Genomic DNA, 56,490 nt, shown 5'->3' with positions numbered 1-56,490 from the left:
TAGACCTGATCACCAACCGCGTACCGCCAGGGGTCGACGAAGCTGCCTACGTCAAGGCTGCTTTCCTCTCTGCTGTTGCCAAGGGCGAAACCCAGTCGCCTCTGATCGACCGCAAGCACGCCACCGAACTGCTCGGCACAATGCAGGGCGGCTATAACATCGAAACGCTGGTCGCACTGCTGGATGACGCCGAACTGGGCGCCGTCGCGGCCGAACAGCTCAAGCACACCCTGCTGATGTTCGATGCCTTCCACGACGTGGCCGAAAAAGCCAAGGCCGGCAACGCTCACGCCAAGGCCGTGCTGGACTCCTGGGCTGCCGGCGAGTGGTTCACCGCCCGCCCGGCCATCGCCGAGAAGTACACCCTGACCGTGTTCAAGGTGCCAGGCGAAACCAACACCGACGACCTGTCGCCTGCTCCGGACGCCTGGTCGCGCCCTGACATCCCGCTGCACGCCCTGGCCATGCTGAAAATGGCCCGCGACGGCATCGAGCCTCAGCAGCCTGGTTCGGTCGGCCCGCTGGCACAGATCGAAGCCGTCAAGGCCAAGGGCTTCCCGGTTGCCTATGTAGGTGACGTGGTAGGTACCGGTTCCTCGCGTAAATCCGCTACCAACTCGGTACTGTGGTTCTTCGGCGACGACATTCCGTACGTGCCGAACAAGCGCGCCGGTGGCTTCTGCTTCGGCACCAAGATCGCCCCGATCTTCTACAACACCATGGAAGACGCCGGCGCCCTGCCGATCGAGTTCGACTGCACCAACCTGGGCATGGGCGACGTCATCGACGTCTACCCGTACAAAGGTGAAGTACGCCGCCACGAAAGCGACGAGCTGGTCACCAACTTCGAGCTGAAAACCGAAGTGCTGCTGGACGAGGTCCGCGCTGGCGGCCGTATCCCGCTGATCGTTGGCCGTGGCCTGACCGAAAAAGCCCGCGCCGAGCTGGGCCTGGGTGCCTCCGACCTGTTCAAGAAACCAGAGCAGCCTGCCGACTCCGGCAAGGGCTTCACCCTGGCGCAGAAAATGGTCGGCCGTGCCTGTGGCCTGCCAGAAGGCCAGGGCGTGCGCCCAGGTGCCTACTGCGAGCCGAAGATGACCACCGTCGGTTCCCAGGACACCACTGGCCCGATGACCCGCGACGAGCTGAAAGACCTGGCGTGCCTGGGCTTCTCTGCCGACCTGGTCATGCAGTCGTTCTGCCACACCGCGGCTTATCCAAAGCCGATCGACGTCACCACCCACCACACCCTGCCAGACTTCATCCGCACCCGTGGCGGCGTGTCGCTGCGCCCAGGCGACGGCATCATCCACAGCTGGCTGAACCGCATGCTGATGCCTGACACCGTCGGTACCGGTGGCGACTCGCACACCCGCTTCCCGATCGGCATCTCGTTCCCGGCCGGTTCCGGCCTGGTGGCCTTCGCCGCCGCCACCGGCGTCATGCCGCTGGACATGCCAGAATCGATCCTGGTGCGCTTCAAGGGCAAACTGCAACCCGGCATCACCCTGCGTGACCTGGTGCATGCCATCCCTTACTACGCCATCCAGAAAGGCCTGCTGACCGTTGAGAAAAAAGGCAAGAAAAACGCCTTCTCCGGCCGCATCCTGGAAATCGAAGGCCTGGACGAACTGACCGTCGAGCAAGCTTTCGAGCTGTCCGATGCCTCGGCCGAGCGTTCCGCTGCCGGTTGCACCATCAAGCTGCCAGAGAAGGCCATTGCCGAGTACCTGACGTCCAACATCACCCTGCTGCGCTGGATGATCGGCGAAGGCTACGGCGATGCCCGCACCCTGGAGCGCCGCGCCCAGGCCATGGAAGCCTGGCTGGCCAACCCTGAGCTGCTGTCGGCTGACGCCGATGCCGAGTACGCTGAAATCATCGAAATCGACCTGGCCGACGTCAAAGAGCCTGTGCTCTGCGCGCCGAACGACCCGGACGATGCCCGCCTGCTGTCTTCGGTACAGGGCGAGAAGATCGACGAAGTGTTCATCGGTTCGTGCATGACCAACATCGGCCACTTCCGCGCTGCCGGCAAGCTGCTGGAGAAGGTCAAGGGTGGCATCCCTACCCGTCTGTGGCTGGCTCCGCCAACCAAGATGGATGCTCACCAGCTGACCGAAGAAGGCTACTACGGCATCTACGGCAAGGCCGGTGCGCGCATGGAAATGCCAGGCTGCTCGCTGTGCATGGGTAACCAGGCACGTGTGCAGACCGGTTCGACCGTGGTCTCCACCTCGACCCGTAACTTCCCGAACCGTCTGGGCGACGCGACCAACGTGTACCTGGCATCGGCCGAACTGGCTGCTGTCGCTTCGATCATCGGCAAGCTGCCGACCGTCGAAGAGTACATGCAGTACGCGAAAGACATCGACAGCATGGCTGCCGACGTCTACCGCTACCTGAGCTTCGACCAGATCGCCGAGTTCCGCGAAGCGGCAGCCAACGCCAAGATCCCGGTGGTTCAGGCTTAAGCTGAGTTACAGGCAGTAAAGAAAGCCCTGGCAGCGATGCCGGGGCTTTTTGTTTTAGCCTGTACCGGCCACCTCAGATCACAAACAAATCCACAAACCTGTGCACCGCCATACCCTCCAGCTGCTGCTGGTCCTTGCATACCTCCACAATCTGCGCACACCGCTGACGAGCAAAACGCGTCCCCAGGTTTGCCCTGAACTTGGCCTCCAGCAACGGTATGCCCTCCCCTCGCCGCCGCCGATGCCCGATCGGGTATTCCACCACCACTTGGTCAGTGCTGCTGCCATCCTTGAAGAACACTTGCAGCGCGTTGGCGATCGAGCGCTTGTCTGGCTCCAGGTACTCGCGGCTGAAGCGCAGGTCCTCCACCACTTCCATCTTCTCGCGCAGGCGATCGATGCTTGGGTGGTGGGCATGGAAAGCATCTTCATAGTGCTCCGCCACCAAATGGCCGAAGATCAGCGGTACCGCCACCATGTACTGCAGGCAGTGGTCACGGTCGGCAGCATTGGCCAGCGGGCCGCTCTTGGAAATGATGCGGATCGCTGACTCCTGGGTGGTGATCACGATGCGGTCGATTTCATGCAGACGGTTGCGCACCAATGGGTGCAGGGTCACTGCCGCCTCACAGGCGGTCTGGGCATGAAACTCGGCAGGGAAACTGACCTTGAACAACACGTTTTCCATCACATAGCTGCCCAAGGCCTGAGGCAGACGCAGCTCGTACTGCCCGGCAGGCTTGAGCGCCAAGTCTTTGTTGGTATGACTGAACGATACGTCGTAGAACCCCCACTGCGGCGCCGTGAGCACGCCCGGCACGCCCATCTCGCCGCGCAGGGCGATATCAGCCAGGCGCACGCCCCGGCTGGAAGCATCGCCCGCCGCCCAGGACTTGCGAGAACCGGCATTGGGCGCATGGCGGTAAGTGCGCAGGGCCTGGCCGTCGACGAAGGCGTGGGACAAGGCCGAGAGCATCTGCTCGCGATTGGCCCCCATCAGCCTGGCACACACGGCGGTTGAGGCCACCTTCACCAGAATCACGTGATCGAGCCCGACACGGTTGAAAGAATTTTCCAGTGCCAGCACACCCTGGATCTCATGGGCCATGACCATTGCCTCAAGCACATCGCGCATCAGCAGCGGCGCCTCACCCGCTGCGACGTGCTTCTGCGACAGGTGATCAGCCACGGCCAGTATGCCGCCAAGGTTGTCCGAGGGATGAGCCCATTCAGCGGCCAGCCAGGTGTCGTTGTAGTCCAGCCAGCGCACCGTGCAGCCGATGTCCCAGGCGGCCTTGACCGGGTCGAGGCGGTAGGCGGTGCCAGGAACACGGGCGCCATTGGGGACCAGCGTGCCTTCCACCTGAGGGCCGAGGAGTTTCGTGCATTCGGGGAAGCGCAGGGCCAGCAGGCCGCAGCCGAGGGTGTCCATCAGGCAGTTGCGCGCGGTGGCCAGGGCTTCGGCGGAATCGACCCGGTAGCCGAGGGCGTAATCGGCCAGGGTCTGTAGCACCCGGTCGTAATCCGGGCGGTCGTTGAGGTCTACGTTGGCGCTCATATCCAGCTCCCTTCAGAATTGCCGGAGCTGCTGTGCAGCCCTTCGCGGGCTCGCCCGCTCCCACAGGGATATCACAGCATTCAAACCCTGTGATTACCTGTGGGAGCGGGCAAGCCCGCGAAGGGCCGCAAAGCGGCCCCTCTTGAAGCCGAGCGCCAGTGGTGCTTTAGAAGCTATCGCCAGGCACGCGAACCCAGCCCTCCATCAGCACGCGAGCACTGCGGCTCATGATTGCCTTGGTCACTGTCCACTCACCCTCCACCCGGCGCGCCTCGGCCCCGACCCGCAAGGTGCCCGAAGGGTGGCCGAAACGCACAGCGCTGCGCTCGCCCCCGCCAGCGGCGAGGTTGACCAGCGTGCCCGGAATGGCCGCTGCGGTGCCGATCGCCACCGCCGCCGTACCCATCATGGCATGATGCAGCTTGCCCATCGACAAGGCCCGCACCAACAGGTCGACATCCCCTGCCTGTACCACCTTGCCACTGGACGCAGTGTAGGTGCTCGGTGGCGCAACGAACGCCACTTTTGGTGTGTGCTGACGCCCGGCAGCCTGGTCGACATTGTCGATCAAGCCCATGCGCACGGCGCCATAAGCACGAATGGTCTCGAAACGCAGCAGCGCCTGCGGGTCGCCGTTGATGGCGTCCTGCAGTTCGGTACCGGTGTAGCCGATATCCGCCGCGTTTACGAAGATGGTCGGAATGCCAGCGTTGATCAGGGTCGCCTTGAAGGTGCCGACACCCGGCACCTCCAGGTCATCGACCAGGCTGCCAGTGGGGAACATCGCACCGCCGTCGTCACCGTCGTCGGCCGCCGGGTCGAGGAACTCCAGTTCCACCTCGGCCGCCGGGAAGGTCACCCCGTCCAGCTCGAAGTCGCCGGTTTCCTGCACTTCACCTTCAGTGATCGGGACATGGGCGATGATGGTCTTGCCGATATTGGCCTGCCAGATGCGCACCGTGGCGATGCCGTTGCGCGGAATGCGCGCCGGGTCGACCAGGCCACTGCTGATGGCGAACGAACCGACCGCAGCAGACAGGTTGCCGCAGTTGCCGCTCCAGTCGACGAACGCCTTGTCGATGCTGACCTGGCCGAACAGGTAGTCGACATCGTGTTCTGGCTTGATGCTTTGCGACAGGATCACGGTCTTGCTGGTGCTGGACGTGGCGCCGCCCATGCCGTCGATCTGCTTGCCGTAGGGGTCGGGGCTGCCTATTACCCGCAGCAGCAGTGCGTCACGGGCGGGGCCGGGGATCTGCGCCTGCTCGGGCAGGTCTTGCAGGCGGAAGAACACGCCTTTGCTGGTGCCGCCACGAATGTAGGTGGCGGGGATTTTGATCTGGGGTACATGTGCCATTGTCTTGGGCATCCTGATAGTCCGGTGAAATACCCTGGGGCTGCTATGCAGCCCTTTCGCGACACAAGGCCGCTCCCACAGGTACTGCGCCGCCCGTTGTGGGAGCGGCCTTGCGTCGCGATGGGCCGCAAAGCGGCCCCCGTTTCATGCTCAGGCGGTCGCTTCGAGGAAGTCCTGGGCAAAGCGTTGCAGCACCCCGCCCGCCTCGTAGATCGACACTTCCTCGGCGGTGTCCAGGCGGCAGGTCACCGGCACTTCCAGGCGCTCGCCATTGGCGCGGGTAACCACCAACGTGAGGGTCGCCCGTGGCGTACGTGCACCCAGCACGTCATAGGTCTCGCTGCCGTCCAGGCCCAGGGTTTTGCGGTCAGTGCCTGGCTTGAACTCCAGCGGCAACACGCCCATGCCCACCAGGTTGGTGCGGTGAATGCGCTCGAAGCCTTCGGCGACAATGGCCTCGACACCCGCCAGGCGCACGCCCTTGGCCGCCCAGTCGCGGGACGAACCTTGGCCGTAGTCGGCGCCGGCCACGATGATCAGCGGCTGTTTGCGCTGCATGTAGGTTTCGATCGCCTCCCACATGCGGGTCACCTTGCCTTCCGGCTCGATACGCGCCAGCGAGCCCTGCTTCACGCTGCCGTCTTCCTTGCGCACCATTTCGTTGAACAGTTTGGGGTTGGCGAACGTGGCACGCTGGGCGGTCAGGTGGTCGCCGCGGTGGGTGGCGTAAGAGTTGAAGTCCTCTTCCGGCAAGCCCATTTTCGCCAGGTATTCACCGGCGGCGCTGTCGAGCATGATGGCGTTGGACGGCGACAGGTGGTCGGTGGTGATGTTGTCCGGCAGCACCGCCAACGGCCGCATGCCGCGCAGGGTACGTTCACCGGCCAGCGCGCCTTCCCAATACGGCGGGCGGCGGATGTAAGTGCTCATCGGGCGCCAGTCATACAGCGGCGCCACCTTCGGCCCGCGGTCTTCCTCGATGGCGAACATCGGAATGTACACCTTGCGGAACTGCTCTGGCTTGACCGCGGCACGTACCACGGCGTCGATCTCTTCATCGCTCGGCCAGATGTCCTTGAGGCGGATTTCCTTGCCATCGACCACGCCCAGCACATCCTTCTCGATGTCGAAGCGGATCGTGCCGGCAATGGCATAGGCCACCACCAGCGGCGGCGAAGCCAGGAAGGCCTGCTTGGCATACGGGTGGATACGCCCGTCGAAGTTGCGGTTACCCGACAGCACGGCGGTGGCGTACAGGTCGCGGTCGATGATTTCTTGCTGGATCACCGGGTCCAGCGCGCCAGACATCCCGTTGCAGGTGGTGCAAGCGAAGGCGACGATACCAAAACCGAGTTGCTCCAGCTCCTTCTCCAGCCCGGCTTCTTCCAGGTAAAGCTGCACAGCCTTGGAACCTGGCGCCAGCGACGACTTGACCCACGGTTTGCGGGCCAGGCCAAGCCTGTTGGCATTGCGTGCAATCAGGCCAGCAGCTATCACGTTGCGCGGGTTGCTGGTGTTGGTGCAGCTGGTGATGGCGGCAATGATCACCGCACCGTCCGGCATCTGCCCCGGCACCTCTTCCCAGCTGCCGGCAATGCCTTTGGCTGCCAGGTCGCTGGTGGCCACGCGAGCGTGCGGGTTGGACGGGCCGGCCATGTTGCGCACCACGCTCGACAGGTCGAAGCTCAGGGTGCGCTCGTAGACGGCGCCGCCCAGGCTGTCGGCCCACAGGCCGGTCGCCTTGGCGTAGGTTTCCACCAGCTTGACCTGCTGCTCTTCGCGGCCGGTCAGGCGCAGGTAGTCGATGGTCTGCTGGTCGATGGCGAACATCGCGGCGGTGGCGCCGTATTCCGGGGCCATGTTGGAAATGGTGGCGCGGTCACCCAAGGTCAGCGCGCGGGCGCCCTCGCCGTGGAATTCCAGGTAGGCGCCGACGACTTTCTGTTTACGCAGGAATTCGGTCAGGGCCAGCACCAGGTCGGTGGCGGTGATGTTCGGTGCCAGCTTGCCGGTCAGCTCGACGCCGACGATTTCGGGCAGGCGCATCCACGAAGCGCGGCCGAGCATCACGTTTTCGGCTTCCAGGCCACCAACGCCAATGGCGATCACGCCCAGGGCGTCGACATGCGGGGTGTGGCTGTCGGTTCCGACGCAGGTGTCCGGGTAGGCCACGCCGCGGTCGCTATGAATGACAGGCGACATCTTCTCCAGGTTGATCTGGTGCATGATGCCATTACCCGGCTGGATCACGTCGACGTTCTTGAACGCCTTCTTGGTCCAGTTGATGAAGTGGAAGCGGTCTTCGTTGCGGCGGTCTTCAATGGCGCGGTTCTTTTCGAAGGCCTGTGGGTCGAAGCCACCGCACTCCACTGCCAGCGAGTGGTCGACGATCAGCTGCACCGGCACCACCGGGTTGACGGCGGCCGGGTCGCCACCCTTGTCGGCGATGGCATCACGCAGGCCGGCGAGGTCGACCAGCGCGGTCTGGCCGAGGATGTCGTGGCACACCACGCGGGCCGGGAACCACGGGAAGTCGAGGTCACGCTGGCGTTCGATCAGTTGGCCCAGCGAGGCGTCGAGGGTGGCCGGGTCGCAGCGGCGCACCAGGTTCTCGGCGAGCACGCGGGACGTGTAAGGCAGGCCGTCGTAGGCGCCGGGCTTGATCGCCTCGACCGCCGCACGGGCATCGAAGTAGTCCAGGTCGGTGCCTGGAAGGTGCTTGCGGAATGCTGTGTTCATATCGTTATCAGGCTCGGTCACGGTACGGTCGTGGATAGCGTTCTAATTGCTGCCCTGTATTGGCTGCTCCGGCCTCATCGCCGGCAAGCCGGCTCCCACAGGTACAGCACTAGCTACAAGGGCGGTGCAACACCTGTGGGAGCTGGCTTGCCGGCGATGAGGCCGGAACAGGCCACCCCACAGGTTCGGTTTCAGCGCTGCTCGATCGGCACGAACTGGCGCTGCTCGACGCCGACATACTCGGCGCTCGGACGGATGATGCGGTTGTTGGCACGCTGTTCGAAGACATGCGCCGCCCAGCCGGTCAGGCGCGAGCAGACGAAGATCGGGGTGAACAGCTTGGTCGGGATACCCATGAAGTGGTACGCCGAGGCATGGTAGAAGTCAGCGTTGGGGAACAGCCGCTTCTGCTCCCACATGGTCTTGTCGATGGCTTCGGAAACCGGGTACAGCACCTTGTCGCCCACTTCGTCGGCCAGCTGCTTCGACCAGCCCTTGATCACCTCGTTGCGCGGGTCGGACTCTTTGTAGATGGCATGGCCAAAGCCCATGATCTTGTCCTTGCGCTCCAGCATGCGCAGCAGCTCGGCGGTGGCTTCCTGCGGGCTCTGGAAGCGCTCGATCAGCTCCATCGCCGCCTCGTTGGCACCGCCGTGCAGCGGGCCGCGCAGCGAGCCAATGGCAGCGGTGACGCAGGAGTACAGGTCGGACAGGGTCGAGGCGCAAACGCGGGCGGTGAACGTGGAGGCGTTGAACTCGTGCTCGGCGTACAGGATCAGCGACACGTTCATGACCTTGACGTGCAGCTCGCTCGGCTTTTTGCCGTGCAGCAGGTGCAGGAAGTGGCCGCCGAGCGTGTCTTCGTCACTGGTGCAATCGATGCGCACGCCATGGTGGGTGAAGCGGTACCAGTAGCACATCACTGCCGGGAACAGCGCCAGCAGGCGGTCGGTCTTGTCGCGCTGGGCTTCGAAAGTGAGCTCGGGCTCCAGGGTACCCAGTACCGAGCAACCGGTGCGCATCACGTCCATCGGGTGGGCGTCACGCGGGATACGCTCCAGCACTTCCTTCAATGCTTGCGGTAGGTCACGCAGGCCCTTGAGCTTGAGCTTGTAATCGGCCAGCTCGGCCTGGGTTGGCAGCTCGCCGTACAGCAGCAGGTAAGCGACTTCTTCGAACTCGGCACCTGCCGCCAGGTCACGCACGTCGTAACCCCGGTAGGTCAGCCCGGCACCGGCCTGGCCAACGGTCGACAGTGCGGTCTGGCCGGCCACCTGGCCACGCAGGCCTGCGCCACTGAGTACTTTCGCTTCGGCCATGGTGTTTCTCCTTTCTTGAATTTGTTATGGATTTCTTGCTGGCTAATTCGGTTCGCCTGTGCCGGCCTCTTCGCGGGTAAACCCGCGAAGAGGCCGGCACAGGCGCCATCACTTACCCTTTCTTCTGGGCAAACAGCGCGTCGAGGCTCTGCTCGAAGGCGTGGTAACCAATGGCATCGTAGAGCTCCATGCGGGTCTGCATGGTGTCGATCACGTTTTTCTGTGTGCCGTCGCGGCGCAGCGCGGTGTACACGTTCTCGGCGGCCTTGTTCATGGCACGGAACGCCGACAGCGGGTACAGCACCAGCGACACGTCGACCGAGGCCAGCTCTTCGGTGGTGTACAGGGGCGTGGCGCCGAATTCGGTGATGTTGGCCAGAATCGGTGCCTTCACCCGATCAGCGAACGTCTTGTACATCTGCAGTTCAGTGATGGCTTCCGGGAAGATCATGTCGGCGCCAGCCTCGATGCAGGCCTCGGCGCGATCAAGGGCAGCGTTCAGGCCTTCGACGGCCAAGGCGTCAGTACGCGCCATGATCACGAAGCTGTCGTCGCTACGGGCATCGACAGCGGCCTTGATGCGGTCGACCATTTCCTGCTGGCTGACGATTTCCTTGTTCGGTCGGTGGCCGCAGCGTTTGGCGCCAACCTGGTCCTCGATATGGATGGCAGCAGCGCCAAACTTGCTCATCGAACGTACGGTGCGGGCGACGTTGAAGGCCGACGCACCGAAGCCGGTGTCGACATCCACCAGCAACGGCACGTCGCACACGTCGGTAATGCGGCGCACATCGGTGAGCACGTCGTCCAGGCCGGTGATGCCCAGGTCCGGCAAGCCCAGCGAGCCTGCGGCCACGCCGCCGCCGGACAGGTAGATGGCCTTGAAGCCGGCGCGCTTGGCCAGCAGGGCATGGTTGGCGTTGATGGCGCCAACCACCTGCAGGGGATGTTCGGCAGCAACGGCGTCGCGGAAACGCTGACCGGGGGTGCTCTTCACAGTCATTTCTCACCTCGTGGGCTGTTGTTGTGGGCGTCCAGATAGTGACGCTCGATGTTGCGCTTGGACGCGCCGATGTGGCGGCGCATCAGGAGTTCGGCCAGCTCGCCGTCACGGTCGGCGATGGCATCGAGGATGCGGTGGTGTTCGGCAAAGGCCTGGCGTGGCCGATTGGGCGTGGCAGAGAACTGGATGCGGTACATGCGCACCAGTTGGTACAGTTCGCCGCACAGCATCTTGACCAGGGTCTGGTTGCCGCTGCCCTGGATGATCCGGTAATGGAAGTCGTAGTCGCCTTCCTGCTGGTAGTAACCCACACCAGCCTGGAATGCGGCATCGCGCTCATGGGTATCAAGCACACGGCGCAGTTCGTCGATGTCGCCCTGACTCATGCGTTCGGCTGCCAGGCGGCAGGCCATGCCTTCCAGCGACTCGCGGATTTCGTACAGTTCGATCAGTTCAGCGTGGTTCAGCGATACCACCCGCGCGCCCACATGCGGTACGCGCACCAGCAGGCGCTGGCCCTCCAGGCGGTGGATGGCCTCGCGCAACGGCCCACGGCTGATGCCGTAGGTGCGCGCCAGCTCCGGCTCGGAAATCTTGCTGCCGGGGGCAATTTCGCCCTTGACGATGGCCGCCTGAATGCGCCGGAAGACGTTTTCAGACAAGGTTTCCGTTTCGTCTGTCAGCACCGGGCTGGCGGTGGAAAGGTCCTGCATATTGTCGACACCTTGAAAATCTCTTTGCCAGAAATTAGCGAAAACACGCTCGCCAGTCAAAGACAAAATGAACATTGTCGACAATTGTCTAATAACGAACTAACCCCCGCCCGGTGCTGTCAGATCGCGCACCGCTGGCGTCAAGACGTCGGCGTGATAGAATGCCGCGCCTCCGATGGGGTATGGATAGCCTGTCTGTCATACATTCATGCTTGTTGACAGATAAAAGAGGAAGCTTGCGCAGTAGTTGCCAGTCGCCTTGACCAGAACCTTGCCTAGAACCTTGCACTGCACCGCGCCAGGATTATGAGACTTACACCCGTTTTATTGCTGCTATGCCTCACCCTGCTGCCGGCCCTTGGTCAGGCTGCGGGCAAGACCGTCTATGGTCTCAACGAATATGCACGGCTGGGCGACCTGGACCTGGAAGTGGCCGCCAAGCTCGACACCGGCGCCAAGACCGCCTCGCTCAGCGCCCGCGATATCAAGCGGTTCAAGCGCAACGGCGAAAGCTGGGTGCGCTTCTACCTGGCCATCGATGCTGCCCACTCGCACCCGATCGAGCGCCCGCTGGCACGCGTAAGCAAGATCAAGCGCCGGGCCGGCGACTATGATGCCGAATCGGGCAAGGCCTACACGGCACGCCCGGTCATCGAACTTGAAATCTGCATGGGCCAGGCCATGCGCACCATCGAAGTCAACCTCACCGACCGCAGCGCCTTCCAGTTCCCGCTGCTGATCGGCTCCGAGGCGCTCAAGCACTTCGACGCGCTGGTCGACCCAAGCCTTAAATATGCGGCCGGCAAACCTGCCTGTGCCACCGACGCTCACAAAGCAGAGTAATTCCGATGCGCTCTCTTACCCTCCATCTGAAAGTCCTGATCACCGTACTGGTGCTACTGGGTGTGGCGGTCACGGCTTACCAGATCTTCTTCCTCGGCATCCCGGTGACCGAGGATGAAACCGACGACCTGTGGAACATCGACGCCAAGGTCGAGTTCGTGGCCAGCACCAAGGACCCGGTCAAGGTGCAGATGTTCGTGCCGCCGCTGAACCGCGACTATGTCAGCCTCAACGAGAGTTTCATCTCCAACAACTACGGGGTGAGCGTCAACCGTGCCGACGGTAACCGCAAGGTCACCTGGTCGGCCCGCCGCGCCAGCGGCAACCAGACCCTCTACTACCGCCTGGTGCTGACCAAGCGCTACAGCAACGAGAAGACCACGGTCAAAGGTCCGACCTTCCGTGACAGCCTGGCTATCGAAGGCCCCGAGAAGATCGCCGCCGAAGCCCTGATGGCGCCGATTCGCCAGCACTCTGCCGACGTCGAGACCTTCGTCAGCGAGACCATCAAGCGGGTCAACAACCTCAACGACGACAACGTCAAGCTGCTGCTGGCCGGCGACACCTCGCCGATGAAGAAAGCCCAGATCATCGACCTGCTGCTGTCGATCGCCCACGTACCGATGGAAAAGGTGCACACCATCCGCCTGGTGGCCGACACCCCGCAAACCCCGGAACTGTGGCTGCGCAGTTTCAACGGTAACGACTGGCTGTACTTCAACCCGGACACCGGGGAGCAAGGCCTGCCCAGCGACCGCCTGCTGTGGTGGACCGGTGACGACAACCTGATCACCGTCGATGGCGGCAAGAAGGCCAACGTCACCTTCAGCATGAACAACAGCGAGATGAACGCCATCCGCCTGGCCAAGCTGACCGACGAGAACACCGACGCCGACTTCCTCGAGTACTCGCTGTACAGCCTGCCGCTGCAGACCCAGCAAACCTTCATGATCATGGTCATGATCCCTATCGGCGTGCTGGTGATCCTGGTGCTGCGCAACCTGATCGGCTTGCAGACCCTGGGTACCTTCACCCCCGTACTGATCGCCCTGGCCTTCCGCGAGACCCAACTGGGCTTTGGCATCGTGCTGTTCACGGTGATTACCGCGCTTGGCCTGTCGTTACGCTCATACCTGGAACACCTCAAGCTGCAAATGCTGCCACGCCTGTCGGTGGTGCTGACCTTCGTCGTGGTGCTGATCGCCGCCATCAGCCTGTTCAGCCACAAGCTGGGCCTTGAGCGCGGGCTGTCGGTGGCATTGTTCCCGATGGTGATCCTGACCATGACCATCGAGCGCCTGTCGATCACCTGGGAAGAACGTGGCGGTGGCCATGCCATGAAAGTGGCCATCGGCACCCTGTTTGCAGCCTCTTTGGCGCACCTGCTGATGATGGTGCCGGAGCTGGTGTACTTCGTGTTCACGTTCCCGGCCGTACTGCTGATCCTGGTGGGCTTCATGCTGGCGATGGGCCGCTACCGTGGCTACCGCCTGACCGAACTCGTGCGCTTCAAGGCATTCCTGAAGAAGGCTGACGCCTGATGTTTGGCCTGATCAAGACGTGGAAAGCCCTGGAGGCCCGGGGCATCATGGGTATCAACCGGCGCAACGCGGACTACGTGTTGAAGTACAACAAGCGCAGCTTGTACCCGATCGTCGACGACAAGATCATCACCAAGGAGCGCGCCCTGGCGGCCGGTATCCATGTGCCGGAAATGTACGGCATCATCGAAACCGAGAAAGAAATCGACAAGCTCGACCAGATCATTGGCGGGCGCAGCGATTTCGTCATCAAGCCGGCGCAAGGCGCCGGCGGTGACGGCATCCTGGTGATCGCCGACCGCTTCGAGGACCGCTACCGCACGGTGTCGGGCAAGATCATCAGCCATGAGGAAATCGAACACCAGATTTCGAGCATCCTCACCGGCCTGTACTCGCTGGGCGGCCACCGCGACCGCGCGCTGATCGAGTACCGGGTTACCCCCGACCAGATCTTCAAAAGCATCAGCTACGAAGGCGTGCCGGACATCCGCATCATCGTGCTGATGGGGTACCCGGTAATGGCCATGCTGCGCCTGCCGACCCGCCAGTCCGGCGGCAAGGCCAACCTGCACCAGGGCGCCATCGGCGTGGGCGTTGACCTGGCCACCGGCGTGACCCTGCGCGGTACCTGGCTGAACAACATCATCAGCAAGCACCCGGACACCACCAATGCGGTGGATGGCGTGCAGCTGCCGAACTGGGACGGCTTCATGAAGCTGGCCGCCGGCTGCTATGAACTGTGCGGGCTGGGCTACATCGGCGTGGACATGGTGCTGGACCAGGAAAAAGGCCCGCTGATCCTGGAGCTAAACGCCCGCCCGGGCCTTAACATCCAGATTGCCAACGACTGCGGCCTGACCCAGCGCACCCACGCCATTGAGGCGCATATCGAAGCGCTGGCCAAGGATGGCATTACCGAAGATGCCGAACAGCGGGTTCGGGTAGCACAGGGTTTGTTCGGGCACGTGCCTAACCGCTGAATTGCCGGGGCTGCCTTGCAGCCCATTCGCAGCACAAGGCTGCTCCTACAGGTACTGTGCAGGCTTGCTGGGCTGCGTTTCACCTGTAGGAGCAGCCTTGTGCTGCGAATGGGCCAAACACACTGTTGAATGTCGCGCCCAGTGCTAGGCGCTTTTCCTACACAGGTCTACAATCGCCCTCCTCGCTTTTACATCGCCGTCCACACTGATGCCGACCTGTACGCTTTACCCCCTGCCCTACCAGCCTGACCCAGCCGCCTATTTCGCCCGCCTGCGCCAGGCCCCCGGCGCGATCCTGCTCGACAGCGCCCGCCCCGGCGCCGAACGCGGCCGCTTCGACCTGCTCAGCGCCTGGCCGCTGCAACAGCTGCAAGCGCACCCCGATGAACAAGGCAGCACCTTCCTCCAGCGCCTGCGCGACGGCCTGGCCCACCTGGGCCATGCGCAACTGCCCGAAGGCAGCGAGCTACCCTTCGCCGGTGGCCTGATCGGCTACCTGAGCTACGATTTCGGTCGCCGCCTGGAACACCTGCCAAGCCTGGCCGTGGACGACCTCGGCCTGCCCGACGCGCAACTGGGGCTGTATGCCTGGGCACTGGTCAGCGACCATGTGCACGGCACCAGCCAGCTGGTGTTCCACCCAAGCCTGGCCGGCAGTGAACGCGAACGCCTGATCACGCTTTTCGAAGGCGCCTGCGACACCGCAAGCGGCGACTTCCAGCTGCTCGCGCCGATGGCCGGTGACCTGCAGCCCGACCAGTACCGGGCCGCCTTCGACCAGGTACAGCGCTACATCCAGGCCGGCGACTGCTACCAGATCAACCTTACCCAGCGCTTTCGCGCGCCCTGCCATGGCGACCCCTGGCGCGCCTATCAGGCCCTGCGCCAAGCTTGCCCCACGCCGTTTTCCGGCTACCAGCAACTGGGCGATGGCAGTGCCTTGCTCAGCTTCTCCCCGGAGCGCTTCATCCGCGTCAGCCAGGGGCAGGTGGAAACCCGGCCAATCAAGGGCACTCGCCCGCGCGCCAGCGACCCGATTGAAGACAAGCGCAATGCCGAGGAGCTGCTGCACAGCCCTAAGGACCGCTCGGAAAACCTCATGATCGTCGACTTGCTGCGCAACGACCTGGGGCGTACCTGCAAGATCGGTTCTGTGAAGGTACCGGAGCTGTTCAGCCTGGAGAGCTACCCCAACGTCCACCACCTGGTCAGCAGCATCACCGGCCAGCTGGCCAGCGACAAGGATGCCCTGGACCTGATCGGCGACAGCTTCCCCGGCGGCTCGATCACCGGGGCGCCGAAGATTCGCGCCATGCAGATCATCGACGAGCTGGAGCCTGCACGCCGGGCGCTTTACTGCGGCTCGCTGCTGTATGTGGATGTGCGCGGCGAGATGGACAGCTCGATTGCCATTCGCAGCCTGCTGGTCAAGGACGGCCAGGTCAGTTGCTGGGGCGGCGGTGCGGTGGTGGCCGACTCCGAATGGCAGGCCGAATATGAAGAGTCGATCGCCAAAGTGCGGGTGTTGATGCAGACCTTGCAGGGCTTGTGAGTCCGTCTAGCCCGCGTTTTTTTGTTACCATCACCTTACTACGAGCGCACAGCGCCACAGCCAAGATGGAAACCGCCTGATGAGCCAACCCTTCGACGTCGCCGCCCTGGCCGCGACCTACGCCAACAAGTCCCCGCAGGACATTCTCAAGCTCGCCTTCGAGCATTTTGGTGATGACCTGTGGATCTCATTCAGCGGCGCCGAGGACGTGGTGCTGGTCGACATGGCCTGGAAGCTGAACAAGCAGGTCAAGGTGTTCAGCCTCGACACCGGCCGCCTGCACCCGGAGACCTACCGGTTCATCGACCAGGTGCGCGAGCAGTACAACCTGCCGATTGAACTGCTCAGCCCCGACCGTGCCAAACTCGACCCGTTCGTCAAGGAAAAGGGCCTGTTCAGCTTCTACAAGGACGGCCACGGCGAGTGCTGCGGTATTCGCAAGATCGAGCCGCTGCGCCGCAAGCTGGCCACCGTGAGCGCCTGGGCCACCGGCCAGCGCCGCGACCAGAGCCCAGGCACCCGCAGCCAGGTGGCGGCACTGGAAATCGACAGCGCCTTCTCCACGCCCGAGCGCACCCTGTACAAGTTCAACCCGCTGGCGCAGATGAGCAGTGAAGAGGTGTGGGGTTATATCCGCATGCTTGAGCTGCCCTATAACAGCCTGCATGAGCGCGGCTTCATCAGCATCGGCTGCGAGCCATGCACCCGTCCGGTGCTGCCGAACCAGCATGAGCGTGAAGGGCGTTGGTGGTGGGAAGAGTCGACGCAGAAGGAATGCGGGCTGCACGCCGGCAACCTGATCAGCAAGGCTTGAGATAGCCGGGGCCGCTTTGCGGCCCCGCACAATTGCGAATCAGTGCACCGGCAGTTCAACGCCTGCGAACAGTTCTTCAAGCTCTTGCTTGTTATGGCACTGAATGGCCTTGGCCATCACTTCGCGGGTCAGGTGCGGGGCGAACTTCTCGATGAAGTCGCACATGAAGCCGCGCAGGAAGGTGCCACGACGGAAGCCGATCTTGGTAATGCTGGCTTCGAACAGCTCGCTGGCATCCAGGGCCACCAGGTCATTGTCGAGTTTGGCGTCCACGGCCATACCCGCGACGATACCTACGCCCAGCCCCAGGCGCACATAGGTCTTGATCACGTCGGCGTCTGCTGCGGTGAACACCACTTTTGGCGTAAGGCCACGGTGGTTGAAGGCTTCGTCCAGCTTCGAGCGCCCGGTAAACCCGAACACATAGGTAACGATCGGGTATTCGGCAACCGCTTCAAGGGTCAGTTTCGGCAGCTTGGCCAGCGGGTGACCTTGCGGCACCACCACGCAGCGGTTCCACTTGTAGCACGGCATCATGATCAGGTCGCCGAACAGCTCCAGCGCCTCGGTGGCGATGGCGAAGTCGACCGTACCGTCCGCAGCCATCTCGGCAATCTGCATGGGCGAACCCTGGTGCATGTGCAGGGACACTTCCGGGTACTGCTTGATGAAGCTGCTGATCACCGGCGGCAAGGCATAGCGCGCCTGGGTGTGGGTGGTGGCAATGGACAGCGTACCCTTCTTCTCGTTGGAGAACTCCTGGGCAATCTGCTTGATGCTTTCGACCTTGCGCAGGATTTCGCCAGCGGTATTGATGATGCGCTCACCGGCCGGGGTTACACGGGTCAGGTGCTTGCCGCTGCGAGCAAAGACTTCAACACCCAGTTCATCTTCGAGCAGGCGGATCTGCTTGCTGATACCTGGCTGGGAGGTATACAGGCTCTGCGCCGTCGCGGAGACGTTGAGGTCATGGTGCGCCACTTCCCAGATGTAGCGCAGTTGTTGAAGCTTCATAGGTTTCCCTCGGTTCAGCGATGAGTCCGCGGCAGCAGGCAGCGACGATATATAACTATATTAGTGGTTCTGGAAATAAATCTAGAACTATTTTGTTACGTACCCTCGGAAAAAGCAGACGCTTCACTTCATGTTTTCCTACGCCCCAGATGCTGCGCCAAAGGCACCATGTACACCGGCACCGGCGACAGTTGCAGCAGTCGCACTGCCGTGCGGCCCAAGGGCACATCCACGCCGGCGCCGGCGCTGTGGCTGCCGAAAATCAACAGGTCGACGCTAAGCCGCTGCGCCTGGTCAAGGATCACCTGCGCCGGATCGCCCTGGCGTACCCGCACCGCTTTGATCACCGCAAGGTCGGCCTCCTCGCCCAGCTCATCGCGGAAGTTGTCCAGCACGCGCTGCTCGATGTTGGCCATCACCGCGTTCACCCCCTGGCTATGCAACTGGTCGAGCGTCTGCTCATCGAGGTAGCTTTGCAGGAGGGATTCGGCGAACTGGCCCATTGGCTCCACGGCGTGAATGACATACAACTCGGCATTGAACGTGCGCGCCAAGGCCAGCGCGTGCTGCATCACAAAAGGGGCGTAGACACCGAGGTCGGTGGCGTACAGCATGGAGCGGATCATTCGACCTCCTCGACTGCCGCAACGGCAGAGCAAGCTTCAGCTTAGCAGCGCGCCGAACGCACGCTTTGCCGTCCGGCGCGCTGCCGGCGCGGCCTGCAGGGCCGCGCAAAAAAGCAACGCTGAGGTCAAAGCTGCCGTCAGCAGGGCCGATCACTGGCGTCGAGGAAACTTAGTGCCTGGTACAGGGTTTCCATGCGCGGCAAGCTGCAGCCTGCCGCACGCGCACGCGCCAGCGGCTCTGCATAGATAGCCTGCAGCTCCAGCGGGCGCATGAGGGCATAGTCGTGAAACATGCTTGGCCAATAGTCAGGCATGCGCTCGGTCATCTGGAACAAGTGCTCGGCATACCCCTCAGGCAACACATGCCCACAGGCGGCAGCGCCTTGCACCACCTCGGCCATCAGGGCCTGGATCAGTTCACGCCCATGGCTGCTTGCCATCAGCCCGGCGGTGCCTTCGCCCAGCAATACCGACAGACCGTTGTACGGCACGTTCCATACCAGCTTCTGCCAGCGCGCCAGGTCCAGGTTCGGCATGGCCTGCGAATCGATGCCCGCCGCCTGGAACAACCCTGCACCCTCACTGAGCACGGCCGCACCACCATCACTGGCCGGCCCACTGTGATAGCCCAGGTTGACCGCCCCCAGGGCCTGGTGACGAATCACACCCGGCGCGTGGCGGTTGACGCAGATGAAACACAGGCCGCCGAGCAGGTGCATGTCGCGGCGCAAGGCCGGACGCAACTGCTCCTCCACACCCAGACCATTTTGCAGCAGTACAACTTTGGCGCCGGGTGCAGCGGCCTGCACGATCAGTGGCGCCAGCTGGTCATTGCTGGTGGACTTGGCACCGACCAGCAACCAGTCGCAAGGCGGCATGTCGGCGGCATAGGCATAGGCCTGCACCTTCATCTGCAGCGTACCGTGTACCGCGCTGTTCACCGCCAACCCCTGCTCGCGTACGACCTGGTACTCGCTGCGCAGCAGAAAATGCACGTCGAAACCGGCCCGGGCCAGCATCAACCCATAGAAGCCTCCAATAGCTCCGCTGCCAATGATGCCGATGCGTGGTGTGCGCGGCTGCATGCCGATCTCCAGGTCAATGCCAGCTTTCTTTTTACACAGCTTGCACCCTGCCAGCTAGCCCATGCACGCCAAAGCGCCACAACGGCAGGGAAAACAGCATGCTGACGGGACTTCAGCCCATTGTCGCGCCACCCGTAACGCGCTAAGGTTCGGCTCCCCGCTGCGATTATTCTTGCTGCTGGGCCGCACGGGGACAGTTGGCGGCCGGCACCCGTGACCTGACGAGTAACACGATGGCTGATTTACCGATCGATGACTTGAACGTTGCCTCCAACGAGACCCTGATCACCCCCGATCAGCTCAAGAAGGAAATCCCCCTCAGCGCCAAGGCCCTGCAGACCGTGACTGCCGGCCGTGAAGTGGTGCGCAATATTCTCGACGGCAAGGACCATCGCCTGTTCGTCGTGGTCGGCCCTTGCTCCATCCACGACATCAAGGCCGCCCACGAATACGCCGAGCGCCTGAAGGTGCTGGCCGCAGAAGTGTCCGATACGCTGTACCTGGTCATGCGTGTGTACTTCGAAAAGCCACGCACAACCGTCGGCTGGAAAGGCCTGATCAACGACCCGTACCTGGATGACTCGTTCAAGATCCAGGATGGCCTGCACATTGGCCGCCAGCTGCTGCTGGACCTGGCCGAAATGGGCCTGCCGACCGCTACCGAAGCGCTTGACCCGATTTCCCCGCAATACCTGCAGGACCTGATCAGCTGGTCGGCCATCGGCGCTCGCACCACCGAATCGCAGACCCACCGCGAAATGGCCTCGGGCCTGTCTTCGGCGGTCGGCTTCAAGAACGGCACCGACGGCGGCCTGACCGTTGCCATCAACGCCCTGCAGTCGGTGTCCAAGCCACACCGCTTCCTCGGTATCAACCAGGAAGGTGGCGTGTCCATCGTCACCACCAAGGGCAACCCGTACGGCCACGTGGTACTGCGCGGCGGCAACGGCAAGCCGAACTACGACTCGGTCAGCGTCGCCCTGTGCGAGCAGGACCTGGCCAAAGCCAAGATCAAGGCCAACATCATGGTCGATTGCAGCCACGCCAACTCCAACAAGGACCCGGCCCTGCAACCGCTGGTCATGGAGAACGTTGCCAACCAGATCCTCGAAGGCAACCAGTCGATCATTGGCCTGATGGTGGAAAGCCACCTGAACTGGGGCTGCCAGTCGATTCCGAAAGACCTGAACGAATTGCAGTACGGCGTCTCGGTCACCGACTCGTGCATCGACTGGGCCGCGACCGAGAAAACCTTGCGCAGCATGCATGCCAAGCTCAAGGATGTGCTGCCGCAGCGCAAGCGCGGCTGATTGATGTAAAAAAGCGGGGCCGCTTCGCGCCCCATTCGCGGCACAAGGCCGCTCCTATAGGGATATGCGATCTCCTGTAGGAGCGGCCTTGTGCCGCGAATGGGGCGCGAAGCGGCCCCCGTTTTTTATGTAAAGCGTCAGGCCTTGCTCGAATGCCGCTGCTGGCGCTCCATGTAGCGTTCCACATATGAGCAGGACGGAATCACCGTATAGCCCATCTGTTCAGCGTACTCCAGCGCCCGCTCGGTCAAAGCGGCAGCAATCCCGCGGCCCCGCAAGGCGTTGGGCACGAAGGTGCGATAGATGTCCAGCGTCTGCTTGCCCAGATCCATGTACGTCAGATAGGCACGATGACCGTCCACGGTGGTCTCGAACTGATGACCGGCCTGGTCATGGTGGATGGTCAGCGCTTCGCTCATCACTACTCCTCGCAGGTCTTCTCGGCAGACCCATACCTTAACCGATGGTGGTTTATCCGGCGCTAAATCCTCTACGCCACCTGTTGCCCCTTCGACCTCTGGACGATTGTAATCGTTCGGATCCTCTGGCACTCACAAGATAGTAGGCGCCGCAAATGGGATTGCTCAAGGTGGCAGCGGCGAAAAATGGCGAAAATGCTGAGAAAGCGACTCTTCCCTGCTACCTTCAACAGCCGCCGGATGTTGTAGGGCTTAAGACGTCGAAGGACAGTTAAAGTCACCGTTAGTTCAACAGAAAAGTTCCGGTACTACAATCGCTTGCGAACCCTGCACGTTTTTTTCACACGCACGTCGCAAATCTTGTCGGCGTGGCGCCAAGCCACATTTTTTTTGCAGTTCTTGCGCTCAGTCAGTTTACTTACTACAAGTAATGGGTACTATGTACGCCGGCCAGTTTCTCTTTCCTGAGAGATGGCTATTTAATAGAAAGTCCTTGAAGGGGAACACGATGAACAACGTTCTGAAATTCTCTGCTCTGGCTCTGGCCGCAGTTCTGGCTACCGGTTGCAGCAGCGTATCCAAAGAAACCGAAGCTCGTCTGACTGCGACTGAAGACGCAGCAGCTCGCGCTCAAGCTCGTGCTGACGAAGCCTACCGTAAGGCTGACGACGCACTGGCAGCCGCTCAGAAGGCTCAGCAGACCGCTGACGAAGCCAACGAGCGCGCTCTGCGTATGCTGGACAAAGCCAGCCGCAAGTAATAATCCTCGCGGATTGTTAAGAAGCCGACCCACTTGTGGGTCGGCTTTTTTATTGCCTGCCAGCAAGGTAAATGCGGCAGGCAGTAACGAAAAGGCCCGCACTAAGGCGGGCCGTGATGTGTCGCAGTTACCTTACTGCAGTTCTGGCGGAATGCTCGACACCATAGGGGCGCTGCCCTGGTTCTCGACCGGCACGGCAATTTCTACCGGCATGCCATCTTCTGCGGCCACCACGTCACGCACCATGTCCCAGTTCATACGCAGGTTATTGGCCAGGTCTTCACGCTTGAGCAAGGCGTTGATAACGGCGGTGTGTTTATCGACTACCGACGGGTTACCCTGGTCGTCCAGCGGCGTGTGCGCTTCCAGATAGACCTTGCCGCCACTGATACCGAACTTGTAAGGCTCGTTGATGATGCGCACCGGCGTACCCACCGGCACCATCTTCGACAGTTCCAGCACGTTGTTGTTGAGCATGCGGAAGCAGCCGTGGCTGGTACGCATGCCAATGCCGAACTTCTTGTTCGAACCGTGGATCAGGTAGCCCGGCACGCCCAGGGTGAACTTGAACGGCCCCAGCGGGTTGTCCGGGCCAGCCGGCACTACGGTCGGCAGGATGTCACCGTCCGCCGCGTGCTCTTTGCGGATGGAAGCAGGTGGCGTCCAGGTCGGGTTCGGCGTCTTGGCGGTGATCTTGGTATTGGCGATCGGCGACCCCCAACCCTCACGACCAATCCCTAGCGGGAAGGTATGTACCACGTTCTGCCCTTTCGGGAAGTAGTACAGGCGGTACTCGGCCAGGTTGATGACGATGCCTTCGCGCGGGCCAGGCGGCAGCACGTAGCGGGTCGGCAGGATGATCTCGGTGCCAGCGCCCGGCAGCCAAGGGTCGACGCCCGGGTTGGCGGCAATCATTTCCAGGTAGCCGAGGTCGTTGGCAGTGCCGATGTCGGCGAACGTGTCCTCGTACTTTGCCTTGATCACATGCACCTGACCGACGATGTCTTCACCGGGCGGTGGCAGTGGCAGCTCCAGCGCAGCAGCGGGGCCAGCTACCAGCAGGGCGGCCAGGGACAGGCTACGGGTGACGGCAGGAAAGCGCGGCAACATCCGGTAAATCCTTCGAAAGGTGGGTCAAGAGGATCGATTGTACACCCGCGCCGATGCAAGCGGGAGGCATTGGCGCGATGCAAGCGTTTCAGATGATGAAAGGTGCTTGCCGTTCAGCTCGCCTGCAGCTCTGGCCAGACCGGGCGCATGCCGCGCCGCTGGGCATCGAGGATGGCTCGGCAGAGGTCACACAGCCGGCTATCGCGGTAGATCGCGCGCGGCACCCCCGACCAGCGCGGCTGCGCCGGCAGCAGGCCGCCGCACAAGGTGCGGTCGACCGGCACGCCCAGCTCAAGCTGGCGGGCCACCAGGTGGACGCGGATTTCCTGGCAGGCGAACAGGTCGAGCTGCTCATCGGGCTCGATCAGTTGGTAGGCATACAGGGACCAGGCAGGACGCGGCATCGGGGGCACTCGAAACGGGGGGCGCAACATTAGCCGAAAGCCCGCCCCGTTTAAAGCGTCACAGCAAGGGTTTTATCGCCGGCCAGGCATTTTCCAGCAGGCGCTGCTGGGCACCTTGGGCCGGATGGATGCCATCGGCCTGCATCAACTCAGGCACGCCCCCTACCCCTTCGAGGAAAAACGGCACCAACGGCACCTGTTTGTCCGCAGCCAGCTGTTCATACACCTTGGCAAAAGCGGTGGTGTAGCGCACCCCGTAATTGGGCGGCAGGCGCATGCCCAGCAGCACCACCTTGGCACCGGCCTGGCGTGCCCCCTCAATCATCGAGGCAAGATTTTGTTGCAATTGCGCGGGCGGTTGCCCACGCAGGCCATCGTTGCCGCCCAGCTCCAGCACCACCAGGCTCGGTTTATGCGCTGCAAGCAGCGCCGGCAGCCGCGCCTGGCCACCTGCGCTGGTGTCGCCGCTGATCGAGGCATTGACCACTTTGTCGTCGAAACCTTCGTCCTTGAGGCGGGTCTGCAACAGAGTGACCCAGCCCTGGCGGGTATCCAGGCCAAAACCGGCGCTGATACTATCGCCAACAACCAGCAGTGTTCCCGCCGCCGCGCTCTGGGCCAGGCAATACAGGGCCAGACCGGCACTCAACCACCACACTCGCATCGGATTCTCCATGGGCCCCAACATACTCGTTGCGCAGAACCTTAGCAAAGTGGTCCCCAGCGCGGAAGGTGACCTGACGATCCTCCACGCACTCTCCCTCGAACTGGCCAAAGGCGACAGCCTGGCCATCGTCGGCGCCTCGGGCTCAGGCAAGTCGACCCTGCTCGGTCTGCTCGCCGGCCTCGACCTGCCCAGTGCCGGCAAGGTCATCCTCGCCGGCAACGACCTGGGGCCACTGGATGAAGACCAGCGCGCCCGGGTACGCGCCGAACATGTGGGTTTCGTGTTCCAGTCATTCCAGTTGCTCGACAGCCTCAATGCGCTGGAAAACGTCATGCTGCCACTGGAGCTGGACGGCCGCCGCGATGCCCGCGAGCAGGCGCGCTCCCTGCTGGAGCGGGTCGGCCTCGGCAAGCGCCTGAGCCACACCCCACGCCAACTGTCGGGCGGCGAACAGCAGCGGGTAGCCATCGCCCGCGCCTTCGCCGCACAACCTGCGGTGCTGTTTGCCGACGAGCCCACCGGCAACCTCGACAGCCACACGGGTGAGCGCATCAGCGACTTGCTGTTTGACTTGAACAAGGAGCGCGGTACCACCCTGGTGCTGGTTACCCATGACGAACGCCTGGCCCGGCGCTGTCGCCGCCAGATCCGCCTGGACGCGGGGCGCCTGGTGGCGCCGGTGGAGGCTTGATGAAGCACATGCCGTTGTCCCGCCTGTGCGGCCTTGCCCTGCGCCAGTTGCTGCGCGACATTCGCGCCAGCGAAGTGCGCGTGCTGTTCTTTGCCCTGCTGGTGGCAGTGGCCGCCAGCACCGCCATCGGCTATTTCGGCGCCCGCCTGAACGGCGCCATGCAACTGCGCGCCAGCGAATTCCTGGGTGCCGACCTGGTGCTGCAGGGCAGCACCCCCGCCCGCGAGCAGCAGATCGATACCGGCACCGCACTTGGCTTGCGTCACGCGCAGGTGGTCGAGTTCACCAGTGTGGTGGGCGGCGACAACGGCATCCAGCTGTCCAGCGTCAAGGCCGCCGACAGTGCCTACCCGTTGCGCGGGCAAGTACGCAGCGCGCCGGCGCCCTATGCCGAGGAAACACCTGGCGGCGGCCCGGCACCTGGCGAGGCGTGGGTCGAGCCCCGCCTGTTGGCGGCGCTGGGGCTGGCGATTGGCGACAGCATCGACGTAGGCATGAAAACCCTGCGCATGAGCCGTGTGCTGACCTACGAACCGGACCGCGCCAACAACTTCTACAGCCTTACCCCGCGGGTGATGATGAACCTGGCCGACCTGGAGGCCACCGGTGTAATCCAGCCGGGCAGCCGGGTCACCTACCGCGATCTGTGGCGCGGCGATGCCGGGGCGCTGGCCCAATACCGCCAAGGCGTGGAAAAAGGCCTGGCCGCCAACCAGCGCCTGCGCGACACCCGCGATGGCAACCAGCAGATCGGCGGCGCCCTGGGCAAGGCCGAACGCTACCTGAACATGGCCAGCCTGGTGGCGGTGCTGCTGGCCGGGGTCGCCGTGGCCTTGTCGGCCAGCCGTTATGCCGCACGTCGTCTGGATGCCAGCGCGCTACTGCGCTGCCTGGGTCTCTCGCGCCGCCAGGCACTGGGCCTGTATTGCCTGCAACTGGCCATGCTCGGCCTGGTTGCCGCCCTTGCCGGCGCCCTGCTCGGCTGGCTGGCACAACTGGGCCTGTTCCGCCTGCTGCACGGGCTGCTGCCAAGCGTGGTGCCGGCAGGCGGCATCATCCCGGCCCTGGCCGGCATCGGCACCGGGTTGGTTGCACTGGCCGGCTTCGCCCTGCCACCCATTGCCGCCCTGGGCCAGGTCCCGCCACTGCGGGTACTGCGCCGTGATCTGTTGCCGATACCGCCCAGCAGTTGGTTGGTGTACGGCGCCGCTCTGTTTGCGCTTGGCCTGATCATGTGGCGCCTGAGCCTCGACCTGTTGCTCACCTTCGCCCTGCTCGGGGGCGGCCTGGTCGCCGCATTACTGCTCGGCGGCTTGCTATTGCTCGGCTTGCGCAGCCTCCGCCAGCTGCTGGCCGGGGCGCCACTGGCCTGGCGCCTGGGGCTGGGCCAGTTGCTGCGCCACCCCACGGCCGCCGCCGGCCAGGCCTTGGCCTTCGGCCTGATCCTGCTAGCCATGGCGTTGGTCGCCCTGCTACGCGCAGAACTGCTCGACACCTGGCAAGCTCAGTTACCCAAGGATGCGCCCAACCATTTCGCCCTGAACATCCTGCCGGATGATCGTGAGCCGTTCGCTCAACGCCTGCATCAGGTCAACGCCACTTCAGCGCCTTTGTACCCGGTAACGCCGGGGCGCCTGGTGCAAATCAACGAGCAACCGGTACAGCAAATCGTCAGCAAGGACTCGGCAGGTGAGCGCGCCGTGCAGCGCGACCTCAGCCTGACCTGGGCCGCCGAACTGCCCGAAGGCAATGCACTGACCGCAGGCAACTGGTGGCAAGCCTTGCCCGCCAGCGACGAAATCCCCGGTGTATCGGTGGAGGCGGAGCTGGCCAGCAGCCTGAAACTGAAAATGGGCGACCTGCTGACCTTCGAAATCGGCGGCCAGCAACGTCAGGCCCGGGTCAGCAGCCTGCGCAGCGTGCACTGGGACAGCTTCCAGCCAAACTTCTACATGATCTTCCAGCCCGGCACACTGCAGGGGCTGCCGACCACCTACCTGACCAGCTTCTACCTGGCGCCGGGCCACGACCTGGACGTGGTGGCGCTGTCACGGGCATTCCCGGCGGTGACCATCCTGCAGGTGGATGCCTTGCTCGACCAGCTGCGCAGCATCCTCGCCCAGGTGACCCTGGCGGTGGAGTATGTGCTGCTCTTCGTACTGGCCGCCGGGCTGGCGGTGTTGTTTGCCGGCCTGCAGTCAACGCTGGACGAACGCATCCGCCAGGGTGCCTTGTTGCGTGCGCTGGGGGCGGCGCGGCCATTACTGGTCAAGGCACGGCGTATCGAGTTCGGCTTGCTGGGGGCGGCCAGCGGGTTGTTGGCCGCAGTGGGCTGTGAGCTGATTACCCTGGTGCTGTACCGCTATGCCTTCGACTTGCAGTGGAGCCCGCACCCGTGGCTGCTGGCGTTGCCGCTGGCGGGGGCGCTGCTGGTGGGCGGTGCGGGGGTTCTGGGGACCCGGCGAGCGTTGAATGCCAGCCCGTTGGCGGTGTTGCGCGACAGTTGAGGGTTACCCGCACCGGCCCCTTCGCGGGCACGCCCGCGAAGGGGCCGGTGCAGACAACATCAATTCATTGGCCGTAAGTGATGCTCTTCACATACCAGGTCGCTTCACCGGTAGGTGTGTGCACCACCACCTCATCGCCCTCCTCCTTCTTGAGCAAGGCCCGCGCCATGGGCGAGTCGATCGAGATGTAATCGTTGCGCCCGTAGATCTCGTCATAGCCGACAATGCGAAACTTCATGGTCTCGCCATCGTCATTCTCGATCTCGACCCAGGCACCAAAAAACACCTTGCCTTCCTGTTGCGGCGAGTAGGCCACCACCTTCACATCTTCAAGCCGCTTGCGCAGGTAACGCACCCGGCGGTCGATTTCGCGCAGCAGCTTCTTGTTGTACTGGTAGTCGGCATTTTCGCTGCGGTCGCCCAGTGACGCCGCCCAGGCAACCTTCTGGGTGATCTCCGGGCGATAGACACGCCACAGGTGGTCCAGCTCTTTCTTCAGCGCCTCATGGCCTTCCGTGGTGATGATGTTGGTACTCAACAGCGCACTCCTCAGCGGCGGGTAATCAGGCCTTGGCGCGCAATGCGGGTGAGGTGGCCAATGACTTCGGCGGCCTCGTCCGGCGCCGGGGCCTGGATAACGGCCAGGTCGAAGCGGTCATTGCCGTATTGCGCCAGGTGGCAGCCGATATCGACGAACTGGATCAGGAAGGCGCGCGCCTGGCCCTTGCGACGGGACAGGCCTTCGAGGTGACGCAAAAGGGTGGGCTGATGCTGGCCGCCGAGCAGAATGCGCGGTGTGCGGGCCGCCTGGCTGGCAGGCAAAGGGCTCAAACAGACACTGGTACGTGGACAACTCATGGAGCTTCTCTCCGCCTCGCGAATCCCGCTGGGCAGCGGTGGGAGGCGTCACCGAACCAGCGCTTTAGCGGTATTTCGGATGGCCCGGAGGGGGGCTTTCCCGCGCCCCGCAAGTAGCTGTTTAAATCGGCGCAGGCGGTATGCTAGAGCGATGAGCTACAAGTTGCAAGCTAGAAGCCACAAGCAAAAGCAGGCCGAGTACTGGCCCGCTCTTGCTTGCGGCTTGCAGCTCACTGCTTGCAGCTGATTACCGGGCGATCAGGCGGTCCAGCGAAAAGCGGCCAGCGCCTTCGATCATGACGGCAACCGTGCCGGCCAGCAGCGCCAGGGCGAACTCGTAGCCGTTGTTCGACATGAACAGGCCGTTACCGATGTGCACGGAGAGGATCGCCACCACCAGCGTTACGCTCAGCGCCAGGGCCGCCGGGCGAGCCAGCAAGCCAACCACCAGTGCCAGGCCGCCGAAGAATTCGGCGCTACCGGACAACAGGGCCATCAGGTAGCCCGGGGCCAGGCCGATGCTTTCCATCCACTGGCCGGTACCTTCCAGGCCGTAACCGCCGAACAGGCCGAACAGTTTTTGCGCGCCGTGCGCCATGAAGATGATGCCGACCAGGATGCGGATAACGCTGAGACCGGCGCCGGCGCGGGTGGAGAACAGGGCGTTGAGGGTAGTGTTGTTCATGTCGAAGCGTCCTTGAAGCGGAGAAGTTGTGTTGGGATGGGCGCCATCATAATCAATTCGATAGATATGAAAATCGCAAAAAACCCAACACAACAATCGACATAATCGATTTATCAGCGCTTTGCCACACGCTCCAGCGCAGCCCGCTCGCGGTTGAACGCCAAAAAGTACTTGTTGACACTGTTGACGAAGTTGACCGGCCCCATGCCCACCTGCTCCATGGCGATGCGTTCGGTCTGGAAGAACCACTGGTCCCCGTTGAGGCCGCGCCGCCGGGCTTCTGAGCGCATCGCCTGGACGCGTTCGGGGCCGAGGTTGTAGGCCGCCAGCGTAAAGGCCATGCGCTCACGCTCGTTGATCTTGGCGCTGGCGAAGAACTTGCGCCGGATCAGCGCCAGGTAGCGGGCGCTGGCCTGCACATTGCCATCCACCGTGGCGGTGTTGCTCACTCCCACGCGCTGGGCGGCCGAAGGGGTAATCTGCATCAGACCATGGGCGCCTCCCGTGCCGCGTGCAGCCGGGTTGAGCGTCGACTCCTTGAAGGCCAGGGCGGCCAGGTTGAGCCAGTCGATCTGCTGCGCCTGGCCATGCTTCTGCAGCACCGCCCGCACCGAGGCCAGGCGCTGGCGGTCCTTGCTGGCCAACGGGTTGTGCACCCGGTACTGGCGCCGGTAGATACGCTCGAAGGCTGCATCCTGGTTGTCTGGTGCGCGGTAACCTTGCAGGAAGTGATCGACCGTGGCCAACAATTGCGGCGCATCACGCCCCACATACCAGCGCATGGCTTGCGGCGCCCCCAGGCGCACCCGGGTGTCCAGGCGCAGGCGCGGCATGACCCGCGCCCAGCGCCGGGCAATGGGCTGCTCGACCACGGTGAGGTGGTAGATGCCAGCCTGCACCATCTCCAGTACATCTTCCACCGCCAGCGTCGAGTCGACCCACTCCACCTTGATCGGCGGACGCTTGCGCAGTGCCAGTTGCTGGTTAGCCTGCTGGATCAGCGGCCCGGCAGCACTGGCGCTGGTCAAGGCCACGGTACGCCCGGACAACTGCTCGACCTTGCTGAAGCTTCGCTCGCCTTTGCGCCCGACCAGCATCAACGGCACCTGGTCGAGTATCGGCGCACTGCTACTCACGCCGCGCACCGCGCTGGGGTCAAGCAGCTCGCCCGGCGCAGCCAGGTCGCCCTCGCCGCGGGCCAGAGCGCCCATCAACTGCTCCTTGGCTCGCGGTATGAGCTTTAGCTGGATCCGCTGGTCATCGGCGGCACGCGCATTGAGATAATGCTCCAGCGCCCGCAGGCGGTAATACTCGATGCCAACCGGCTCGCCCTTGACCTCGCCAGAGCTGTTGCGGCTCTGGTTGACCAGCACCCGCAGCACTTTGCTGGTACGAATCTGCTGCAGGTCACGCACCTTGGCGGGCGGTATGTTCTGCTGCGGCCCCGGCGCGCGCGCCTGTGCCGGGCCGGTCAGGGTCAGCCCGAGCGTCAGCAGGAAAACAAGCCAGCATCGCAGCATGCAAAACGTGTCCGTGGTGGTTGGGCGGCATCCATGGACTGCACCGCCAAGTGAGAAATGACGATAAAAGACCACGGCAACAGCATGAAGTTCTTGGTTTTTCAGAAAAAACGCGGATTTTGCTATGCTGGCCGCCCCGCGGCACGAGATAGCACCATGCAACTGATCGATATCGGCGTCAACCTGACCAACAGCAGTTTCCACGACCAACAGGCGGCAATCGTCGAGCGCGCCGTTGAGGCCGGGGTGACACAAATGGTGCTGACAGGCACCAGCCTGGCAGTCAGTGAACAGGCGCTGGAGCTGTGCCAGCAGCTGGACGCAAGCGGTCAGCACCTGTTTGCCACTGCGGGCGTGCACCCCCACGATGCCAAGGCCTGGGATGCTGGCAGCGAGCGCCAGTTGCGCCAGCTGTTGAATGAACCACGCGTGCGCGCCGTGGGCGAATGCGGCCTGGATTTCAACCGTGACTTCTCCCCTCGCCCACTCCAGGAACAAGCCCTGGAAGCCCAGTTGGCGCTGGCCGTAGAGCTGCGCCTGCCAGTGTTCCTGCACGAGCGGGACGCCAGCGAGCGCTTGCTGGCGATCCTCAAGCATTACCGCGACCACCTTACCGGCGCTGTGGTGCACTGCTTTACCGGCGAGCGCGAGGCACTGTTCGCCTACCTGGACATGGACCTGCACATCGGCATCACCGGCTGGATCTGCGACGAGCGCCGCGGCACCCACCTGCACCCGCTGGTGGGCAACGTTGCCGAAGGGCGGCTGATGCTGGAGAGCGATGCCCCGTACCTGCTGCCACGCAGCCTGCGACCCAAGCCGAAGAACGGGCGCAACGAGCCGGCGTTTCTGCCGGAAGTGCTGCGCGAAGTGGCGCTGCATCGGGGCGAATCGGCCGAGCACACGGCGGCGCATACCACCGCGACGGCGCGGGCGTTCTTCCAGCTCCCTTGAGCCCTGCGCGCTGGCTGTTGATATGGGTCAACATCTTGCTGAGCGGGTGCAGGCACAATGATGGCACCTTGCCAAAAATGTTTCCGCTCAACTCAGAGAAGACCTGCCCATGGGTGCCTGGCTTAGCAATGTTTCCCTGAAGTACAAATTCTGGGCCGTCAACGCGGTGGCCTTTGTCACTACCCTGCTGCTGGTGCTCTATGCCGTGCACCTGGAGCAACGCGCCCGCGCCGAAGCGGCGCAGGCGCAGGCGGCAGCGCAAGCCCAGCTGCTGGCTGCCTGGCCTGCCGGGCAAGCATTGCCGCGCCCGGACAACGTCATCAGCTGGTCGGCCGGGCAAACGCCGGCTTTCGCCGGTGAAGCACTCGATAGCCTGCGCAACGCCCAGGGCTGGGTGGAGCTACCAAGCGCCTGGATCCTCGGCGAAAACCCGCTGCGCGGGGCGCAGGTAGTGCGCCACGGCGACCAACAGGTGGCCGTGCTCGCCCAGTCGCCAAGCCTGCGCCAGGTATTCTTCGCGCGCTTCAGCAACTACGCGGTATGCGTGCTGATCCTGATGCTGGCCATGCTCGGCGCTTCGCAATTGCTGATCCGCTTCCTGCTCAGCCAGCTCAATACCCTGAAGGATGTGATGCTGCACGTGGAAAGGACCGGCGACCTGGCGGCCCGTGTGCCGCTGGCCTGCGGCGACGAGGTCGGCCAGATGGCCGGGGCCTTCAATGCCATGCAGGCCACCTACCACCGCGTGGTCAGCACCGTCGCCCACACCGCTGCACAGTTGGACTCGGGCGCCGCACGCCTCGCTGCCAGCATGAACAACGTACGCACCGGCATGCTCGGCCAGCAGAGCGAGACTGACCAGGCCGCTACCGCCATCAACCAAATGTCGGCGACGGTGCACCACATTGCCCAGCATGCCGGTGCCACCCGTGACCTGTCACAAACCGCCGACACCTTGGCCGGCAGCGGCAAAGAGGTGGTCAGCCGGGTGCAGGATTCGATTTCCGGGCTGTCCAGCGGTGTGCAGCAAACCGCCGAAATGATTCGCCAACTGGCCGAAGACAGCCAGAAGATCAACAGCGTGGTCGGTGTAATCCACAGCATCGCCGAGCAGACCAACCTGCTGGCGCTCAACGCCGCCATCGAAGCGGCGCGCGCCGGAGATCTGGGCCGAGGCTTTGCCGTGGTGGCCGATGAGGTACGCAACCTGGCCAAGCGTGTGCAAACCTCTACCGACGAAATCACTACCATGGTCTCTGCCCTGCAATCGGGCACCCGCGATGCAGTGGAATTCATGCAGGAAAGCTCGTACAAGGCCGACGATTGCGTCCGCCAGGCCCAGGAGGCCGGCGAGGCGCTGGCGGAGATTACCGGTGCTGTGGCGCAGATGCGCGAAAGCAATACCCAGATTGCCGTGGCGGCCGAGCAGCAAAGCCAGGTGGCCGAGGAAATGAACCGCGCCGTGGTCAGCATCCGCGATGTCACCGAACAGACCGTGCAACAGACAGTGGGCTCGGCAACCACCAGTAGCGAACTGGCGACCCTGGCCGGCGAACTGAACAGGGCCATTGGCCAGCTCAAGCTATAGTCACCATAGCCAGCCTCGATTGGCCCCCGCCCGGGGGCCGCACTAAGCTTTGAGCATGACCGAGAGGAAATGCCCATGAGCAAACGCCTGCCCAACCTGCCCGCCTGGCAATGGCGCGGCTACCACAATAACCACCGCCACCCGGCCAATCTGGTGCTGCACCTGATTGCGGTGCCGCTGTTCATTCTCGGCGCGCTGCTGATTCTGTCGGGGCTGTTCGGCCTGGACCTGGGCCAGATTGCCGTTGGCGTGATCGCCCTGATTGCCGGCCTTGGCTTACAGCGCCATGGTCATCGCCTGGAGGCCGAACAACCTGAGCCGTTCGCCAATCGCCAGGATGCCGTGCAGCGTTTGCTGACGGAGCAGTTCATCACCTTTCCGCGCTTTGTGCTGAGCGGGGCCTGGTGGAAGGCCTGGCGGGAGCGGCACAAACACCGCCATTGATGCCATGGGGCTGCTTTGCAGCCCAATCGCGACGCAAGGCCGCTCCCACAGGAATCACGCGCAATCTGAAAATTGCGAGATCCTTGTGGGAGCGGCCTTGTGTCGCGAAAGGAGCGCGTAGCGCTCCCAAGATTGATCAAGCAAACACGGTGACGGTCTGTCGGCTCAGGGCCAGCAACTCGCCCTCTGCCGTCCACAACGCCGCAGCAGCATGCCCATAACCCTCCCGCGCATGCTCGGTCTCCACGCAGTACCGGCACCAGTCCAGGGTCGACAGCTTCGCCGTGGGCTGGATGAACTCGATGGTCCAGGTCAGGGTGCTGCCCGCTGCGGGCTGCTTGAGAAACGGCATGAGGCTCGGCGGCCAGGCATCGACCAGCGCCAGCAAGTGCGACTCATTGACCTGCTCTTCAGCTACATCCCGCAAGCGCACCCAGCCGCCCATCTTGCGCGATTGATTACCACTGAACGGCAACCCACCCACTGCCCAACGCAAGGCTACATGGCGCATGAATTCAGGCGTAACGCCCTTGATATAGGGCAACTCGGGCGCTGCGTCGTCGAGTGCGGGCATTTCCATCGCCGGCAACGCTGGCACCTCGACCACCGAAGGCCGGCCTGCACCGAAATTGCCCTGCACCAGGGTCACCACCTGGCCATCCTGAACGGCGCGGCCGAGCAAGGTGCTGACCGCCTTGCCTTCACGCAGCACCTCCACCTCGAAACGAATTGGCACATCTGCTGCCGCAGGCGCAACAAAGCTGATGGCCAGCGAGCGCACAGGGCGGCTGTCGGAGAGTTTCAGGCGCATGGCCTCGTAGACCATGGCCGCCATCAGCCCGCCAAAGGCGGCGCGGCCCTGGGCCCAGCTGGGCGGGATGCTGACGGCATCCGGGTTGCCCCGCACGGCCTCTAGCAGTTGGTTGAAGTTCATTGGCTGGCTCCTGCCCGCAGCGAAAAGGTCTGCCCATCGTAGCCAGCAAACCCCGGGCGATCAGCCCGCATATCGGTCAATTGTCGGGCTAGCGACGCGCCAGCGCCTGCAGCAGGGCATCCAGCGTCACATCCGACTTGCGCTCGGCCTCGTGCAGCTCTTGCTCCCACGCGACTTTGCAGGGGGCCAGGTCAGCATGCTCGCGTGCCTGCAGCAACCACTGCAGGCGGTCATGCCAGTTGCCCAGGTCGCCCTGTGCCTTTTTCAGCAGGCGCTGCAGTTTCTTCCCGGCGTGGTCGAGTTGTGGGTAGGCCTCGTCGCCATAGCGCGCACGCTTGATCAGCAAGCGCAGGCGGTGGCGGTCGTGAGCGGGGTCTTGCAAGGCTTCGTGCAACTTGCGCCATTGCTTGACCAGGCGCTTGTCAATGCGTTTGTCCAGTGACTTGACCAGCCCCTCGCGGCCTGCCGCCCGCAGGAACAACGGAAACGCGTCGACAATCGCCAGCACCCGGGCCAGCTGCGGGCTGGCAGCGACACTGGCAAAGGTCCTGCCACGCCCTTCCAGGCGCCGCTGGCCGGCGGCGGTATAGCCGCGCGCGATCAGCTCCGCTGCCAGCACCTCCCGGTCACGCAGCGGCGTGGTCAGGGTACCCAACGCGCTGGCGGCACCCTCCAGCTGCTCCACGCCAGGCAGCCCGCGCAGCGGCCGCAGCAGGCTGCGCAAGCGCCGCAGGCTGATGCGCAAGTCGTGCAAGGCTTCGCGGTCGGTATCGGCAGCCAGGCGTTCGCGGCAGGCCATCAGGCGCACCTGCAAGGCCAGTATCTGGGCTACTACATGGTCTAGCATGGCAGACATACGACGCTCCTTGATCAGCGCCCGGCGCGCGACTCACGAATGTAGAAGCGCGCCTTTTCGGCTTTGCGCGTACAGCTCTCGTAACCTTCGAACTGCTGCTGGGTCTTGGCCCCGGTCAGCAGCGACAAGGCCTTGGAGTAACTCACTGCACCGGCAAAGCCTTCGGCCTTGGCCAGGTCCAGTTCCTTCCAGGCGGCATCCAGCTGGGTCGCGCAGCTGTCACGGTAGGCCGTCTTGCCCGCGCAGCCAGCAAGGGCCAAGGCAATCAGTGGAAGGCAGATCCAGGCTTTCATCGGTAATACCTCAATGGAAAAAACAGTGGCTGTTCGACGCCCCGGCAGCTGAAAAGTGCCCTGCCCGGCCGGCTGTGCCCGGCCAGTTTTATTACAGTAGCTCAGCGCGATCTACATTGAAGCACAGCCTGTGATGGGTGCATTGTAGGACCATGGTTGCACTGGACGGGGAATATTCATGAGCAAACGCGTGGCACTGGTACTGGGCTCGGGCGGAGCCCGGGGGTATGCACACATCGGTGTGATCGAGGAAATCGAGCGGCGCGGCTACGACATTGCCTGCATTGCCGGCTGCTCCATGGGTGCAGTGGTTGGCGGCATCTATGCTGCCGGCAAGCTGAGCGACTATCGCAACTGGATCGAGAGCCTCGACTATCTGGATGTACTGCGCCTGGTCGACGTCAGCTTTCGTCTCGGCGCCATTCGCGGCGACAAGGTGTTCGGGCAAATCCGCAAGATCGTCGGCGAGATCAACATCGAGCAATTGCGCATCCCCTATACAGCGGTTGCGACCGACCTTACCAACCAGCAGGAAATCTGGTTTCAGGAAGGCTGCCTGCACCAGGCCATGCGCGCCTCGGCGGCCATCCCCAGCCTGTTTACCCCTGTGATGCAGGGCAACCGTATGCTGGTGGACGGGGGCATCCTCAACCCGCTGCCGATTGTGCCTGTGGTGTCCAGCCACTGCGACCTGATCATCGCCGTCAACCTCAACGCCACCAACCAGAAGCAGTACCAGTTGCCGGTGATCGAGCGCCCTGCGGCGTTCAAGATGCGCTTTGACTCCTTGCTGAGCTCATTGGGCTCTCGCTTGCCATTCCGGCGCAAGCCGGCGGAAGAGTTGATGCGCATCGAACAGGAAATAGTCGCCGAAGGCCTGGCGCCGCCCAACCCGTGGCTGGCAGATGCCGCCGACCCGGAAGGCCAGCAACCGGCGGCGGCACCGGAACGCCAGGGCGCGCCGAAGTCGGCGACCGGCTCGTTCATCATCGACAACGTGGGGCCTGCTTCGCTGCTGGACTTGATCAACCAGAGCTTCGAGGTCATGCAGACCTCACTGGCGCAATACAAGATCGCCGGGTATCCACCGGATGTGCTGATCAACGTGCCCAAGCGGGTCTGCCGGTTCTTCGAGTTCTACAAAGCTCCCGAGCTGATTGCGTTGGGACGGGAGATCGCGCGGGATACGCTGGATAACTATGAAGGGGTGAAACGCTAAGCGTCGTAGCAACCGCGAAGAGGCCGGCACAAGCGACAGAAACGAAACAGGCCGCACGAGGCGGCCTGTTTCTTCATGCAGCGATCACCTTAGTAACGGGTGATATCCGCATTGGCTTCCAGCTGCTTGCGGTAGGCCGCGAAGTCCTGCTGGCCAGCACGCGACGCGAGGTAGCGGCGGATCTGCTGCTTCTCTTCGTCGGTGGCGGTAGCGCCTTCGTTGACGCCCTTGAGCTGCAGCACCACCAGGCTACCGTCACGCAGCACTACGCTGCCATACACCGGCTTGCCCTTGGCTTGCGGCTTGCCCAGGCGGAACAGCGCCTGCAGTTCGGCCGGGTCAATACCGTCCTCGCCACGGGTAACTGCTTCATAGGCCTTCCAGCCTTGCCCTTCGTGCACGCTGTCTGCTGCGATGGAACCGTCACGCAGGCCGGCGATCAGCTTGTCCGCCTTGGCCTTGAGCTCGGCAGTCGCCTTCTCTTTGGCCAGGTGTTCGCGGATGTTGCTGGCCACCGCTTCCAGCGGCAGTTGCTCCGGCTTGCGGTGCTCCTTGACGCGCAATACCACGGTGGTCTCCGGGTCGAGCTCGATGGCGGTGCTGTTGGCAGCCTCCTCCAGCACTTCTTCGGAGAACGCAGCCTGCACCACCGAACGGTTGGCGGTAATACCTTCACCACCCTCGCGACCGAAGGCTGCAGAGGTCTGCACTTTGAGGTTCAGGTCCTGGGCCGGCTGGGCCAGGTCGGAAGCCTCGTAGGCAGCATCCTGCAGCTGCTTGCTGGCATCGACGTAACGCTGCTCGACCAGCGGGGTTTTCAGGTCGCGGGTCAGCTTGTCCTTCAAGCTGGCGAAGCTCGGCACTTCAGGCGCCTGCACACCCAGCAGCTTGATCAGGTGATAGCCAAACTCGGTGCGCACTGGCGTCGAGACCTGGCCGTCCTGCAGCTTGTACAGCGCATCCTCGAACGCCGGGTCGTACACACCCGGGCCGGCAAAGCCGAGGTCACCACCGCTGTTGGCCGAACCCGGGTCCTGGGAGAACTCCTTGGCCAGCGCGGCAAAGTCTTCACCCTTGGCCAGACGCTGCTCGATCTCTTCGGCACGGGCCTTGGCCTGGGCGTCGGTGACCTTGTCGTTGACCTCGATGAGGATGTGCGCGGCATGGCGCTGCTCGGCGAGGTTGGCGATTTCCTTCTCGTACTGGGCCTTGAGCTCTTCGTCGGTCACTTTGACCTGGTCGAAGAACACCGACTTCTTCAGCTCGATATAGTCGATCACCACCTGGTCAGGCGACATGAACTCCTTGGCGTGCTGCTCGTAATGCGCCTTGACCTCTTCGTCGCTGACCTTGACCGCGGCCGGGTCGGCCTTGAAGGTCAGGGAGGCGAAATCGCGGGTCTGCTTCTCCAGGCGAGCGAAGGCATCGACCTGCTGGTCGGTGACAAAGCTGCTACCCGCCAGGCCGGTGCGCAACTGGCCGATGAGCATTTCCTCGGCGAGCATCTCGCGGAACTGCATGCGGCCGTAGCCCATCTGGCGGATGACCTGGTCGAAACGGTCAGCACTGAACTTGCCATCCACCTGGAACTCCGGCGTTTGCAGGATCACCTGATCCAGCGCAGCCTCGGAGAAGGCAAACTTGGCATCTTCGGCGCCTTGCAGCAGCAATTTGCGGCTGATCAGGCCCTTGAGCGCCTCTTCACGCAGCAATTTGTCTTCCAGCAGCGCTGGGTCGAAATCCTTGCCCAACTGTTGCATCAACTGACGGCGCTGCATGTCGGCCGCCTGGGCCAGCTCGTTCTGGCTGATGGTCTGCCCGTTCACCTTGGCGGCGTCCTGGCTATGGGTGGCGGCCTGGAAAATAGCTTCGAAACCGGTCAACGCCATCAAGACGACGATAAGGCCGATGATGGTCTTGGCAATCCAACCTTGTGAATTGTCCCTGATATTTTGCAGCATGCGTCCCCCAGAAACGGCTGTACCACTGCGTCGACAACCGCGGAGCGTGGGTAGAATCCTGATAAAAGAAAGGCGCATCCGAGGATGCGCCTTTTCTTAGCAAACGTGTCAGGCGGGAACGTTTGCGCCCCGCCTTCAGCGTGCTCGGCCCCGGCAAAGCCAGGTCCGGCTGAAAGACGACTTAGTTGACGGCGTCTTTCAGGCCTTTGCCAGCCTTGAAACCTGGAACCTTGGCGGCTTCGATCTTGATCGCCTTACCGGTTTGCGGGTTGCGGCCAGTACGCTCGGCGCGGTCCTTTACCGAGAAGGTACCGAAGCCAACCAGAACGACGTCGTCGCCTGCTTTCAGGGCACCGGTTACGGAGTCGATCACAGCGTCCAGAGCCTTACCTGCGGTAGCTTTGGAAATGTCAGCCGATGCAGCGATAGCGTCAATCAGTTCCGACTTGTTCACTCTAAGTCCCCTTATTTCTCTATTGAGTTTGTTTCTAAGTATGTAATGAAAAGCTTATGAAACGTGCGCTGGGTGGCTTGATGACAATAGCGTGCCGCTTTATAGCAAGGGCCCGAAAAAACTGTCAAGAAAAGCCCCCCAGCCAAAAACTACTAATGCGTGCTGATTCTTTCCTTAGCATCGCCGTCGCGCTTTTCATCTTTCGCGACAATCTCAGGAGCCACATCTGGCAAGGGCTCCGGGGCGTATTGCAGCGCAATTTGCAGGACTTCGTCAATCCATTTGACCGGTTTGATCTGAAGATCCTGTTTGATATTTTCCGGAATCTCCTTCAGATCGCGAACATTCTCCTCTGGAATGATCACCGTCTTGATGCCGCCACGGTGTGCCGCCAGCAGTTTTTCCTTCAACCCGCCAATGGCCAGCACCTGGCCACGCAGGGTGATTTCGCCGGTCATGGCCACGTCGGCACGTACCGGAATCTGCGTCAGCGCCGACACCAGCGCGGTGCACATGCCCACGCCCGCGCTTGGGCCGTCCTTCGGCGTGGCGCCTTCCGGCATGTGGATGTGTACGTCGCGCTTCTCGTGGAAGTCGGCGGCAATCCCCAGGCTACGGGCGCGGCTGCGTACCACGGTCTGTGCGGCGGTGATCGACTCGACCATCACATCGCCCAGCGAGCCGGTCTTGATCAACTGGCCCTTGCCGGGGATGACCACGGCTTCGATGGTCAGCAGTTCGCCACCCACCTGGGTCCAGGCCAGGCCGGTGACCTGGCCGATCTGGTCCTGCTGCTCGGCCAGGCCATAACGGAACTTGCGCACGCCCAGCAGGTGCTCCAGCTGCTCGCTGGCCACCTTGACCTTGACCTGCTTCTGCCCGGTATGTTCCTTGACCACCTTGCGGCAGACCTTGGCAATTTGCCGCTCCAGGCCCCGCACACCGGCTTCGCGGGTGTAGTAGCGGATGATGTCGCGGATCGCCGAAACGTCGACCTCAAGCTCTTCCTTCTTCAAGCCGTTGGCCTTGACCTGCTTGGGCACCAGGTACTTGACCGCGATGTTGATCTTCTCGTCCTCGGTGTAGCCCGGAAGGCGGATGACTTCCATCCGGTCGAGCAGCGCCGGCGGGATATTCATCGAGTTCGAGGTGCACAGGAACATCACGTCCGAGAGGTCGTAGTCGACTTCCAGGTAGTGGTCGTTGAAGTTGTGGTTCTGCTCCGGGTCGAGCACTTCCAGCAGTGCCGAAGCCGGGTCGCCACGCATGTCGCTGCCCATCTTGTCGATTTCATCGAGCAGGAACAGCGGGTTGCGCACACCCACCTTGGTCATCTTCTGGATCAGGCGGCCAGGCATGGAGCCGATATAGGTACGGCGGTGGCCACGGATCTCGGCCTCGTCACGCACGCCACCCAGAGCCATGCGCACGAACTTGCGGTTTGTGGCAGCAGCGATCGACTCGGCCAGCGAGGTCTTGCCCACGCCAGGTGGGCCGACCAGGCAGAGCACCGGGCCGCGGATTTTCTTGACGCGCTTCTGCACGGCAAGGTACTCGAGGATGCGTTCCTTGACCTCTTCCAGGCCATAGTGGTCGGCATCGAGAATTTCCTCGGCCTTGGTCAGGTCCAGACGCACCTTGCTCTGGGCCTTCCACGGTACCTGCACGAGCCAATCGAGGTACGAACGCACCACCGTGGCCTCGGCCGACATCGGCGACATCTGCTTGAGCTTGTTCAGCTCGGCCTGGGCCTTGGCCAGGGCATCCTTGGGCAGGCCAGCGGCTTCGATGCGCTTTTTCAGCTCTTCGACTTCGTTGTGGCCTTCGTCACCATCACCGAGCTCTTTCTGAATGGCCTTCATCTGCTCATTCAGGTAGTACTCGCGCTGGCTGCGCTCCATCTGCTTCTTGACCCGACCACGGATGCGTTTTTCAACCTGCAGCAGGTCGATTTCAGCATCCAGCAGCGCCAGCACGTGCTCGACACGGGTGGTCAGGTCGACAATTTCGAGAATTTCCTGCTTCTGTTCGATCTTCAGGGCCATGTGGGCGGCCATGGTATCGACCAGACGCCCTGGCTCTTCGATGCTGTTCAGCGAAGACAGCACTTCAGCAGGGACTTTCTTGCCCAACTGCACGTACTGCTCGAATTGCGACAGCAACGTGCGCACGAACACTTCCGACTCGCGCTCGGCGGCGTCGGTTTCGTCGATCAGGGAGACTTCGGCACGAATGTGCCCTTCTACTTCGGTGAAACGCTCGACCGCGCCACGCTGCTCGCCCTCGACCAGCACCTTGACGGTACCATCAGGCAGTTTCAGCAGCTGCAGCACAGTGGCCACGGTGCCGACACGGTACAGGGCGTCCTCGCCTGGATCGTCGTCGGCCGGGTTTTTCTGGGCCAGCAGCAGGATCTGCTTTTCGCCCGTCATCGCTGCCTCGAGGGCTTCGATGGATTTTTCGCGCCCCACGAACAGCGGGATAACCATGTGCGGGTAAACAACGACATCGCGCAATGGCAAAAGAGGCAAGTCGAGGGTGGTCTTCATGATTTCGCCTCTACAGCGGCCTTATGGCCGGAAACCGGTGGAAATGATGCTTGGACCTAATGTGGGGGCACGCTTGGGAAATTACAAGCGCTAGCGCAGGAAAAGCAGAAAGGGGCCCGTAGGCCCCCATCTTGCTTGCAACCGTCACCGGCCATTGCCTGAATCAGGCGTCTGGCGCGGCCTTGGCTTGCGGCTCGCTGTTCTCGTAGATCATCAGCGGCTGCGAAGTGCCTTCGATGACGCTCTCGTCGATCACCACCTTGCTGACATCCTTCTTCGAAGGGATCTCGTACATGGTGTCGAGCAACACGCCTTCGAGGATCGAACGCAGGCCACGGGCGCCAGTCTTGCGCTCCAGGGCCTTGCGTGCAACGGCCTTGAGTGCATCGCTGCGGAACTCGAGGTCGACGCTTTCCATCTCGAACAGCTTGGCATATTGCTTGGTCAGGGCGTTCTTCGGCTCGGTGAGGATCTGCATCAACGCAGCCTCGTCCAGCTCGTCGAGGGTAGCCAGCACCGGCAGACGGCCGACGAATTCCGGAATCAGGCCAAACTTGACCAGATCATCCGGCTCGACCTCACGCAGGGACTCGCCAACCTTCTTGCCTTCTTCCTTGCTGCGTACTTCTGCGCCAAAACCGATGCCACCCTTGGTGGAACGGCCCTGGATGACTTTTTCCAGGCCCGAGAACGCGCCACCGCAAATGAACAGGATGTTGCGGGTATCTACCTGCAGGAACTCCTGTTGCGGGTGCTTACGCCCACCTTGCGGCGGTACCGAGGCCACAGTGCCCTCGATCAGCTTCAGCAGCGCCTGCTGCACGCCCTCACCCGAGACGTCACGGGTAATGGACGGGTTGTCCGACTTGCGCGAAATCTTGTCGATTTCGTCGATGTAGACAATGCCCATCTGGGCCTTTTCCACGTCGTAGTCGCACTTCTGCAACAGCTTCTGAATAATGTTTTCGACGTCCTCACCCACATAACCAGCCTCGGTCAGGGTGGTGGCGTCAGCAATGGTGAACGGTACGTTCAACAGGCGTGCCAGGGTTTCGGCGAGCAGGGTCTTGCCCGAGCCGGTCGGCCCGATGAGCAGGATGTTGCTCTTGCCCAGTTCGACTTCGTCGCCCTTCTTGTCACGCTGGTTCAGGCGCTTGTAGTGGTTGTATACCGCTACGGCCAGCACCTTCTTCGCGCGCTCCTGACCAATGACGTACTGGTCCAGGATGCCGCTGATTTCTTTCGGCGAAGGCAATTTGTGCGCGCTGCTCTCGGCCTGGGCTTCCTGCACCTCCTCACGGATGATGTCGTTGCACAGGTCGACGCACTCGTCGCAGATAAATACCGAGGGCCCGGCAATCAATTTGCGCACTTCGTGCTGGCTTTTGCCGCAGAAGGAGCAATAGAGCAATTTGCCGCTGTCCTCGCCGTTACGGGTGTCAGTCATTCGATCGATCCAATCCGGTAGGCTTGCAACACAAGATGAAGGCAATTGCGGGCTTTTTCAAGTCCGCAGGTAGGCGCTTTCCGCGCCTACCTGCTCTGACACCCCGGTTCAGGAGGCCAGTTGCCGCTTGTCGTAGACCGAGTCGATCAGGCCGTACTCGGCCGCGCGCGAGGCGCTCATGAAGTTGTCACGCTCAGTATCACGCTGGATGGTCTCGAGGTCCTGGCCGGTGTGGTAGGCCAGCAGCTCGTTGAGACGCGCCTTGATGCTGAGGATTTCCTGGGCGTGAATCTGGATGTCGGTAGCCTGGCCCTGGAAGCCGCCCAATGGCTGGTGAATCATCACCCGCGAGTTAGGCAGGCAGTGACGCTTGCCCTTGGCACCGGCGGTCAACAGGAACGCACCCATGCTGCAGGCCTGGCCGATGCAGATGGTCGAGACGTCCGGCTTGATGAACTGCATGGTGTCGTAGATCGACATGCCTGCAGTCACCGAGCCGCCTGGGGAGTTGATGTAAAGATGGATATCCTTGTCCGGGTTTTCCGCCTCAAGGAACAGCATCTGCGCCACTACCAGGTTGGCCATGTAGTCTTCTACAGGGCCCACCAGGAAGATCACTCGCTCCTTCAACAGCCGCGAGTAGATGTCATAGGCGCGTTCGCCACGGGCGGACTGCTCGATAACCATCGGGACCAGGCCGCCGGCGGCCTGGATGTCAGAGCTCTGCTGAATATAAGAATTGCGGGACATGTCCTGCGCTCACTCCCAAATAGTCATGGCTTGAATACGCACAAGCCAGCGCGAAGGCTGGCTTGTGGGGGTTTCCTACGAGAGAAAACGTATTACTCGGCTTCGGCTGGTGCCTCGGCTGGTTTTACGGCTTCTTCGTACGAGACCGACTTGTCGGTCACAGTCGCTTTCTGCAGAACAGTATCTACAACTTGTTCTTCCAGCACAACCGAACGCACTTCGTTCATTTGCTGGTCGTTCTTGTAGTACCAGGCGATGACCTGCTCAGGCTCCTGGTAAGCCGAAGCCATTTCTTCGATCATCTCGCGAACCTTGGCGTCGTCCGGCTTCAGTTCGAACTGCTTGACCACTTCGGCCACGATCAGGCCCAGCACTACGCGGCGCTTGGCTTGCTCGGTGAACAGCTCGGCAGGCAGTTGCTCAGGCTTGATGTTGCCACCGAACTGCTGAACAGCCTGCACGCGCAGACGGTTGACTTCGTTTTCCAGCAGGGCCTTTGGCACTTCGATCGGGTTGGCGGCCAGCAGACCGTCCATGACCTGGTTTTTCACCTTGGTCTTGATCGCCTGGCGCAGTTCACGCTCCATGTTCTTGCGAACTTCGGTGCGGAAGCCTTCCAGGGTCGACTCTTTGATACCGAACTGGGCGAAGAACTCTTCGTTCAGCTCTGGCAGCACAGGGGCGGCAACGCTGTTGACGGTGATGGTGAACTCGGCAGCTTTGCCAGCCAGGTCCAGGTTCTGGTAGTCCTCTGGGAAGGTCACGTTGACAACGCGCTCTTCGCCAGCCTTGGCGCCAACCAGGCCTTCTTCGAAGCCCGGGATCATGCGGCCGGAGCCCAGCACCAGCGGGGTACCCTTGGCCGAACCACCGGCGAACACTTCACCGTCAACCTTGCCGACGAAGTCGATGTTGACCTGGTCGTCGTTCTGCGCGGCGCGCTCGACAGCCTCGAAACGGGTGTTCTGCTTGCGCAGCACTTCCAGCATGTTGTCCAGATCGGCGTCAGCCACTTCGGCGCTCAGGCGCTCGACGTTGATCGACTCGAGGCCGGCAACGGTGAACTCAGGGAACACTTCGAAGATGGCGACGAATTCCAGGTCCTTGCCTTTTTCGAAGGACTTTGGCTCTACAGCAGGGGCGCCAGCCGGGTTCAGCTTCTGCTCGACGATGGCTTCGTAGAAGGAAGCCTGGACCAGGTCACCGAAAGCCTCTTGACGGGCGTCAGCTTCAAAACGCTGACGGATCACGTTCATCGGCACTTTACCAGGACGGAAGCCCGCAATCTTGGCGCGCTTGGCAGTCTGCTGCAGACGCTTGTTGACTTCGTTCTCGACGCGCTCGGCCGGAACGGCGATGGTCATGCGGCGCTCGAGAGCGGAAGTGTTTTCAACAGAAACTTGCATGGATATTCCTCGTTGCACAGACGTTAGCCGGCGTTAGCCCGACTCCAGAATCAAGGGCAAGCATTCTAGTGAGTCGCGCAGCAGAAGTCACCCCACTCGGGACGACGGGAAACCACGCCGGTCGATTAACTTTCAAGGCCCGCACGGCTTACCGCCGAGCCTGCTTCAATTAAGGGCCGCACGACGCCCAGGGCGACCTGCAGCCGAAATACCTTGTCAAACAACTGCCAGTGGCGAATTCGCTTCCTTTATTACTCAGGATCGATTTCGTTGAACTGGCAATATTCTTCCCACCCCATCCCCAGCGCCTCGGCCACCTCGCGGTGCGTCTCCAGGCGCATGGCCTGCAGCTGTTCCGGGGTTTCGGCAATCAATTGCAGCGCCAGCTCCCAGGGCTGAATGCCCTGCTCATCGGCCGCATCCTCGAATGCCCACTCGATCTGCTGGGCCTGCTCGCGCGCATCCAGCTCACGAATCTCTTCGAGCAGCTGCGGGTTGGCCTCGGCAAAGCGCTGTAGCGCCAGGGCCTGACGGGATTCTTTTGCAATCATTGAGCTGTTCCTCTGCCGGCCAACCTGGCCGGTGTTTCAACCGGCTGAAATCTAACAGCTTTTATTGGGATGCCACTAGAGGATTGCAAGGGGCGGCACGCATTGATTTTTCATCCGGCCAACAGCCCTACAACATCATAGGAAAAGCCCTATGGCAGGAGCGACCAGCCCAGGCTTGAATGGAGCACCTTTTTTGGTACACTTCCATGGACAGGAACGACCCAACACTGAAAGCCCGCTTCTTCCGCACCAAAGCTGGCAATGAGCCCGTGCGCGAATGGCTGACTTCTCTCCAGCGCACGGACAAACACCTGATTGGCAGCGAGATCAAGACAATACAAATGGGCTGGCCGCCAGGCATGCCCATTGTCAGAAAGCTGGACAAAGGCTTATGGGAGGCAAGGGTCAACCTGGTAAACCAGACCGCCCGGGTTCTCTTTACCGTGGAGGGAAACATCATGATCCTGCTTCACGGCTTCATCAAGAAAAGCCAGAAAACACCAGCACCGGACCTGGCCACCGCCAGGCAGCGCAAAGCCGCCATAGAGAGGCACCAGCAATGAACCCCCACATCGGCACCGACTTCGATGAGTTTCTGGCAAATGAGCAGCTTGCCGAAACGGTATCTGCAACCGCCCTCAAACGTGTGATCGCCTGGCAAATCGCCGAAGCCATGAAAGCGCAGAAAGTCACCAAGAAGGCACTGGCCGAACGCATGCACACAAGCCGAACTGCGGTTGACCGCGCGCTGGATCAGAACGATCCCGGCATGACACTGGCAACCCTGGCCAGCGCAGCACGAGCTCTCGGGCAGCGCGTGGAGGTGCGCCTGGTACCAGAGAGCGCCCCCGCCTGAGCGAGGATCTACTAATCAAGATTCAAAACAAAAAGGCGCCCGATCTCACGATCAAGGCGCCTCTTCTGGAATATGGGGTGGACGATGGGAATCGAACCCACGACAACTGGAATCACAATCCAGCGCTCTACCAACTGAGCTACGCCCACCATATTGCGGTGTTGCAGTGTTGCAGTACAGCTTTACAGAAGCATGGTGCGGACGAAGAGACTCGAACTCTTACAGCTTGCGCCGCTGGAACCTAAATCCAGTGTGTCTACCAATTTCACCACGTCCGCGTAACGCTTAAAACAAAGGCGCCAGATGCTATCGAGGCGCCTTTGAAGAATATGGGGTGGACGATGGGAATCGAACCCACGACAACCGGAATCACAATCCGGCGCTCTACCAACTGAGCTACGCCCACCATATTGCATTACAACCTTACTTGCTTGCCCATGCTGCCTAATGGCGCACCCGGCAGGACTCGAACCTGCGACCATCCGCTTAGAAGGCGGATGCTCTATCCAGCTGAGCTACGGGCGCTTAAGCTTGAAGCCTAACCGAACGAGTCATTAACAGGTAACTGCTAAACCACTCATTCTGCCCGACTTAGCCAACCAGTGCTAGGCTGTGCCCGACAAGTGCGGCGAATCTTATAGGCGACCCCGAAAGTCGTCAACACCTTTTTCAAAAAAATTTAAATTATTTAAGGGGTTAGGGGATTTGCCCGACCACCCGCCTTTGCCCTTGGCGCGTGTCGTGCGAGAATACGCGCTCTTTATTGTTTCCTTCTCGATGGTTAATCACGCGTCTATGACTGCACACCTAATCGATGGCAAGGCGATCGCCGCCAGCCTGCGCAAGCAGATCGCTCAACGTGTCGTGGAGCGTCGCCAGCAAGGCCTGCGTACGCCCGGCCTGGCAGTGATCCTGGTCGGCACCGACCCCGCCTCGCAAGTCTATGTCTCGCACAAGCGCAAGGACTGCGAAGAGGTCGGTTTCATTTCGCAGGCATTTGACCTGCCCAGCGAAACCTCGCAGCAGGCCCTGACCGAGCTGATCGATCGCCTCAATGACGACCCGGCTGTAGACGGCATCCTGCTGCAACTGCCGCTGCCGGAGCACCTGGACGCCTCGCTGCTGCTCGAGCGCATTCGCCCGGACAAGGACGTGGACGGCTTCCACCCGTATAACGTAGGCCGCCTGGCCCAGCGCATTCCGCTGCTGCGCCCCTGCACACCGAAAGGCATCATGACCTTGCTGGAAAGCACTGGTCAGGACCTGTATGGCATGGATGCGGTGATCGTCGGCGCCTCCAACATCGTGGGTCGCCCGATGGCCATGGAGCTGCTGCTGGCCGGCTGTACCGTGACCGTCTGCCACCGCTTCACCAAGGACCTGGCCGGCCATGTCGGGCGTGCCGACCTGGTGGTCGTGGCTGCCGGCAAGCCGGGCCTGGTCAAGGGTGAGTGGGTCAAGGAAGGCGCCATCGTCATCGACGTGGGCATCAACCGCCAGGAAGACGGCAAGCTGGTCGGCGACGTGGTCTACGAGACCGCCCTGCCGCGCGCGGGCTGGATCACCCCAGTGCCGGGTGGCGTCGGGCCGATGACCCGGGCCTGCCTGCTGGAAAACACGCTGTATGCGGCGGAAGAGCTGCATAAGTAATAGCGCGTGATGCGAAAACGGCACCTCTGGCAGGTGCCGTTTTTTTTGCCTGTGATTTATGCATTGGCCTTGCTGGCCTCTTCGCGGGCTTGCCCGCTCCCACAGGAACACCCCAACCCTTGAGAGCGGTGCAGTGCCTGTGGGAGCGGCCGAGCCCGCGAAGAAATCAACGCGGTGCTCAGCCGATCACTTGCGCGCCGCCTCCCACGACTTCAGCAGTTCGGTGTAGCTGACTGTCTCGCCCTTGGGCTTTTCGTTGGCCAGCTTAGGCTTCGGTGCGCCCGGCTGGTCGAACCAGTACTGGGCGTCTTTCTCCGGGTTCATCTTGGGTGCACAGGTCGCCTGGGCATTGGAGCGCTGCAAGCGTTCCATCATGCGGTCCTGGTCGCGGGCCAGGCCGTCCAGGGCTTCCTGCGGGGTCTTCTCGCCACTGGCCACTTCGGCGATATGGCTCCACCACAGCTGCGCCAGCCGCGGGTAATCCGGCACGTTGGTGCCGGTCGGCGTCCACTGCACCCGCGCCGGGCTGCGGTAGAACTCCACCAGCCCGCCCAGCTTGGGCGCCAGGTCGGTCATGGCCTGGGAGTTGATGTCCGACTCGCGAATCGGCGTCAGGCCGACGATGGTCTTTTTCAGCGACACGGTCTTGGAGGTGACGAACTGGGCATACAGCCACGCCGCCAGGCGTTGCTTCTCGGGGGTGGACTTGAAGAACGTCCACGAGCCGGTGTCCTGGTAGCCCAGTTTCATCCCCTCCTCCCAGTACGGCCCCTTCGGCGAAGGCGCCATGCGCCACTTCGGCGTGCCGTCGGCATTTACCACCGGCAAGCCAGGCTTGGTCATGTCGGCGGTAAACGCGGTGTACCAGAATATCTGCTGGGCAATGTTGCCCTGCGCCGGTACCGGGCCGGCTTCGGAGAAGGTCATGCCCTGGGCCTCCTTGGGCGCGTAGGCACGCATCCAGTCCACGTACTTTTGCGTGGCATAGACGGCCGCCGGCCCGTTGGTGTCGCCGCCGCGGGTCACGCTGGACCCCACAGGATGGCAGTCCTCGACGCGAATGCCCCATTCATCCACCGGCAAGCCGTTGGGCAGGCCCTTGTCACCGCCACCGGCCATGGAGAACCAGGCATCGGTGAAGCGCCAGCCCAGCGAGGGGTCTTTCTTGCCGTAGTCCATGTGCCCGTAAACGCGCTTGCCGTCGATTTCTTTGACGTCTTCGGTGAAGAACTTGGCAATGTCCTCGTAGGCCGACCAGTTCACCGGCACGCCCAGCTCATAACCGTACTTTTCCTTGAATTTAGCCTTCAGCTCTGGGCGCTCGAACCAGTCGGCGCGGAACCAGTACAGGTTGGCGAACTGCTGGTCGGGCAGTTGGTAGACCTTGCCATCCGGCGCAGTGGTGAAGGAAATACCGATGAAATCCTTCAGGTCGAGGGTCGGCGAGGTGTAGGCCTTGCCCTCGTTGGCCATCAGGTCGGTAATCGATTCCACCTTGCCATAGCGAAAGTGCGTACCGATCAGGTCGGAGTCGTTGACCCAGCCGTCGTAGATGTTCTTGTCCGACTGCATCTGCGTCTGCAGTTTCTCCACCACATCGCCTTCCTGCAGCAGGTCGTGGGTCAGCTGGATGCCGGTGATCTCGCTGAAGGCCTTGGCCAGCACCTTGGATTCATACTCATGGGTGGTGATGGTTTCCGACACCACATTGATCTTCATGCCACGGAACGGCTCGGCGGCCTTGATGAACCACTGCAATTCAGCCAGTTGCTGTTCAGGGGTAAGGGTCGAGGGCTTGAACTCACTGCCGATCCATTTTTTTGCTGCATCTTCGTACTCGTCGGCCCAGGCAGCGCCATGCGCGCTGGCCAGTACCAGCAACGCGGCAAGGGTCAAATGTCGCCTGTTGTGCTTGTTATCGAACATTGTGATCTCCCGTTTCAGTTATCCCACAGGGCCGCTCGCTCAGCCCCAGCGCAGCACCACCACCAGCCACGCCAGCGATAGCAGCGAGGCCACCCACAAGGGCCAGTCGCTGACGCCGACCACCAGCAGGTGCAGGTAGGCGCTGGCCAGCAGGCCGATGAACAAGCGGTCACCACGGCTGGTGACCAGCGGCAAGAAGCCCCGTCGCGCTACGCAGGGGCGGCGCAGTTCAAGCAGGGTCATGCCCACCAGCAGCACGCCAACGGCGACGAAGAACAGCGCCGTCGGCAGGGTCCAGGCCATCCACTCCATGCGTTGCCCTCCTCACACCCGGCCCAGGGCAAAGCCCTTGGCCACATGGTTGCGCACGAACCAGATCACCAGCATGCCCGGCAAGATGGTCAGTACCCCCGCCGCCGCCAGCACACCCCAGTCGATGCCTGATGCCGACACGGTGCGGGTCATTACCGCAGCAATCGGCTTGGCGTTCACTGAGGTCAGGGTGCGCGCCAGCAGCAGTTCGACCCAGGAGAACATGAAGCAGAAAAACGCCGTGACGCCGATGCCGGAGCCAATCAGCGGAATGAAGATTTTCACGAAGAAGCGCGGGAAGCTGTAGCCGTCGATGTAGGCCGTTTCGTCGATTTCCTTAGGCACCCCCGACATGAACCCCTCCAGGATCCACACCGCCAGCGGTACGTTGAACAGGCAGTGGGCCAGGGCCACGGCGATATGGGTATCGAACAGGCCAATCGACGAGTACAGCTGGAAGAACGGCAGCAGGAACACCGCCGGTGGCGCCATGCGGTTGGTCAGCAGCCAGAAGAACAGGTGGCGGTCGCCGAGGAAGCGGTAGCGCGAGAAGGCATACGCTGCCGGCAACGCCACCAGCAGCGAAATCAGCGTGTTCAGGCACACGTAATACAGCGAGTTGAGGTAGCCGCTGTACCAGCTGGCATCGGTGAAGATCACCCGGTAGTTGTCGAGGGTGAACGCCTGCGGCCACAGGGTCAGGCCACCCAGGATCTCGGTATTGCTCTTGAACGACATGTTCAGCAGCCAGTAGATCGGCACCAGCAGGAAGAAGAAGTACAGCAGCAGGGCCAGCGATTTGCGCGTGCTCATGGCCTAGTCCTTGTCGGCATGGGTCATGGCTGTGTAGAACAGCCACGACACCAGCAGGATGATCAGGAAGTACACCAGCGAGAACGCCGCCGCCGGGCCCAGGTCGAACTGCCCCACGGCCATGCGCGTGAGGGTCTGGCTGAGGAACGTCGTGGCGTTGCCCGGCCCGCCACCGGTCAGCACGAATGGCTCGGTGTAGATCATGAAACTGTCCATGAAGCGCAGCATCACCGCGATCAGCAGCACGTTTTTCAGCTTGGGCAGCTGGATATGGCGGAACACCGCCCAGCCCGAGGCACGGTCGATGCGTGCAGCCTGGTAGTACACGTCGGGGATGGCGCGCAGCCCCGAATAGCACAGCAATGCCACCAGCGAGGTCCAGTGCCACACATCCATCACCAGCACGGTGAGCCAGGCGTCGAACGGGTCGCCGGCATAGTTGTAGCTGACCCCAAGCTTGGCCAGGGTGGCGCCAAGCAGGCCGATGTCGGCACGGCCGAAAATCTGCCAGATGGTGCCGACCACGTTCCACGGGATCAGCAGCGGGATCGCCATGATGATCAAACACACCGAGGCCATGCGCCCCTTGGTCGGCATGGTCAGGGCAATGCCGATACCCAGCGGGATCTCGATCAGCAGCACGCAGGCGGAGTAGATGAACTGGCGCAGCAGCGCATCGTGCAGCGCCGGGTCACGCAGCACCTGGCGGTACCAGTCGGCACCGACGAAGTAGCGGTTTGACTGGTCGAAGATGTCCTGCACCGAGTAGTTGACCACCGTCATCATCGGTACCACTGCGCTGAACGCCACCAGCAGAAACACCGGTAGCACCAGCCACCAGGCCTTGTTGTTCTGCACCCTGTTGCTCATGGCCCGGCCTCCAGCAGCACATCGTCGACGTACAACATCAGCCACTGCGCCGGCAGGCTGACCCAGGCCTGCTCCACGGGCAACGGGCGGTCCTCGCCCAGCCGCGCCTTGAGCGCGACACCGCCCAGTTCGAGGGTGACGATGCGGTAGGTGCCCAGGTCTTCGACATCCAGCACGCGTGCCGGGTGGGCACCCTCGAACGGGCTGTCCCACAGCTGCACGAACTCCGGGCGAATGCCCACCTGCAGTCGCCCACCCGCCGTCGCCGCCAGGCGCTCGCGCAGGCCATCGGGCAGCGCCAGGTGGACATCACCGAACACCACCCCGTCCGCCTTGGCACGCACGTCGATCAGGTTCATCCCCGGGCTGCCGATGAAGTAGCCAACGAAGGTATGCCGCGGCCGCTCGAACAGCTCGCGCGGGGTGCCGAACTGGACAATGCGCCCGCCGTGCATCACCGCGATCTTGTCGGCGAAGGTGGAGGCCTCCAACTGGTCGTGGGTGACGTAGATCATGGTGATATTGAACTGCTCATGGATCTGCTTCAGCTTGCGCCGCAGCTTCCACTTCAGGTGCGGATCAATCACCGTCAGCGGCTCGTCGAACAGGATCGCCGACACGTCATCGCGCACCAGGCCGCGCCCCATGGAGACCTTCTGTTTTTCGTCGGCACTGAGGTTGCGCGCCTTCTTGCGCAGCACGCCCGCCAGGTCGAGCACCTCGGCAATTTCTTCCACCCGGGCACGCACCCGGGCTTCATCCAGCCCCTGGTTGCGCAAGGGGAAGGCCAGGTTGTCGAACACCGTCATGGTGTCGTAGACCACCGGGAACTGAAACACCTGGGCGATATTGCGGGCCTGTGGTGACAGCTGGTTGACCGGTTTGCCGTCGAACAGCACTTCGCCATGGGACGGCGTCAGCAGCCCGGAAATGATATTGAGCAAGGTCGACTTGCCGCAGCCCGATGGCCCGAGCAAGGCATAGGCACCGCCCTGCTCCCACACATGATCCAGTGCGTGCAGGGCATAGTCGGCCTCGCTGGCGGGCTGGCGGCTGTAACTGTGCGCCAGTTGGCGCAGGCGGATTTCGGCCATCACCCTCTCCTTGCCTGGCGCAACCCCGGGGCCTGCACCAACGTCCCGGCGCTGTCGAAGACGAACAGCTTGTGCGTGGGGATGAACACGCGAATGGGCGTGTCCACCTGGTATTCGTGCACACCGGGCAGGTGCAGGACCATGCGCCAGTATTCGTTACGCACATGCAGGAAGGTTTCTGAACCGCTGATCTCTGCCAGTTCCACCAGCACCGCCAGCTCCAGGTCATCGTCATGGGCCGGCACCAGGGTGATATGGCTGGGGCGCACGCCAAAGCGGTAGTCGCCCTCGGCCAGCGGCTGCAAGTCGGCATTGCGGGCAAAGTGTACAGCCTGGGCAAGGCTCACCTCGTTGCCACTGATACGGCCCGCCACCAGGTTTATCGGCGGCTCGGAAAACAGCTCGGCAGCCAGCACACTGCCCGGGCGCTGATACACCTCGGTGGTGGGCCCGCTCTGCACGATCCGGCCTTCGTGCACGAGAGTGGTGGTGCCGCCCAGCGCCAGCGCCTCGTTGGCCTCGGTGGTGGCGTACACGGCAATGCAATGACGCGCCGCAAACAGTTCGCGCAGTTCTTGGCGCAGGCCTTCGCGCAACTTGTAGTCGAGGTTCACCAACGGCTCATCGAAGAGGATCAACGAGGCATCCTTGACCAATGCCCGGGCCATCGCCGTGCGTTGCTGCTGGCCGCCGGAAAGCTCCAGCGGCAGGCGCTGCAGGTAGGTTTCAATGCGCAGCATCTCGGCAGTTTCCTGCACCCGCCGGCGGATCTGGTCCTCGGCCATGCGCGCCTGGCGCAGCGGCGAGGCGATGTTTTCGAACACGCTCAAGGTCGGATAATTGATGAATTGCTGATACACCATCGACACATTGCGCTGGCGTACCGGCACACCGGTGACGTCCTGGCCATCCATCAGCACCCGGCCCTGGTCCGGGCGGTCGAGCCCCGCCATCAGGCGCATCAGGCTGGTCTTGCCGGCGAGGGTGCGGCCCAGCAGCACGTTGAACGAACCGGGCTCGAAACGCAGCGAAGCCTCGACGATCCAGGGCTGGTTATCGACGCTGCGGCTGACTTGCTCCAGCACCAGGGACATGGCGTGGCCTTCTTGTGATTGTTGTCTGCGGTGCACAGCCAGTTCCGTGCCAATCGCTCCCCGGTGCTCTGGTCCGGGGCCTGGGTGGCAGCGCTGGCAAATCGCGGCTTCACACCTGAACACAATCACTGAACAACTGAACACTTGCCGGTTTGACAATGAACACCCGTGGACAACACTGAACAGCGGTCGGCCCATAACAACAACCCAAAGGACAGGCCCATGGCCGCATCCGCTTCCACCCACGCCCAGCTGATCCAGGCTTCCTGGGCCCGCTGCCGCGATCACGGCCTGCAGCCGCAGCACGCGCCGGATTTCGACTGCCTGACCCGCACCGAGCTCAGCGCATTGCTGGAACAGCGCCAGGCTCTGCTGCGCCTGACCCGCGAGGAAGTACTGCCGCAATACACACACCTGCTGGGCAACGCCAGCTACTTGGTGATGCTGGCCGATGCCAGCGGCTGCATACTCGATAGCTGGGGCTCGCGGCGTTTCATCGAGCCGAACCAGCAGCAGGGCTTCAGCGCCGGTGCCCATTGGCTCGAGCGTGGCGTCGGCACCAATGCCCTGGGCACCACGCTGATTTGCGCCCAGGCGATCCACGTGGGCCAGGACGAGCACTTCCTGCGCCAGAACCGCTACATGTCCAGCGCAGCCGCCCCCCTGTTCGACGCAGCGCGGCAGCTGGTCGGGGTGCTCGACGTTGCCAGCGACGGCTACCTGCCGGCCAGCCAGACGCTTGGCCTGGTGCGCATGATGGGCCAGAGCCTGGAAAACCGCCTGATACTCGCCGAGCATGCCGACCGGCATGCGCAGCTGATCTTCAATAGCGCCTCCGACAACCTCGACAGCCCTTGGGCCGGCCTGCTGGTGTTCGATGAGCGCGGGCAGGTGTTGGCCGCCAATCACCGGGCCGACAGCCTGCTCGGTGGTAATCCGCTGCGGCAGAACATCGAGCAGCTGTTCCAGTTGCCCCTGCAACAGCTGCTCAGTCATCCCAGAGAACAGGCATTTGCCCTGCAAGCCACCGGGCGCAACCGCTTTCATTGCCAGTGGCATCCCCCACGCAAAACCGCTCGCCGCCCCGAGGCCGACAGTGGCGAGCCGCGCCTGGAAAAAGCGTTGCAACAGGCCGGCCTGCTACTGGAAAAGGACATCCCGGTGTTGGTGCAAGGTGAAACCGGCGTCGGCAAGGAAGTGTTCGTCGACAGCCTGCACCGCGCCAGCAGCCGTGCCAACCGGCCGCTGGTCGCCGTCAACTGTGCGGCGATCCCCGCCGAGCTGGTGGAGTCGGAGCTGTTCGGCTACGACAAAGGCGCCTTCACCGGCGCGCACCACAAGGGCAACCCGGGGCTGATCCGCAAAGCCCACCACGGCATCCTGTTTCTCGATGAAATCGGCGACATGCCACTGCCTACCCAGGCACGCCTGCTGCGTGTGCTGCAGTCGCGGAGCATACAGCCGCTGGGCAGTGGCGAGCCGGTGGCAGTGGATATCCGCGTGGTGTCGGCCAGCAACCGCGACCTGGCCGAAGAAGTGCGCGCCGGGCGCTTTCGCCAGGACCTGTATTACCGTATCGCCGGCCTGGCCGTGGTACTGCCGCCGCTACGCGAACGCGGTGACCGGCGCCAGTTGATCGAGCAGGTGCATGCGCGTTTTCGCGACCCTGGGCAACCCGCGCGGCTGTCCCCGGCCATTATCGACCTGCTGGATCAACACCCTTGGCCAGGCAACCTGCGTGAACTGGCAAGCGTGCTGCAAGTTGCGCTGGCCTTGGCGGGCAACGGGCCTGTCGGCGTAGAGCACCTGCCTGCGGGCTTTCTGGCCGAGTCGCAGATGGCGGTGCTGGTGGCGGCCGAAGAGACGGACCTGCAGATGCTGGTCGAGCAAGCCAACGGCAACCTCTCGGCAGTCGCACGT

Annotated in this window: 51 protein-coding genes and 4 tRNA genes (2 of these 55 running past the window's edge); 18 read left to right on the top strand and 37 right to left on the bottom strand. The window is 62.6% G+C overall.

All coding sequences use genetic code 11. The features are described 5' to 3' along the window. Window positions 1-2,474 carry the 3' portion of a bifunctional aconitate hydratase 2/2-methylisocitrate dehydratase gene (acnB, locus tag WF331_RS06370; protein WP_041167795.1) on the top strand. 136 nt of this gene lie to the left of the window's left edge, so the window shows 2,474 of its 2,610 coding nt (coding positions 137-2,610); its start codon lies beyond the left edge, outside the window; the stop codon is at window positions 2,472-2,474. A gap of 73 nt (window positions 2,475-2,547) precedes the next feature. Here the strand turns inward: acnB and prpD are convergent, their stop codons facing one another. The 6 genes from prpD to WF331_RS06340 all read right to left on the bottom strand — a co-directional run bounded on the left by prpD (window position 2,548) and on the right by WF331_RS06340 (window position 11,163). After that, window positions 2,548-4,032, bottom strand: coding sequence for a 2-methylcitrate dehydratase (gene prpD, locus WF331_RS06365; protein WP_284363491.1), 1,485 nt, complete (start codon window positions 4,030-4,032; stop codon window positions 2,548-2,550). Between the two features lie 166 nt (window positions 4,033-4,198). Continuing rightward, the gene (prpF, locus tag WF331_RS06360) at window positions 4,199-5,389 is read right to left on the bottom strand and encodes a 2-methylaconitate cis-trans isomerase PrpF (RefSeq protein ID WP_340622737.1); all 1,191 of its coding nucleotides are present in this window, start codon (window positions 5,387-5,389) and stop codon (window positions 4,199-4,201) included. Between the two features lie 150 nt (window positions 5,390-5,539). Then, entirely contained in the window at window positions 5,540-8,128 is a 2,589-nt protein-coding gene (acnD, locus tag WF331_RS06355; protein ID WP_016500531.1) for a Fe/S-dependent 2-methylisocitrate dehydratase AcnD, read from the bottom strand. 191 nt (window positions 8,129-8,319) lie between these two features. Then, window positions 8,320-9,447, bottom strand: coding sequence for a bifunctional 2-methylcitrate synthase/citrate synthase (gene prpC / locus WF331_RS06350; protein WP_016500532.1), 1,128 nt, complete (start codon window positions 9,445-9,447; stop codon window positions 8,320-8,322). 112 nt (window positions 9,448-9,559) lie between these two features. Further along, entirely contained in the window at window positions 9,560-10,450 is an 891-nt protein-coding gene (gene prpB / locus WF331_RS06345) for a methylisocitrate lyase (protein WP_016485912.1), read from the bottom strand. After that, window positions 10,447-11,163, bottom strand: a complete 717-nt coding sequence (locus WF331_RS06340; RefSeq protein ID WP_016500533.1) for a GntR family transcriptional regulator — start codon at window positions 11,161-11,163, stop codon at window positions 10,447-10,449. The genes prpB and WF331_RS06340 overlap by 4 nt, the downstream gene beginning before the upstream one ends. A 306-nt stretch (window positions 11,164-11,469) precedes the next feature. On the opposite strand from WF331_RS06340, the gene rloA reads away from it, so the two are divergent. The 5 genes from rloA to WF331_RS06315 all read left to right on the top strand — a co-directional run bounded on the left by rloA (window position 11,470) and on the right by WF331_RS06315 (window position 16,893). Further along, on the top strand, window positions 11,470-12,006 hold the full coding sequence (gene rloA / locus WF331_RS06335; RefSeq protein ID WP_016500534.1) for a retropepsin-like aspartic peptidase RloA: 537 nt from the start codon (window positions 11,470-11,472) through the stop codon (window positions 12,004-12,006). 5 nt (window positions 12,007-12,011) lie between these two features. After that, complete coding sequence (rloB, locus tag WF331_RS06330) at window positions 12,012-13,547, top strand: osmotic stress tolerance membrane protein RloB (RefSeq protein WP_016500535.1); 1,536 nt, start codon at window positions 12,012-12,014, stop codon at window positions 13,545-13,547. Then, window positions 13,547-14,527, top strand: coding sequence for an alpha-L-glutamate ligase-like protein (locus WF331_RS06325; protein ID WP_016500536.1), 981 nt, complete (start codon window positions 13,547-13,549; stop codon window positions 14,525-14,527). The genes rloB and WF331_RS06325 overlap by 1 nt, the downstream gene beginning before the upstream one ends. 208 nt (window positions 14,528-14,735) lie before the next feature. Beyond that, window positions 14,736-16,079: an aminodeoxychorismate synthase component I gene (gene pabB, locus WF331_RS06320; RefSeq protein WP_016500537.1), complete on the top strand. Its 1,344-nt coding sequence runs from the start codon at window positions 14,736-14,738 to the stop codon at window positions 16,077-16,079. Window positions 16,080-16,158: 79 nt separating this feature from the next. Continuing rightward, complete coding sequence (locus tag WF331_RS06315; protein WP_016500538.1) at window positions 16,159-16,893, top strand: phosphoadenylyl-sulfate reductase; 735 nt, start codon at window positions 16,159-16,161, stop codon at window positions 16,891-16,893. 39 nt (window positions 16,894-16,932) lie between these two features. Here the strand turns inward: WF331_RS06315 and cysB are convergent, their stop codons facing one another. The 3 genes from cysB to WF331_RS06300 form a co-directional block, all read right to left on the bottom strand. After that, window positions 16,933-17,907, bottom strand: a complete 975-nt coding sequence (gene cysB / locus WF331_RS06310) for an HTH-type transcriptional regulator CysB (protein WP_016485905.1) — start codon at window positions 17,905-17,907, stop codon at window positions 16,933-16,935. 128 nt (window positions 17,908-18,035) lie between these two features. Further along, a complete protein-coding gene (locus tag WF331_RS06305) occupies window positions 18,036-18,533 on the bottom strand; it encodes a universal stress protein (protein ID WP_340622736.1) in 498 nt (165 codons plus the stop codon). Between the two features lie 137 nt (window positions 18,534-18,670). Further along, on the bottom strand, window positions 18,671-19,618 hold the full coding sequence (locus tag WF331_RS06300; protein WP_284399477.1) for a putative 2-dehydropantoate 2-reductase: 948 nt from the start codon (window positions 19,616-19,618) through the stop codon (window positions 18,671-18,673). Between the two features lie 233 nt (window positions 19,619-19,851). On the opposite strand from WF331_RS06300, the gene WF331_RS06295 reads away from it, so the two are divergent. Further along, complete coding sequence (locus tag WF331_RS06295; protein WP_016500541.1) at window positions 19,852-20,928, top strand: 3-deoxy-7-phosphoheptulonate synthase; 1,077 nt, start codon at window positions 19,852-19,854, stop codon at window positions 20,926-20,928. Window positions 20,929-21,065: 137 nt separating this feature from the next. Here the strand turns inward: WF331_RS06295 and WF331_RS06290 are convergent, their stop codons facing one another. Continuing rightward, window positions 21,066-21,347 (bottom strand): GNAT family N-acetyltransferase, encoded by a 282-nt coding sequence (locus tag WF331_RS06290; RefSeq protein WP_016500542.1) that lies wholly within the window; start codon window positions 21,345-21,347, stop codon window positions 21,066-21,068. Between the two features lie 508 nt (window positions 21,348-21,855). Between WF331_RS06290 and oprI the strand changes: the two genes are divergently transcribed. After that, on the top strand, window positions 21,856-22,107 hold the full coding sequence (oprI, locus tag WF331_RS06285; RefSeq protein ID WP_003259780.1) for an outer membrane lipoprotei OprI: 252 nt from the start codon (window positions 21,856-21,858) through the stop codon (window positions 22,105-22,107). Between the two features lie 132 nt (window positions 22,108-22,239). Here oprI and WF331_RS06280 read toward each other — a convergent pair whose 3' ends face one another. The 3 genes from WF331_RS06280 to WF331_RS06270 all read right to left on the bottom strand — a co-directional run bounded on the left by WF331_RS06280 (window position 22,240) and on the right by WF331_RS06270 (window position 24,285). After that, window positions 22,240-23,217 carry a L,D-transpeptidase family protein gene (locus WF331_RS06280; RefSeq protein WP_016500543.1) on the bottom strand — a complete coding sequence of 326 codons (978 nt, stop codon included), beginning with the start codon at window positions 23,215-23,217 and terminating at the stop codon, window positions 22,240-22,242. A 113-nt stretch (window positions 23,218-23,330) separates the two neighbouring features. Beyond that, on the bottom strand, window positions 23,331-23,621 hold the full coding sequence (locus WF331_RS06275; protein WP_016485900.1) for a hypothetical protein: 291 nt from the start codon (window positions 23,619-23,621) through the stop codon (window positions 23,331-23,333). A 58-nt stretch (window positions 23,622-23,679) separates the two neighbouring features. Beyond that, on the bottom strand, window positions 23,680-24,285 hold the full coding sequence (locus tag WF331_RS06270) for an arylesterase (RefSeq protein WP_016500544.1): 606 nt from the start codon (window positions 24,283-24,285) through the stop codon (window positions 23,680-23,682). 10 nt (window positions 24,286-24,295) lie between these two features. Here WF331_RS06270 and WF331_RS06265 point away from each other — a divergent pair, with 10 nt between their 5' ends. Together WF331_RS06265 and WF331_RS06260 are read left to right on the top strand one after the other, a co-directional pair. Next, window positions 24,296-24,979, top strand: a complete 684-nt coding sequence (locus tag WF331_RS06265; RefSeq protein ID WP_016500545.1) for an ABC transporter ATP-binding protein — start codon at window positions 24,296-24,298, stop codon at window positions 24,977-24,979. After that, complete coding sequence (locus tag WF331_RS06260) at window positions 24,979-27,486, top strand: ABC transporter permease (RefSeq protein ID WP_340622735.1); 2,508 nt, start codon at window positions 24,979-24,981, stop codon at window positions 27,484-27,486. The genes WF331_RS06265 and WF331_RS06260 overlap by 1 nt, the downstream gene beginning before the upstream one ends. Before the next feature lie 64 nt (window positions 27,487-27,550). Here the strand turns inward: WF331_RS06260 and greB are convergent, their stop codons facing one another. The 4 genes from greB to WF331_RS06240 form a co-directional block, all read right to left on the bottom strand. Then, window positions 27,551-28,024, bottom strand: coding sequence for a transcription elongation factor GreB (gene greB, locus WF331_RS06255; protein WP_016500547.1), 474 nt, complete (start codon window positions 28,022-28,024; stop codon window positions 27,551-27,553). An 11-nt stretch (window positions 28,025-28,035) separates the two neighbouring features. Next, window positions 28,036-28,344: a hypothetical protein gene (locus tag WF331_RS06250; protein ID WP_016500548.1), complete on the bottom strand. Its 309-nt coding sequence runs from the start codon at window positions 28,342-28,344 to the stop codon at window positions 28,036-28,038. Window positions 28,345-28,591: 247 nt separating this feature from the next. After that, complete coding sequence (locus tag WF331_RS06245) at window positions 28,592-29,029, bottom strand: DoxX family protein (RefSeq protein WP_016500549.1); 438 nt, start codon at window positions 29,027-29,029, stop codon at window positions 28,592-28,594. 113 nt (window positions 29,030-29,142) lie between these two features. Beyond that, window positions 29,143-30,549, bottom strand: coding sequence for an MltF family protein (locus WF331_RS06240; protein WP_016500550.1), 1,407 nt, complete (start codon window positions 30,547-30,549; stop codon window positions 29,143-29,145). Window positions 30,550-30,705: 156 nt separating this feature from the next. Here WF331_RS06240 and WF331_RS06235 point away from each other — a divergent pair, with 156 nt between their 5' ends. The 3 genes from WF331_RS06235 (at window position 30,706) to WF331_RS06225 (ending at window position 33,535) form a co-directional block, all read left to right on the top strand. Beyond that, window positions 30,706-31,503: a TatD family hydrolase gene (locus WF331_RS06235; protein WP_016500551.1), complete on the top strand. Its 798-nt coding sequence runs from the start codon at window positions 30,706-30,708 to the stop codon at window positions 31,501-31,503. A 109-nt stretch (window positions 31,504-31,612) separates the two neighbouring features. Next, window positions 31,613-33,091, top strand: a complete 1,479-nt coding sequence (locus WF331_RS06230; protein ID WP_016500552.1) for a methyl-accepting chemotaxis protein — start codon at window positions 31,613-31,615, stop codon at window positions 33,089-33,091. Window positions 33,092-33,166: 75 nt separating this feature from the next. After that, the gene (locus tag WF331_RS06225) at window positions 33,167-33,535 is read left to right on the top strand and encodes an Mpo1-like protein (protein ID WP_016500553.1); all 369 of its coding nucleotides are present in this window, start codon (window positions 33,167-33,169) and stop codon (window positions 33,533-33,535) included. 136 nt (window positions 33,536-33,671) lie between these two features. On the opposite strand, the gene WF331_RS06220 is transcribed toward WF331_RS06225, so the two are convergent. From WF331_RS06220 to WF331_RS06210, 3 genes are all read right to left on the bottom strand, one after another. After that, on the bottom strand, window positions 33,672-34,469 hold the full coding sequence (locus WF331_RS06220; protein ID WP_016500554.1) for an acyl-CoA thioesterase: 798 nt from the start codon (window positions 34,467-34,469) through the stop codon (window positions 33,672-33,674). 88 nt (window positions 34,470-34,557) lie between these two features. Continuing rightward, the gene (locus WF331_RS06215; RefSeq protein ID WP_016500555.1) at window positions 34,558-35,325 is read right to left on the bottom strand and encodes a CHAD domain-containing protein; all 768 of its coding nucleotides are present in this window, start codon (window positions 35,323-35,325) and stop codon (window positions 34,558-34,560) included. Window positions 35,326-35,339: 14 nt separating this feature from the next. Continuing rightward, window positions 35,340-35,618 (bottom strand): lipoprotein, encoded by a 279-nt coding sequence (locus WF331_RS06210; RefSeq protein WP_003250254.1) that lies wholly within the window; start codon window positions 35,616-35,618, stop codon window positions 35,340-35,342. Between the two features lie 178 nt (window positions 35,619-35,796). Here WF331_RS06210 and WF331_RS06205 point away from each other — a divergent pair, with 178 nt between their 5' ends. Further along, a complete protein-coding gene (locus tag WF331_RS06205; protein WP_016500556.1) occupies window positions 35,797-36,837 on the top strand; it encodes a patatin-like phospholipase family protein in 1,041 nt (346 codons plus the stop codon). A gap of 89 nt (window positions 36,838-36,926) precedes the next feature. Here the strand turns inward: WF331_RS06205 and WF331_RS06200 are convergent, their stop codons facing one another. From WF331_RS06200 to WF331_RS06170, 7 genes are all read right to left on the bottom strand, one after another. Continuing rightward, on the bottom strand, window positions 36,927-38,798 hold the full coding sequence (locus tag WF331_RS06200) for a SurA N-terminal domain-containing protein (RefSeq protein WP_049276840.1): 1,872 nt from the start codon (window positions 38,796-38,798) through the stop codon (window positions 36,927-36,929). Window positions 38,799-38,979: 181 nt separating this feature from the next. Beyond that, window positions 38,980-39,252, bottom strand: coding sequence for an HU family DNA-binding protein (locus WF331_RS06195; protein WP_016485887.1), 273 nt, complete (start codon window positions 39,250-39,252; stop codon window positions 38,980-38,982). Between the two features lie 152 nt (window positions 39,253-39,404). After that, on the bottom strand, window positions 39,405-41,801 hold the full coding sequence (gene lon / locus WF331_RS06190; protein ID WP_049276841.1) for an endopeptidase La: 2,397 nt from the start codon (window positions 41,799-41,801) through the stop codon (window positions 39,405-39,407). 163 nt (window positions 41,802-41,964) lie between these two features. Further along, on the bottom strand, window positions 41,965-43,248 hold the full coding sequence (clpX, locus tag WF331_RS06185; RefSeq protein ID WP_016485885.1) for an ATP-dependent Clp protease ATP-binding subunit ClpX: 1,284 nt from the start codon (window positions 43,246-43,248) through the stop codon (window positions 41,965-41,967). A gap of 108 nt (window positions 43,249-43,356) precedes the next feature. Continuing rightward, entirely contained in the window at window positions 43,357-43,998 is a 642-nt protein-coding gene (clpP, locus tag WF331_RS06180; RefSeq protein ID WP_012271562.1) for an ATP-dependent Clp endopeptidase proteolytic subunit ClpP, read from the bottom strand. A 92-nt stretch (window positions 43,999-44,090) separates the two neighbouring features. Further along, window positions 44,091-45,404 (bottom strand): trigger factor, encoded by a 1,314-nt coding sequence (gene tig / locus WF331_RS06175; RefSeq protein WP_016500559.1) that lies wholly within the window; start codon window positions 45,402-45,404, stop codon window positions 44,091-44,093. 251 nt (window positions 45,405-45,655) lie between these two features. Next, a complete protein-coding gene (locus WF331_RS06170) occupies window positions 45,656-45,955 on the bottom strand; it encodes a DUF6388 family protein (protein ID WP_016500560.1) in 300 nt (99 codons plus the stop codon). Window positions 45,956-46,161: 206 nt separating this feature from the next. Between WF331_RS06170 and WF331_RS06165 the strand changes: the two genes are divergently transcribed. Together WF331_RS06165 and WF331_RS06160 are read left to right on the top strand one after the other, a co-directional pair. Further along, a complete protein-coding gene (locus WF331_RS06165) occupies window positions 46,162-46,518 on the top strand; it encodes a type II toxin-antitoxin system RelE/ParE family toxin (RefSeq protein WP_340622734.1) in 357 nt (118 codons plus the stop codon). Then, the gene (locus tag WF331_RS06160; RefSeq protein WP_016500562.1) at window positions 46,515-46,811 is read left to right on the top strand and encodes an XRE family transcriptional regulator; all 297 of its coding nucleotides are present in this window, start codon (window positions 46,515-46,517) and stop codon (window positions 46,809-46,811) included. The genes WF331_RS06165 and WF331_RS06160 overlap by 4 nt, the downstream gene beginning before the upstream one ends. Before the next feature lie 73 nt (window positions 46,812-46,884). On the opposite strand, the gene WF331_RS06155 is transcribed toward WF331_RS06160, so the two are convergent. From WF331_RS06155 to WF331_RS06140, 4 genes are all read right to left on the bottom strand, one after another. Continuing rightward, window positions 46,885-46,960 (bottom strand) — tRNA-His (locus tag WF331_RS06155). A gap of 44 nt (window positions 46,961-47,004) precedes the next feature. Continuing rightward, window positions 47,005-47,089: transfer RNA gene (locus WF331_RS06150), tRNA-Leu, on the bottom strand. Between the two features lie 52 nt (window positions 47,090-47,141). Continuing rightward, a tRNA-His gene (locus tag WF331_RS06145) sits at window positions 47,142-47,217 on the bottom strand. A 42-nt stretch (window positions 47,218-47,259) separates the two neighbouring features. After that, window positions 47,260-47,336 (bottom strand) — tRNA-Arg (locus WF331_RS06140). Window positions 47,337-47,606: 270 nt separating this feature from the next. On the opposite strand from WF331_RS06140, the gene folD reads away from it, so the two are divergent. Then, window positions 47,607-48,461, top strand: coding sequence for a bifunctional methylenetetrahydrofolate dehydrogenase/methenyltetrahydrofolate cyclohydrolase FolD (gene folD / locus WF331_RS06135; protein ID WP_016500563.1), 855 nt, complete (start codon window positions 47,607-47,609; stop codon window positions 48,459-48,461). A gap of 186 nt (window positions 48,462-48,647) precedes the next feature. Here folD and WF331_RS06130 read toward each other — a convergent pair whose 3' ends face one another. From WF331_RS06130 to WF331_RS06105, 6 genes are read right to left on the bottom strand one after another with little or no spacing between them, the layout of a single operon-like run. Beyond that, window positions 48,648-50,387, bottom strand: a complete 1,740-nt coding sequence (locus tag WF331_RS06130; RefSeq protein WP_059395692.1) for an ABC transporter substrate-binding protein — start codon at window positions 50,385-50,387, stop codon at window positions 48,648-48,650. 39 nt (window positions 50,388-50,426) lie between these two features. Next, window positions 50,427-50,699, bottom strand: a complete 273-nt coding sequence (locus WF331_RS06125) for a DUF2160 domain-containing protein (RefSeq protein WP_016500565.1) — start codon at window positions 50,697-50,699, stop codon at window positions 50,427-50,429. A 12-nt stretch (window positions 50,700-50,711) separates the two neighbouring features. After that, the gene (locus WF331_RS06120) at window positions 50,712-51,512 is read right to left on the bottom strand and encodes a carbohydrate ABC transporter permease (RefSeq protein WP_016500566.1); all 801 of its coding nucleotides are present in this window, start codon (window positions 51,510-51,512) and stop codon (window positions 50,712-50,714) included. A gap of 3 nt (window positions 51,513-51,515) precedes the next feature. Beyond that, window positions 51,516-52,382 carry a carbohydrate ABC transporter permease gene (locus tag WF331_RS06115; RefSeq protein WP_284363840.1) on the bottom strand — a complete coding sequence of 289 codons (867 nt, stop codon included), beginning with the start codon at window positions 52,380-52,382 and terminating at the stop codon, window positions 51,516-51,518. Next, on the bottom strand, window positions 52,379-53,476 hold the full coding sequence (locus WF331_RS06110; RefSeq protein ID WP_114942344.1) for an ABC transporter ATP-binding protein: 1,098 nt from the start codon (window positions 53,474-53,476) through the stop codon (window positions 52,379-52,381). Before WF331_RS06110 ends, WF331_RS06115 begins: the two co-directional genes overlap by 4 nt. Beyond that, a complete protein-coding gene (locus WF331_RS06105) occupies window positions 53,476-54,570 on the bottom strand; it encodes an ABC transporter ATP-binding protein (RefSeq protein WP_049276855.1) in 1,095 nt (364 codons plus the stop codon). The genes WF331_RS06110 and WF331_RS06105 overlap by 1 nt, the downstream gene beginning before the upstream one ends. 222 nt (window positions 54,571-54,792) lie before the next feature. Between WF331_RS06105 and WF331_RS06100 the strand changes: the two genes are divergently transcribed. Then, window positions 54,793-56,490, top strand: partial view of a sigma-54-dependent Fis family transcriptional regulator gene (locus WF331_RS06100; RefSeq protein WP_174370493.1) — the 5' portion only. 51 nt of this gene lie beyond the right edge of the window; 1,698 of the gene's 1,749 nt are visible here — the first part of the coding sequence; it begins with the start codon at window positions 54,793-54,795; its stop codon lies beyond the right edge, outside the window.

Source organism: Pseudomonas sp. YNh (assembly GCF_037993085.1).
GTDB classification, from domain to species: Bacteria; Pseudomonadota; Gammaproteobacteria; order Pseudomonadales; family Pseudomonadaceae; genus Aquipseudomonas; species Aquipseudomonas putida.
The sequence above is the reverse complement of the archived record's forward strand: the minus strand, read 5'-3'. Positions and strand labels throughout refer to the sequence as shown.

Coding starts and splice junctions, on each gene's coding strand:
- prpD (WP_284363491.1), bottom strand. CDS start 4,032: ATGAGCGCCAACGTAGACCTCAACGACCGCCCGGATTACGACCGGGTG.
- prpF (WP_340622737.1), bottom strand. CDS start 5,389: ATGGCACATGTACCCCAGATCAAAATCCCCGCCACCTACATTCGTGGC.
- acnD (WP_016500531.1), bottom strand. CDS start 8,128: ATGAACACAGCATTCCGCAAGCACCTTCCAGGCACCGACCTGGACTAC.
- prpC (WP_016500532.1), bottom strand. CDS start 9,447: ATGGCCGAAGCGAAAGTACTCAGTGGCGCAGGCCTGCGTGGCCAGGTG.
- prpB (WP_016485912.1), bottom strand. CDS start 10,450: ATGACTGTGAAGAGCACCCCCGGTCAGCGTTTCCGCGACGCCGTTGCT.
- WF331_RS06340 (WP_016500533.1), bottom strand. CDS start 11,163: ATGCAGGACCTTTCCACCGCCAGCCCGGTGCTGACAGACGAAACGGAA.
- rloA (WP_016500534.1), top strand. CDS start 11,470: ATGAGACTTACACCCGTTTTATTGCTGCTATGCCTCACCCTGCTGCCG.
- rloB (WP_016500535.1), top strand. CDS start 12,012: ATGCGCTCTCTTACCCTCCATCTGAAAGTCCTGATCACCGTACTGGTG.
- WF331_RS06325 (WP_016500536.1), top strand. CDS start 13,547: ATGTTTGGCCTGATCAAGACGTGGAAAGCCCTGGAGGCCCGGGGCATC.
- pabB (WP_016500537.1), top strand. CDS start 14,736: ATGCCGACCTGTACGCTTTACCCCCTGCCCTACCAGCCTGACCCAGCC.
- WF331_RS06315 (WP_016500538.1), top strand. CDS start 16,159: ATGAGCCAACCCTTCGACGTCGCCGCCCTGGCCGCGACCTACGCCAAC.
- cysB (WP_016485905.1), bottom strand. CDS start 17,907: ATGAAGCTTCAACAACTGCGCTACATCTGGGAAGTGGCGCACCATGAC.
- WF331_RS06305 (WP_340622736.1), bottom strand. CDS start 18,533: ATGATCCGCTCCATGCTGTACGCCACCGACCTCGGTGTCTACGCCCCT.
- WF331_RS06300 (WP_284399477.1), bottom strand. CDS start 19,618: ATGCAGCCGCGCACACCACGCATCGGCATCATTGGCAGCGGAGCTATT.
- WF331_RS06295 (WP_016500541.1), top strand. CDS start 19,852: ATGGCTGATTTACCGATCGATGACTTGAACGTTGCCTCCAACGAGACC.
- WF331_RS06290 (WP_016500542.1), bottom strand. CDS start 21,347: ATGAGCGAAGCGCTGACCATCCACCATGACCAGGCCGGTCATCAGTTC.
- oprI (WP_003259780.1), top strand. CDS start 21,856: ATGAACAACGTTCTGAAATTCTCTGCTCTGGCTCTGGCCGCAGTTCTG.
- WF331_RS06280 (WP_016500543.1), bottom strand. CDS start 23,217: ATGTTGCCGCGCTTTCCTGCCGTCACCCGTAGCCTGTCCCTGGCCGCC.
- WF331_RS06275 (WP_016485900.1), bottom strand. CDS start 23,621: ATGCCGCGTCCTGCCTGGTCCCTGTATGCCTACCAACTGATCGAGCCC.
- WF331_RS06270 (WP_016500544.1), bottom strand. CDS start 24,285: ATGCGAGTGTGGTGGTTGAGTGCCGGTCTGGCCCTGTATTGCCTGGCC.
- WF331_RS06265 (WP_016500545.1), top strand. CDS start 24,296: ATGGGCCCCAACATACTCGTTGCGCAGAACCTTAGCAAAGTGGTCCCC.
- WF331_RS06260 (WP_340622735.1), top strand. CDS start 24,979: ATGAAGCACATGCCGTTGTCCCGCCTGTGCGGCCTTGCCCTGCGCCAG.
- WF331_RS06250 (WP_016500548.1), bottom strand. CDS start 28,344: ATGAGTTGTCCACGTACCAGTGTCTGTTTGAGCCCTTTGCCTGCCAGC.
- WF331_RS06245 (WP_016500549.1), bottom strand. CDS start 29,029: ATGAACAACACTACCCTCAACGCCCTGTTCTCCACCCGCGCCGGCGCC.
- WF331_RS06240 (WP_016500550.1), bottom strand. CDS start 30,549: ATGCTGCGATGCTGGCTTGTTTTCCTGCTGACGCTCGGGCTGACCCTG.
- WF331_RS06235 (WP_016500551.1), top strand. CDS start 30,706: ATGCAACTGATCGATATCGGCGTCAACCTGACCAACAGCAGTTTCCAC.
- WF331_RS06230 (WP_016500552.1), top strand. CDS start 31,613: ATGGGTGCCTGGCTTAGCAATGTTTCCCTGAAGTACAAATTCTGGGCC.
- WF331_RS06225 (WP_016500553.1), top strand. CDS start 33,167: ATGAGCAAACGCCTGCCCAACCTGCCCGCCTGGCAATGGCGCGGCTAC.
- WF331_RS06220 (WP_016500554.1), bottom strand. CDS start 34,469: ATGAACTTCAACCAACTGCTAGAGGCCGTGCGGGGCAACCCGGATGCC.
- WF331_RS06215 (WP_016500555.1), bottom strand. CDS start 35,325: ATGTCTGCCATGCTAGACCATGTAGTAGCCCAGATACTGGCCTTGCAG.
- WF331_RS06210 (WP_003250254.1), bottom strand. CDS start 35,618: ATGAAAGCCTGGATCTGCCTTCCACTGATTGCCTTGGCCCTTGCTGGC.
- WF331_RS06205 (WP_016500556.1), top strand. CDS start 35,797: ATGAGCAAACGCGTGGCACTGGTACTGGGCTCGGGCGGAGCCCGGGGG.
- WF331_RS06200 (WP_049276840.1), bottom strand. CDS start 38,798: ATGCTGCAAAATATCAGGGACAATTCACAAGGTTGGATTGCCAAGACC.
- lon (WP_049276841.1), bottom strand. CDS start 41,801: ATGAAGACCACCCTCGACTTGCCTCTTTTGCCATTGCGCGATGTCGTT.
- clpX (WP_016485885.1), bottom strand. CDS start 43,248: ATGACTGACACCCGTAACGGCGAGGACAGCGGCAAATTGCTCTATTGC.
- clpP (WP_012271562.1), bottom strand. CDS start 43,998: ATGTCCCGCAATTCTTATATTCAGCAGAGCTCTGACATCCAGGCCGCC.
- tig (WP_016500559.1), bottom strand. CDS start 45,404: ATGCAAGTTTCTGTTGAAAACACTTCCGCTCTCGAGCGCCGCATGACC.
- WF331_RS06170 (WP_016500560.1), bottom strand. CDS start 45,955: ATGATTGCAAAAGAATCCCGTCAGGCCCTGGCGCTACAGCGCTTTGCC.
- WF331_RS06165 (WP_340622734.1), top strand. CDS start 46,162: ATGGACAGGAACGACCCAACACTGAAAGCCCGCTTCTTCCGCACCAAA.
- WF331_RS06160 (WP_016500562.1), top strand. CDS start 46,515: ATGAACCCCCACATCGGCACCGACTTCGATGAGTTTCTGGCAAATGAG.
- folD (WP_016500563.1), top strand. CDS start 47,607: ATGACTGCACACCTAATCGATGGCAAGGCGATCGCCGCCAGCCTGCGC.
- WF331_RS06130 (WP_059395692.1), bottom strand. CDS start 50,387: ATGTTCGATAACAAGCACAACAGGCGACATTTGACCCTTGCCGCGTTG.
- WF331_RS06125 (WP_016500565.1), bottom strand. CDS start 50,699: ATGGAGTGGATGGCCTGGACCCTGCCGACGGCGCTGTTCTTCGTCGCC.
- WF331_RS06120 (WP_016500566.1), bottom strand. CDS start 51,512: ATGAGCACGCGCAAATCGCTGGCCCTGCTGCTGTACTTCTTCTTCCTG.
- WF331_RS06115 (WP_284363840.1), bottom strand. CDS start 52,382: ATGAGCAACAGGGTGCAGAACAACAAGGCCTGGTGGCTGGTGCTACCG.
- WF331_RS06110 (WP_114942344.1), bottom strand. CDS start 53,476: ATGGCCGAAATCCGCCTGCGCCAACTGGCGCACAGTTACAGCCGCCAG.
- WF331_RS06105 (WP_049276855.1), bottom strand. CDS start 54,570: ATGTCCCTGGTGCTGGAGCAAGTCAGCCGCAGCGTCGATAACCAGCCC.